Consider the following 56789-nt stretch of genomic DNA (forward strand, 5'->3'; position numbering starts at 1 on the left):
GGTGACCTGGACGCGCAGACCGGAGTCGGTGGCTACCGTGCCGGCGACAACTTGGTCGCCGTCGCTGCGGCGGACGGTGCGTGATTCGCCGGTGATCATGGACTCGTCCATGCTCGCCGATCCGGAGACGATGGTGCCGTCCGCCGGTACTCGGCCGCCGGGGCGCACGACGACGACATCACCGCGCTGCAGCTCGGCCGGGGACACCGGCACCACATCGTCGCCGTCGACGCGTTCGGCGGTGTCCGGGAGCAGCGCCGCCAGTGAGTCCAGAGCGGAGGTGGTCTGCGCGAGGGATCGCATTTCGATCCAGTGCCCGAGCAGCATGATCACGATCAGCAGCGCCAGTTCCCACCAGAAGTCGAGCTGATGATCGAGCAGGCCGAGGCTCGCTCCCATCGACGCGACGAATGCGACGGTGATCGCGAGGGCGATGAGCAGCATCATTCCCGGTGCACGGGAACGGATTTCGCTGACTGCGCCGGTGAGGAAGGGGGATCCGCCCCAGGCGTACATCACGGTGCCGAGCGTCGGGGAGACCCAGGCGATCCACGACGCGTCCGGCAGTGAGTATCCGAGAAGCATCGCAAACATGTTCGATGCCACGATCACCGGAACGGCGAGGACCAGCATGATCCAGAACAGACGACGGAACATGCCGACGTGATCGCCGTGACCGACGTGATCGCCGTGACCGGCATGGCCACCGTGCCCGGTATGCCCTGTGTGTCCTCCGTGTTCGGAGTGCTCGCCGTGACCGACGTGATCGCCGTGACCGGCATGGCCACCGTGCCCGGTATGCCCTGTGTGTCCTCCGTGTTCGGAGTGCTCGCCGTGTCCGGTGTGGCCTGCGCTGCGTTCGGACGTGTCGTGCCCCGACTGCGCGCCAGCTCTCTTAGCCGTTCCGACGTCAGAATGCGTGTGGTTGTTCATCGCGAAATACCTCTTCCTGCAACGACTTCAGCGGTTACGCGGTAGGCGAATCTGCGGTTTGCGGTTCGGCTGCGTATCCGGCATCGCGAACGGCGGCAATGACCCGGGCGTGGTCGGGCTCGCCGATGCTCGTCACCGTCAGCGTTCCTGCCGACGCTGATGCTTCGACCGTGTCGACCCCGACCACAGCACCGACTTCTTCCCGGACCGACGCTTCGCAGTGGCCGCAGGTCATGCCCGTGACTTTGTAGTGCGTGGTGATCATGTCGCGCTCCTCCGACTGTCTCTATACCCCCTAGGGGTATCTGGCTAACGTGTCAGACCATACCCCCTCCCCGTATGTTTCGGAAGGCCGTTGGCTGCGTCGAGCGGTTTACGAACCTGCGGCGACGACCGGTCCGTTGGCTGAACTTCGAATCGAGTCAGGGTGCAGTGGGGTCTACGTCGAATCGGCCAGGGTGCGCGGTCCTGACATAGCGCACCGCTGTGGTGGTGCCGATACCGAACACGGTCATCAGGGCAACCGGGTCGCCGCTGTGGGCGGCCTCGTCGAGGATGCGATCGACACGCAGTTCGCGGGCGGTGATGCCGAGGTCACGGAATGGGCGGGTGATGTAGTGGCGACTGCCCGGCAGCGCGGTAGGCGCAGTCACCCGGGTAATCAGCAAGTACGGATTCGTGCTCGTCGGCCACCGACGCTGACGGTAGATCAGCCAGTCGCGGAGCACCTCGGCGGTGAACTCGTCCAACCAGAACGTGTGGCGGGTGTGTGGCCGGGTGACGGTTGCTCGTCCTGCCGAACGGTCGAGATGGTCGAGTCGGAAGCCGATGACCTCTTCGATCGTCAGCGCGTGGACCGCGACGAGCGCCAGAATCACCCGGTCATCGGGCCTGGTCAGCTGATCGAAGAGCCCATGTACGCGATCGGATCGTAACGGTCTGAGGATCCTGCGGGTGTACCGACCAGCGACCTCTCGGGCAGGGTCGGCGAAGATGCGACGTTCGCGTTTGAGTCCGCGAAAGAGCGACCTCAGGGCCGTGTGCACGTTATGTCTCGACTGCCCTGAGTGACGGCTGAGAGCGCGCTCGATGTCGACAGTATCGACAGATCGCAGACTTTGGTGTGTCTCAGCCCATTCCTGCAAGACCGGTAGCGCGAAATTGAGATAGAGGGCAATCGTCACTGCCGTCAACGGTCTGGATTTACGTCGACCGCGGCCGCCCAGCGCAGTGACCCACGCCTGCACGTCGTCACGGAACTGCGCGGGTGTCTGCTCGATCATCCGTATCGTGCGCTCGGTGTGCCGGGCGGCATTGCGTGCCGCCACCCCATCGGCAGGGTTTCGTCCCGACATCAGTTGGGAGGTGGAACGCGGCGGGCTCCGCGCTTCCGGGCCCCGGCAGTGGGTGCGGCAGGGCCCGACCGATCGCCGATTGCGCGTGCTGGAGCTGCGTCGAGATCCGCGTCGTGAACAGCTTCCGCCAGCATCAGATCACCGACAGTGCAGTTCAACGCCGCACAGATCTTGTCCAGGTCATCGAGTCGGATCGTGATCGGCGCCGAAGACCACAGGGCCGCAGTCTTGCTCAATGACGGATGGAAGTCGACCTGCTCGAATGCTTTGAGCAGCTGCGTCGGACGCCAGATGTCGCGTTGCGCCGCAACCATGCGCAAATTCCATTTCATCTTCTAATTCTCCGTACTCAAGCGCCGCACGGCGCGTTGTGTCGACTCGATGACGGACCGTTCCGGGTCGGCTCCTGCCGACGCCAGATAGCCCACAGTGGTGCTTGCCCATTCGTGACCGAGCATCTTCTGCACATCCCACAAGGGCATTCCTCGTTGGTAGTTGTGGGTAGCGCAGGCATGACGCAACAGATGGGGGTAGAGCTCGCGCACCGGGCCGTTGAGGTGATGGTGCGATGCAGCTTTGAGATTGCGGCGAAATGTCGAGGGTTGAATGGCGGGTGCAACGGCGAGGTTGAGCGCCGCGACGGCGGTCGGCAAGCGTTCCGATGGCCACAACGGTGCGCCCGCGTCGGTCGGGTCGTCGCAGAACTCGCCCCGGACCTGCTCGAGATACCACCACAGCAGCTCTCTCCCCTCTTCGAAGAGAAAAGCTTGCCGTTCGCGTGGACCCGATCCGCGGGCACCCTTACCCACGACGACGAAGCGGCCCCACTGTCCCGCTTCCCAATGGATGTCGCCGATCTTCACCGCACACAGCTCCGACGCCCGCACACCGGACAAGTACGCAATCTTCGCCATGGTGTAGTCGCGTGCGCTCACGTGGTACTTGCGAGAGCGTGGCAGGGCGTCTCTCCAGTCGGCGAAGAACGCTGTCATCGCTCGTCGAGTGGGAGGAATCCGCAGCGCGAAATCACCCCTGTGCCTCGGCCGGTTGAACGGGTCGACCGGTGACTCGACACCGACGCCGAACGCTCGGAGCAGCTCGCCGGCGTAGCGGTGCTCGAGGAATCGGTAGTAGTTGTCGATCTGAACTGTCTTCTTGCGGATGGTTGCGTGACTGCGTTTGCCGGGACCGGCGAAGTACTGATCGAACTGCTGCTGGGTCAATCGCCATGGCACGCAATCGAAGTAATCGCATATCTCGATCACGGGATACATGATTCTCTGCAACGTCGCGGGGCTCAGACCCGCCACATCTCTGGCCCATCCGTATTCGACCAGCGTGTTACGGAAGAAGTCGTGTTCGTCGTCCCCTGACGCCGACGCCAGCCGCTGCAGCGATTCGACGTCCGCAAGTTCCCCGCTGCCGACCCGCGCGGCACTCGATGCGCCGTCGGCAGCGATACGTCGCTGCCGACGAGTAGCGAAATCTGACACGAACAGTGAACTTATGCGAGGAACTCGCAGAATCTACGAGTAACTGATGAAATTTGAGCGACCACGGAATGAAGAAGAATCGTTGCTCTGACCAGGGAACCTGGGCTTACACCGGTTCCTGGCAGCCGATCGAACCCGTGCGGACTCCAGTGGCCAACGTGGGGTCAGCGTTGTCGACGGCGCATCGCGGGTGAAGCTGTTCTCGCGCAACGGAAACGACATATCCGCCTCGTTCCCGGATGTGGCGGCGGCGTTGTCGGAGACGACGGCGGGTCGATCGATGATCCTTGACGGCGAGTTGGTGGCACTGGATTCGGGCGGTCGGCCCGATTTCGGGTTGCTGCAACGCCGAATGCATGTCGCGCGGCCGTCGGCGGCGTTGCTGCGGTCGACCCCGGTGACGTATTTCGTCTTCGATGTCCTCGACGTCGACGGCGAATCGGTCCGGACGCTGCCCTACACGCAGCGCCGTGCGCTGCTCGAAGGTCTCGGCGTGGCCGACGGGCGGCGAGTGCAGGTGCCGCCGACTATGACGGGAATCGACGGCGAGACGTTGATGGGCATTGCCGCCGACAACGGTATCGAGGGGGTCGTGGCGAAGAAGGCTGAGTCGGTGTACCGATCGGGGATCCGGTCGCCGTCGTGGATCAAGGTACCGATCCGGAACACACGCGAAGGCGTGATTTGCGGATGGGTTCCGACGGGCGGCCGCGCTGGCGGGACACTGGCGGCGCTGCTCCTCGGAGCGTACGACGAGGCGGGCGAGTTGGTCTACATCGGTCGTGTGGGAACGGGTTTCACTGATCGGATGCGCCGTGAGCTGCGGAGCGCGCTTGCTGATCGCACTCGTTCGGACAGTGCGCTGCACGGTCCGGTTCCGCGCGCCGACACGGTCGGGGTGTCGTGGGTGGCACCGGAATTGGTGGCGACCGTGGAATATCGCGAACAATCGGCAACGGGGCGTTTACGGCATCCCGCATTCAAAGGAATCCGATCCGATATCGCTCCCCATGATGTCGTGACTTGAAAGGGTGCAGCTCATCGCCACATTCGTTGGTTACGCTGGCCGGGTATCCGAGTCCGTAGGCATTGTGTGTGATCGAAGGGTTTTTCGGCTGTGGCCAAACGAGTGACAACCCAATTGGTGGACGATATCGACGGGTCGGTCATCGACGACGAATCCGGCGAAACGATCGAATTCGCGGTCAACGGTGTCGAGTATGTGATCGACCTGAAAGCGAAGAACGCCACCGAGTTTCACAGGAAGCTCGACTACTACATCGAGCATTCGACGCGGGTCGGTGGCCGCAAGCGTAAGCCCTCCCCCGCCGGCGCGGCGACGCCCGCGAAGACCGGGACACCGGCCACGCGTGATCCGGCGCAGACACGCGCGATCCGGCAGTGGGCGGCCGACGAGGGTTACGAGATCAGCGATCGCGGTCGGATCCCCGCTGCGATCGAAGAGGCGTACAACTCAGCCCACTGAGTACCGCGACCCTGTCGGTGGTCGGCCCTACAGTGTCGCGTGTGAGCGAGTGCGAGTCCGTCGACGCGGCTGCGGTGCCCAATAACGTGCTCGACGAGCTCGCCGAGGTTCTGATCGACAGGCTCGATCAACTACTCGATCGGTTGACCGACCGGGCGTTGGCCGCGCCGACACCAGGGTCGGCTGCGTGGGAGTCGGAGTGGAGCATCCGCAATACGGAGACCGGCCGCGCCCGTGAACGCGAACGCTCTCGGATTCGCGCCGAATTGGTACGACGAGCAGGTGCCGGCCTCGGCACAGTCGGCTCCGCTCCCCCGGTTGCTTCGCCGCCCCTCGCCGATTCGGTGCCCCGATCACGCAGAGTGCGTGCAGCTCGTCGTCGCGTCGACGAGGCACAGCTCGCGTTCTTCTGAGATCAGCTGTTCAATTGCTTTCTTGCTGCTCTCGCGGACTGGTGTGGCGAGTTCGTGCGCACCTTCTGTGTCATCGCGCTAATTCGAGGCGGTCGCTGTCACCGTAGGTGGAAGCGCATCGACCATGGCGGCTACTTCGGCGTCCGATAGATCTTGGTCTGCGTCGGGCGGGGCGGGAATCATCTTTCGCAGGCGGTCAGGCTGAAAGGTGCTTTCGAGGAGCTCTACGGCACGGTAGATGATGGTTTCTTCGATGTGTTGGACGTGGTCGATGAGCCAGCCTTGAATTTCGTCTGGTCCCTCGACGTGGGGGCCGAAAAGGCGTCTTAACGCCTCAGGCTTGTACCCCCAGTCGATCAGCTCGGTAGCTGTGAACCAGCGGCCGGTGGGTCCGGGGGCCCAGTCTTCGTGGCCGTAGTGCGGGTCCGCCTCGTTGGTTGGACCTGGTTGTTCATCACGGGCAGGGTCTTTGGCGTCGTCGGGGATCCTGGTATCCGACATTGTGGTCTCTCCTTGTTCGATCTTCTCTGGTGTGGCGTTTCTGTCGTGGCCCATGGGTACCCTCGTCTTCTGCGCTCGCGGTTGATGGTGTCTGCCGGCACCTCTACCGGCTGGCGTTGTCCAGGCGGTAGTTCGCGACTTTCCAACCGTGGTCCGTGCGTTCGAGGTCGACGGTGGCCGTGTATGCGGTGTACGGGGTGATCTCGCCGCTGGTGTGCTGCACGGTCTGCGAGATCACAACTGGGACAGTGGCTTTGCCGGTGCCTATGGAGGGCTCGCCGTCGAGTGTGGTGATTGCGGTGACGATGTCGCTGCTGCGGGACCACGCGGACCACTCCGACATCGGTTGCGGCGCTGGAATCGGGCGTGCTGCGGCCGCGGTGGCCATCGGCCCTGTGAGGTTGTCTCGCTGCTCGTGCAGGGCTTCCCACGGTGAATCCTGTACTGCTGGTTGCCATGTGTACACACCGGACATGACGGACGTTGCTACTCCGGCCGGGTCCGTGGCCGAGGGGTCGATGGCAATTCCGGCGTCGGTGCCCGCACGCGGGGGTGTGTCCGAACCACGTGAGAAGAACACGATTGCGGCGGCTATGGTCACCGCGCCGACGATGCCGAAGCACGCGAGAACGATTGTCGCTGTGCGGTTCATCTCGAGCGTTCCTGGGAATCGAGTGCATCGGCTGGATCGGTGTCGGAAATTTGTCCCAGTGCAGCGGCTTTGGCGATGACTTCGAGCCAGCCGGTGACGGGTCCGTGGGTGTCGGTGCGGTCGAGGATGTGTGCCATGTCTGTGCTCCTTCGATTCGATGATGGTCAGTGTCGCAACGGGTACCGACACATCTGCGCGGGTCGGCGGTTGCTCTATCCGAGGATGTTGACTCCCGCAGCGGCGAACACGCTGACAGTCCAGATCGCCCACATCGCCAGGAGAGTCGATGCCACAGCGATTGCTTTCTTCAGGGCGGTGACCGTCCAGTTCCTACCCCGCATGTAGTCGATTCCGACCGCCAACACACTCCCGATAGCCAGGGCGACGGTGACCACGATGATCGCCCACCATCCCTGGCCGAGGGCGTCCTCTGTTGCTTCGAGGCGGCCGGCGTTCTCTTCGATGGTGTCTGCGGACGGTAGGACCCAATTCGCTACGGGAACGGACCAGGCCAGCCAGATGACGACTGCGGTCACGCCGAGCGCGACGAGCGCTCGGTGCACGTCGTGGGGTCCCAATTCGTATGCCGTGCGGTGGGGTGTGCTGGTGGCCATGGCCGTTGTCTCCTTCGGTCGTGCGTGGTCGGTGAGGGCTATCGAGCCAGGTCGTAATCGGATGCGGTGGCGGTGATGGTGGTGACGTAGTTCTGGGTCTCCGAGTAGGGCGGGATGCCGCCGAACTGTTGGACCGCTCCGGGGCCGGCGTTGTATCCGGCGAGCATCAGTTCGACGGGATCGCCGGTGATGGCACCGGATTCGATGCCCGGTCGTAGGGTGTCTGCGACCGAGCAGTTGTAGCGGCCCTGCGCCATGACGGCGTCGCCGATGTCGTTGGGATCCCCCTCCCCCGCTGCCCCGGTGACGACGCCCTGATCGTCGACGGGGAAACCGAACGACGCCCACGTTCCGGGGAGGAATTGCGCATACCCTTCGGCCCCGGCCGGGCTGGTCAGGCCCGGTGTGAAGCCGGATTCCTGTTTGAGCTGAGCGGCGAGGATCGCGGGTGAGAGCTCGCGGCACTGAGCGGCCGAGAGGGCGAGCCACGGCTCGAACTCGGGAGGGATCTGGCCGGCGGCGAGGTTCGCGTGATCACCGAGACCGGCACCGGGTGCGGTGGTGCAGTTGCCTGTGGCTTTCGGTGCGGATCCGCCGCCGCCGGGGACGGGCCCGTAGGTCTGGCCGGGTGCCGGTGCGCCGTGGCCGACGGTGGTGACGTGGACGTGGTCGAAGTGGTTCTGGGTGGGAGATCCCCTGTCCTCCATGGTGTTCGGTTCACCTTGGGAGGGGATGTATTCCTGTCGCCAGATCATGTATTCGATCTGGAGGTAGTCGCGGTTCGCCCACAGGTAGTCCTTGACCTGGTCGCCGAGTGCTTTTCCTTCCTCGGAGGACCAGTTGTCGATCATGATGTCGGCTGCGCGGCCGGAGGGGTGGTCGTCGAATCCGCCGCCGTCGGCTCGCCACCCGCCGATGGTGGTGATCTGCGGGAACTTGGCGTGGATGGCGCGGGCGACGCGGACGGTGTCGACCTGGAAGTGCTCTTCGGAGCCGACATTGGCGGGCAGCGCTGCCATTTCCGCGGTGCCGCCGTTCGGGGCGGGCGAGGTCGGTGCGGTCGTCGACGGCGTCGGCAGTGGACTCTGACCGGTCTGTCCGCTGCCGGGTTCGGCGGCGGCTTCGTAGAACGGCTGCGGGTCGATCGCGTTGTCGGGTGACCAGGGGCCGGTGTGGTACTCGAAGTGCAGGTGCGCGCCGGTGGTGTCGCCGTTGTTGCCTTCGTCGGCGATGTGCTGACCGGCGGTGACGTGCTCGCCAGGCTTGACCAGGACACCGTCGGGGAACATGTGCCCGTAGACGGTGGAGACGATCTGGCCGTCGATGTTGTGTTCGAGGACGATCCACATCCCGAACCCGTCGGCGGGTCCGGCTTGCGTGACGGTGCCGTCGGCGTAGGCGTAGATCGGGGTGCCGACGGGCCCGGCGAGGTCGATGCCCTTGTGCATCGTTCCCCACCGTGACCCGAACGGGCTCGTCAGCTGTGCTTCGGAGGTCTTCATCGGCTTGGAGAAGGACCCGGCCGGAACACCGCCTGCAGCCGCGGAGATACCTTTCCCGGGAATGCAGTTGGTGGGTACTTCTTCTCGGACGCCGGTGGTGACGAACAGGACCACGAACAGCGACAGTGCGAGCACCACGCTCAGCGCGATCGCGCCGCCCTTCTTCACAGCGCAGCCGCCCCGAACGAGTGCGAGCCGTAGGATTGGGTGGTGATCGAGCGCGGCGAGCAGGCGGCGAGTCGTTCGGTGAGAGTGCGGTTCTCGCTGCGGAGCCGCCCGATCTCGGCTTCGGCCGCCCGTAGCTTCGCGGCGACGTCATCGGACGCCGGGGACCGGGAGGATCCGAACTTGTCCTTGACCCACCGTGTCACGGTGTTCTCGTGCGCTCCGATCGCTCGTGCAAGGACTGCAACACATTCGGCGCGCGAGGCGTAGTTCTGGCGAGACTTCTCGTACTCGGTCAATACCCATTGCCGGGTCTCGGCGGGGAACTCGGCTCGCCGATGATCGCGGGGATCGTCGGCGAGCATCACCGCGCACCGACCAGTTCGGAGTCGTTGCCGTAGGCATCTGCATCGTCGAGTTCGTGGTGCTGGCCGGCGAAGTACTCCGCGAAGCGGGCGTTGGTGTCGTGGACTCCGGTGTCGTATTCGACGTCGGTGAGGATGGTCTGGATGGGGATGCCGGGGGTGTTGTCCTTGGCGACCTTGATCAGGAACTTCCCGCGGCCGATCGGGTTGCGGACGGTGCGGCGTTCGGATCCGCGTAGCGCTGCCCCTCGTGACCAGGAGGTGACCATGCCCGCTTCGGCGTCGGTGAACTTCAGCTCCCCCGAGAGGCGCTCGACCTCACCGATCGGCAGGCCGCCGCACACGACCATGCCGGCGCGGTCGATGAAGCCCTTCGCGGTCTTGATATCGGCTTCGGTGGGCAGGGTTTCGAGGTCGCGGCCGGTGTGGGTGATCATCAGCAGCCCGGTCGCGTCGGTGCGGTTGAGGCGGGTGATCTCGTTGACGCGGGCGACCATGCCCGGTCCGGCACCGATGACCTGCCACAGCTCGTCGAGGGCCATCAGGAACAGGCGTTGACGGTCCAGGCCTGCGTCGGCGAGCAGGTGCGCCGCTTCCACGGTGCCGTAGGCGTCGGCCCAGCAGGAGAGCATCACGGCCGCTTTGAGGGTGGTGTCGCCGCGGTCGAGGGAGGAGACGTCGATGCAGATCATCGGTGCGTCGAGGTCGATCGGTTCGGTGGTGTGGTCGGCGAAGATGTCCCCGAGTGGCCCTGAGGTCAGTGCGCCGAGGGCCTGCATCAGTTCGGTGATGGCCTCGCGGTAGCCGTCACGATCGGTCTTGTACGCCGCTTGGAGCATGGCCGGTGATCCGGCGTCGATGCGGGCGTAGAGGTCTTTGAGCAGCGGCGGGTGGGTGTAGGAGAATCCGCCGTTGGCGTACAGCTCGCGCAGCGCGATCCCGATCAAGGAATTCTCGAAGGCCTTCACCGAGTGGGTGTCGTAGCGGATCAGCTCGACCAAGGCGCAGACGGCGTTGATCTGACGGGTGGAGATGGTGATGGTGGCGACGTCGATCAGCTCGTCGAGCTCGGCGATCCGGGCTGGGTCGGTGGCTTCGTCGCGGGCGGCGATCGCGCGGACGACGGCCTGCCCGAGGGCCCCGGCGGCGAGCGGGTTGAGGTGCCCGCCGCCGTGCCCGAGGGTGATCACCTGCCCGCCGAGCAGGCGGGTGAGCTTGACGTATTCGCCTTTGATGTCGCCGGCGACGATGGGGGTCTGTCCCCATCCGCACGCCCCGAGGAGGATCTTGCGGATCAGCGTCGACTTCCCCAGGCCTGGCAGGGACAGGACGAACATCGAGGGGTTTCCGATGAGCTTGTCGCGGAAGTACGCGAACGGATCGCACGAGACGGCGTTGCCGGTGATGGCGTGCTGACCGACGATGGTCCCCGACGAGGGCGCGGCCGCGCCGATCGCCCACGGGTTGAGCCCGCACATCTGCACCGAGGTCGCTTCGTACTCGATCGGGGCCGGGACGGTGGCCATTCGGCCACCACCGGCACCCTTGAGCCCGCGTGTGGTCGAGGACAACGACTCCCGCCACAACTGGTCCGAGGCGGCCTCTTGAATGAAGGCTTGGTTGCTGACCGGGTTCTCGTTGCGCCACCGAGTCAGGCCGATGCCGCGTCGCGAGAGCTTGTAGGGCTCTTCGGCGTCACCGGTCGCGACGGCTGCGGCGAGCGCGGCGTAGTCGGTGTCGCCGATGATCCAGCGGACGAACGCCGACGGCTGCGCAGTGTCGGTCTCGAAGTGCAGGTCGCCATCGCTGTATCCCGAGTCGGGTCGGTCGGCGGTCATGGTCATCGTCGGGAGTCTCTTTCTCACGCAGGGGTATGGGCCGGTGTGGGCGAACAGCGTCTAGCTGCGGCGCACCAGGATCGAGGTCGAGATCTGATCGGGCAGCAGCACACCCACACCGAGACCGGCGACGAACGCGGCATCCTGGAAGGCGAACGCGCGGCGCAGCCGCAGCCGGGAGCGGGCAGCGAGTGATTCGGTGACGGCGGCGGCGTTGGCGATCTCGTCGACCGAGCCGACGGTGATCGTCAGCAGCGCCGAATAGCGTTCGTATCCGGCTCCGGAGACCATTTCCCGGCGTGCCTGCTCGGCGATCTCGTGGCGCTTCTCCGACCCGGCGGAGGTGATCTTGTTGCCGCGAGAATTGATCGCGTGCAGCGCGTCTCGGTGCTGCTTGTCGACCTTCTTCGCGGCGTCCCCGGCGGTGTAGGGGCGGTAGACGAGAGTGAGGCGCTTGCGCGGGAGGTCGTCGTGCGGCTGCAGCAACGGTTTGAGGACGGTGTCTGTGAACACCGATTCCGGAGGCGCGGCCATCTCCCAGACGACCGAGACGCCACCGTCGTGGCGGTAGTGACCCCACTCGGTCTTCGCACGTCCCGGTCCGGCGTCGTCCCAGTCGACACCGTGCTCTTCGCCGGAGATCTCGAGTTCCTCGAAGTCGTTCTCGGTCGACGGGTTGTAGGAGCGGTGCACGGCCGCGGTGATCTCGGCGGCGGTCATCGGCTGGGCATCGATCCCGGCACCGGAGAGTGACTCGTACAGATCCGGCAGACGACGGGCCAGCTCGGTGGCCATCTCCTCGGGGTCCTTCTGCCGCTCTTTGGTGGTGGCGCGGAGGGTGATCGACAACCGCGCGAGGGTGCGGTGGCGACCGGACGGCATCCGGACGGCGGACTGCTGGACGAACGTCGCCGCCAACGGCGGTGCGGCGTCGACGAGTTCGTGTTCTGCTCGCCGCGCCAGCCGCAGCCCGGTGGCGGGAATGTTCTCCACCACCACCACCGCGCCGACGATGTCGCCGGGCAGGCCGAGATCGGCGAGGTAGACACCCCAGTCGGCGGTGTAGAGATCCTTGTCGCGCTGAACGATTGCTTCGTCACCGCCGGGGAGGGCGTCGAAGACGACGGTGTAGCGGTGATCGTCGGGGTTGTGGATCATTCCGAATTCGTTGCCGTGCCGGTCGATTCCCATGTAGACCTTGGTGCGGGCGAGCAGTCCGGGGAGTTTGTATCGGCCACCGGGGATCCTCGAGTGCGGTCCTGCGTGGTATTCGGTGGACTTGTCGACGTGCTTGCGGCGAAACCATTGCATTCTCAGTTGTCCTGTCTCGTAGAGGGTTCGGCCGTTCGGCGCGATGACCAGCGGGGTGAGGATCACTGCGCCGACACCCATCAACGCGAGTCCGAAGAGGACGTTTCCGAAGATCAGGACCGCGAACGAGACCGCGAAAAATCCTGCGCCGTAGGCGATTACCTTCGTAGGTAGGCCGAACGCGAACGTGCTCTGCGGCCGGTTGCCGGCCGAGTAGATCGGCGGCTCGTACGGCGCTTCGAGCTGTGTGGTCATCGTTGGATCCGTCCGTGGTAGTTGCCGACTGCACCTTCTGCAGCGGAGCCGAGGGTGTTCGAGATCGAGCCTGCGGTGCGGCCGGCGTTGCCTGCGGCTTTGAGTGCCCCGGCTGCCCCACGCAGGCCTGCCGAGGATGCGGTGCGTCCTGCCGAACTGACGGCCGAGCCGACTCTGCGGGCTGCACCCATCGGCCCGGACGATGCACCTGCGTGGGAGGGACTCGATCCACCGTTGTAGCGGCCCTGAAATCCGGGGGTGGAACGTGCGCCGGTGCCGTTCCCACCCGAGGACCCACCTTTGCCGCCGCCACCGGAGGATCCGGCGACGGTGTTGGCCGCTGCCCCGAGGGCACGCGACCCGGCCCTAGCGGTACTGCCCATCACCGCGCCACCGGCTGAGCTGACCTGTCCGACTTCGCGGCCACCGGCGGAGATGGTTTCAGCTGCGGGAGCGACGATCTTGACCAAGGTGGGCAGGGAGAACCCGACGACGGCCAGCAGGATCGAGCCGATGATGACCGTGGCGATCTGATCCGAGCTCGACGCCGAGGATGCCCAGAACGCGAACAGATACAGCAGCGTCGCTACCGGCTTGAACAGCAGCGCGCCGAGAGTGAACGCGATCATCGACTTGTAGGAGCTACGCCCGGTGCCGGTGGCCGACGCTGCGGCGGCGAGCGGGATGACGGCGACGACGACGCACAGCACGGCCTCACGGATCAGCAGTGCGATGAGCTGGGCAACCGAACCGAGGAACGCGAACCCGGCGCAGGCGAGAGCGAGTATCGGGCCGAGGCCGGTCTTGTCGTCGAACGCGGTGATGGCGGTGATCTTTTGGTTCAGATCGCCGCTGACGAACTTCTCGAGCGCGTAGGCCGAGGCGACGTCTCCGACTTGGTGGAACATCAACACCAGGATCGGCAGCAGCGAGACAGTGATGACCGTGCGGACCAGCATGCTGGCTGTTTCGGTGGCTCCTTCCATCACTGCTTGTTTGCGGGCGATGGCGAGTTTGGTCATCGCGATGACGATCGAGGCGAACAAGGCGACGAGGGTGAATCCGGTGATGATGTTGCGTAGCCCCGACATGGCGTTCTCGGCGGCGAGTCCTGGTATGCCCGAGGACATCCAGAAGGTCATGACGGTGCGGAATGCCTGGCTGTTGCCTTCCATCACGGCTTTGGTGAAGTCACCGACGGGGTCACCCCAGAACGCGGACGATGCGGAGGAGACGGCAGTGGAGATCGCGTCACCGGGATTGTCCTCGAACGAGTTGGAGAGGCAGAACACCTGAGGGAGTGCGTCACCGGTCACGCTGTTGAGTTGGTCACCGATCCAGGTCGAGTCCTCGCGCGCCTTGTCCAGGCATTCCCGGCGATCCTTCTGAAAGTCGTTGCCTTGGTTTGCGATATCTGCGATTCCAGGAACGGGCGGTGGGTCCTGGGCGTACGCGACGGCGTTGCTTCCCGCGATGATCGCGACGGTGACCACCGCGAGAAGAAGGAACCGAATCGCACCGCGTCGGATTCGCTCGAAGACGTTCGGGCGCGTCACGCGAAGCTCCAGGGAGTGAAGGAACTGATGTCGGTGATGTCGGTGTCGGTGGCGACGGAGCGTTTGTCGAGCCGGCTCCTCCAGGTACCGCCGTCGTAGAACATCGACGTGCGCAGGACTGTGTAGACAGGGGTGGTGCGGCGTTGCCCGTTGTCGTCGATGGGAACTTCGATGGCGAATTCGACTGACGCGAAATCAGAAGTGCAACTTCCGATACGGAACGCCACCGGAGCGGGAAAACCAGTGGCGGCGTCTTGACCGGGCGAGTCCCACGCTTCGGCAGCGGCACCGCGATCGAGTTCGTCGGTGTGCACCGTGAGGAGCTCGTAGGCGTCTTTTGCCACCGGACCGGGACCGTACGTCGTTGCCACCCAATTCCACCCGGCCAGGGCTGCCCCCTGGGGAGTCTGTGTGTAACCGGTGGGTACGTTGCCGGTCACCGCGGTGGGTCCGTCTGTGGTCGAGACCAGCAGCGGAAGTGAGGCGGTCTGTTGGATCTGTACTCCGGCCGGTGAGGTGACGGGTGTGTTGGTCGGAGTGCATTCGATCCGCGGTTCCGGAGCGGTCTGTGGCAGAGGCTGCCCGATCGGGTTGTTGGGGACGGTGACCTTGCGGCCGAGTACGTCGACGACGGGTGTGCCGAAACCTCGTTGGCCGTTGCTGCCCGATCCGGACGGGTCGCTGGGCGTGGGTTCGGTGGTCGACGGTGCAGCCGTGGCCGGTGGGGTGTCGTCGTCGTTCATGTTCGGGACGATGAAGACGATCGCACCGACGATTGCGACGACGACGAGCGCCGCAACGCCGATCAGGATGGTGCGGATGCGGCGGCTCATGAGGTGCGCTCCAGGGTGGTGTAGCCGTCGATGGAGTCCAGTTCGACGGCGTCGATGTTCTCCTCGGCGGTCGGTAGGACGATCCGCCAGTCATCCGATATCCATTGCAGCGCAACCGGGTAGGCATAGAGCTGGGTGTCGGTACCGATGGTTTGGGCGACCGACACTGCCGCTGAGAGCGGGTCGTCGCTGTAGTCGGTGACCTCGAACCCGACGAACTTCGGTGCCGCGTCGGCGGGGACCGATCCGGAGACGGTGACGGCGGTGCGGGCGGCCGCGAATTCGTCGCGGCCCGGTCCGGGTGCGGTGACGGTGTTGACCACGTCCGGCCAGGCGCGGTCGTCGGCGACGGCGAGTGCGGTCTGTCCGTTGATCGCGGCCAGGACAGCGCCTTGCGGGGTTTGTGCGTATCCGCTGCGGTTCACCGATGTTCCGGCGAAGGGCCCGTCGATCCGTGAGGTCGGCACAGACACTCCCGCGACCTCGCGCCAGGTCAGTTCGGCCGGGGCGGAGCGCAGATCGGGTGCTGCGTCCGGGGTGGCGGTAGGGGCGTCGTCGTTGCCGGATCCGCACGCAGCGAGTGCGAGGACGGTCGCCGCTGTCGCGGCGATCCGGAGTGTGCGGGAGACGGTCATCAGGTGAGGCCTTTCGGGTCGAATGTAGTTCGGGTGCAGCGAATGTGGGTTTCTCAGGCGAGGACGGCTTGAGCGATTCCGGATGCGGATCCGATGATGGCGGCGCAGATCAGGATGCGGGCCAGGGTCGCGTCCTCGACCATCTGTGTTCCGGTGGACTTGCGCTGGTTGACGAACACGGCCCCGCACACGAACAGTGCTGCGATGCAGGTGATGATGGCGAACCAGAGCAGCCACGACAGGCCCGTCATGATCGGCTGCCACACCTCGTCGGGCCATTCGACCGGTTCGGTGGGTGGTTGAGCGAGCACGTCGGTCATGGCCATGACACGTTCACCCACCAGGCGCTGAACGAACAGAGCACGGTGATGGCCAGGGCGCCGGTGTGACCGGTCATGCGATCACCGCGCCGATACCTGCGGAGACAGTGCCGACCACGGTCGAGACCAGCAGGACTGTGGTCGCGCGGTCGTGTCGGCTGCAGATGGTCTTGTCGACGGCGACCACACCTCCGCTGATCACCATCGCGCTGATCGAGGCGATGAACACCCCCCCACAAGGTCCAGTTCAAGGCGGTCATAGGACGAGCATGTTGACCAGGCCGGCGGCACCACCGATGACAATGGACCCGAACAAGCCGCCGACGAGTTTGCCGGTGGCACCGCCTTGGCCACCGCCGGAGATCTTCTCGTAGGCGAGCATCGCGCCGCAGATCATGATTCCGGCGACGGCGGCGATGATGCAGCCCCACATCAGCCAGGACAGCAGGGTCAAGATCTTCTCCCCGGTGCGGCCGTCCGGTGCTTGGGGGCTGACATCACCGATGTTCTGTGCGAGGAAGGTGGTTGTCGACGCGGCGAGGGTAGTGATCATGGTTGATCTCTTTCTGTGAGGGTGAGTGGTATTGCGGTTCAGTGGCCTGCGGCGATGCGGGCGGCAGCGAAGATTTCCCGCCCGATCACGGCGAGTTCGTGGTGTGGCGTGGTGGTCGAAGGGGCGGGTGCCCGCATCCGCCCGGGTGGGGGTGGGTCGGGCTCGGAGGGTGTCCAGATCGCGAGCTCGTGCTGTCTGTGGGTGCGCAGATCCTCGACGTACGGGATCCGCCAGACCGCCGGGGCTGCGGAGGCGACGACATCGGCCCAGCGGCGCAGGGTCTTCGGGAGTGGGCCTGGTGCGTCGGGAACCAGAGCGAGTCCGAGGAGGGTGCAGCCGCCGGTCAGTCCTGCGGCTGCTTGCAGGAGCAGATCGTGTGCAGCGTCGAGGCCGGCGCGGTCGGTGCGCGCGACGACCACGACGTGCGGGTGCCGGTCGCGGGCGGGCCAGCCCCGGCGGGCGTCGCCCGCCGGGGCCCAGATCTGAGCGAGTGTGCCTGCGCCGGAGCGCCCGTGAGCGGCGAGGAGCCACATCGCGGGCTGGCGACCGTGGACCGATGGTGAGACCGGGTTGTCGTGTATCGGTGCCTGCCGGGATTGCGGTGGTATCCGCAGTCCGGCCGGGGTGACAGATGGTTCGTCGTCTCGGTCGTAGTCACGGCGCTCTGCTGGTTGTGCGGCCATGTCGGGCGCACCTCCTTCTCCGGCGTTCTCGGTCACCGAGTGGTGGTTGGTGAGACGGTGGTTGGCACAGCGGCAGAAACGGTGGGGGTCGCTGTGGTGGCCGCTGTGGTCGTCGTGGCGGTGCCGGTGGTTCCGACGGTGGCGTGGGTAGCGAGGATGCTCCCGGCGCTGCGTACGGTGTCGGTGGTGGCGAACAGGGCCGCGCCTTGTTCGATCACTGCCCCGACCTTGTCTGCGAGGCTCTGATCGCCGGTCAGGTCGGCGGCGAGTGCGACGATCCACCGCACGGTCAGCTCGACGGGGGTCTCACCTTTGGATCCGACCGGAACGCTGTCGTAGGAGCCGTGTTTGGTCGCGGTGTTCCAGTACGAGGTGTCGGTGACGAGCTGCGCGAGACCGGCGTTCTCGTCGATGGTGTTCGACACTTCCTTGAATGCGACGTCGACGGCCGAGTCGATGGTCGCCGGGGGTACGAGCTTGACCGCTGAGGACAGCACTTTGGTGGCGAGTATGCCCAGAGCTGCGGGTGGATTGGTCAGACCGACGGTGGCGAGCTGGCCGATCGTCTCGGGGGTGATGACGTCCTTGGCGACGGTGATCGCCGCGCCGATAGCCATACCCGCGATCTTGGTGACCGCACCGACCGCCTCGTCGATCATCTCGTCGGTCGAGGTTGCGGACGGGTCGGAGTACTTCGCCATCTTCGACAGCACCGTCTCCGACGATGAGTTGACCTCGAATCGTCCTGCCTTGGAGTCGAAGTCGATGTTGTCGTTGATTACCGACGCACCGGTCATCAGGGCAGTGCGCCCGACGGCGGTGGAGACGTCGGTGAGGATCCGGACGGGGTCGCGGGTGTCCATCGAGGACTGTCCGGCGATGGACGCCACCAGCTTGGCCGCGGGTGCGTCGACGGGGGTGTCGCACGCGAGATCGCCTGCGGTGCAGTACGAGGCGACCCGGTCCGACACTGCTCCGAATCCAGCGATCTTCGGTGTCGGTGCGATACCGCCACCTGCGGGGGCGGCTGCGGCGACGGCCGGGGCGAGTTGGACGGTGTCCACGGCTGCGCCGTCGGTTCCCGGTGCCGGTGCGGGGGTCGATCCCCCACCTGCGATGACGTCTTCGCCTTCGGCGCGGGTGGGGTCGGAGAACAGTGCTCCGCCGGCGAGATCGTCGGCAGGTATCGGCCCTTGTCCGGCACCGATAGCGCGCAAGACCTTCGATGCGGCTTCGCCGCCCTGGGAGTAGCCGGAGATGAAGAACTTGGAGTCGGGGCAGCGTGCGGCGATATCGGAGATCATGGTGGTGGTGTTCTCGGCACCGATGTCGACGGACTGGGCGTAGGGAACGGAGCTGCGGTCCCCTGGCTTGCCGCCGAACGATGCCGGATACGGGACGTACTTGCGGTCGAGAGCGGGTCCGTCGCCGGAGTTCGCATCGCGCATCGCCGGGACGGTCAGCCGGGAGAAGAAGCCGGAATCGGTATCGGGTGAGGTGTTTTCGTCGATCTCGGTGGTGCCGGGGACGACGAGGAGTTGGAGCACCGGGCAGTCGCCGTCGGTGCTGGTTCGGCTGGTCGTTGCTGATCCGGACGGGGTGGGTGTAGCGGACGGTTGCGCGGCCGCGACTCCGCTGGCAGAGACCGCGAGCGTCATCGCTGCGGTGGCGGCGAGCAGGCGCGGGGTGAGGCGGCGAACCTGGTCGATGGTTGTGTGCACGGCTTCTCTCTTCTTCGGTGGGGTCCAGCGGATGTGCCTGGTCATAGGGGGTCAGCGCGGGACGATGGCGGAGATGAGCGTCGTGCCGTCCGGCGTCTTGGTGGTGGTGATCCGTTGGCGGCTCATGCGTCCGTCGATCCCGGGTCCGCGTTCGACGACGGTGACGTCGTAGATCCCCGCGTCGACCGGATCAGCGAGCACGCAGAACTCGATGTCGGGTTCGAGCTGGTCGATTCCCTGCTGGAGTCTCTGTGCGGACGCCATCACTGCATCCGGTGCCCCTGCGGCGCGGGCAGCGGACCCGTCGCGGTCGAAGTAGAAGGCCTTCTCGAACCGCCAGATCGCCACTGCGCCTAGATCGTCGCTGTCTTCGGTGACCGGGTCACCGTCGGCTTGCCCCCGGCACCAGGTGACATCGGCTGCGGCGGCACCGGCCGCTGCGGGGGCGGTCGAGGTCGGAGCCGTTGTGGTGAGGATCTCGTCGGGCAGCAGTGCGGCAGGGGCTTGCGGTTCGTCACCGACGCCGGTGAGGACCAGAGCTGCTCCCAAGCCTCCTCCGACCAGAACCGCGAGTGCAGTCGTGACGGCGACAGCGGAGCGGTGACGACGCCACCAGGACTGCGAAGGTGTGGGCGCGGTGTAGGGGCCTCCAGTGCGAAGTAGAGAGGTCCGTTCGTCGAAGGAGCTGTATCCGTCCGTTGGCCGTGCTGGGTCCACGTCGTCCGCAGAGTCGCCTGCGAACCAGTCGTCGTCGGGATCGACGTCGGTATGGTGCTGGTCGGTCAGGACGGTCAGTCTGCGCTCGGACGCTGCAGCGGCAGTCTCTGTGTCGGCGACGATAGGATCGGCGAACCAATCATCGGAGCTGTCGTCGGGGGTCTCTCGAGGTGCCACAACAGGGCCTTTCCGAGTGTCGAAGTGCAGGAACGGGATCGAACCTTCGGATACAGCCCGCCCACCGGTACGGTCGGGCTGTATCCGCATATCAGACCGCGATGTTCAGTCCTGCCAGGGCAGCGTTCGCCTGGTCGAGAACGGGAGCGACGGCGGTGTTCACCGCGGCTACCGTGTCAGCAACGGCTGGCTGCTCGAGCACCGTCGAGGAGAACTGCTGAACCTGCTCGTAGGCGGGCTCGGTCCATACCGGTGCAGCACTTGCTGCCTGCCCGATGGTGGTGTCGACCGTGTTCTGGGTACCGGAGGCCTCGACAAGCAACGGCGCAGCAGAGGCCGCTGGGACGCTTTCAGGTGCCGGGAGCGGGGCGGGCTCTTCGATGATCTGCTGCTCACCCCCGAGGACGGTGGCACCGAGGATGCCGCCGATGGCAGCACCGGTGCCGGTCAGGCCGAGGACGATCGGTGCCGACAGGGCAGCACCCACGCCTGCTCCTGCGAGTGCGGCCGCACCGGGGATGAAGACCCAGCCGACCGGTCCGCCCCAGACGATCGCGCCTGTGCCGGTCGTGGCGGCGACGCCGAGTGCGCCACCGATGGCAGCGGCGGTTCCGGTGATTACCGCGGCCGGGGCCACGGAGGCGGCGAGGCCGACAGCGCCACCGGTCAATACACCGGTGGCGGTGCCGGCGGCGATGCGGTCAGCGCGGGATGCGTCGGCGAACCCGTTGTCCACGAGCCAGTTTCCGCCGTCGGCCTGTACAGCGGCTCCGGTGTTGTTGAACTGTTCCACTAGGTTCCGGTCGAGCAGGTTCGGGTCGTACGGGACGAGCTCTCCGCCGACCAGGACGTAGCCGTCGGGTGCGTCGATCGGTGCAATGACCTTGCGCTGCACCGTCGGAACCGGCGGCGGGGGCGGCGGGGCCGCTTGCAAGGCAGGCGGTGCCTCGGTCGGCGCCGCCTGCGGCGCGGGGGCAGGCTCGTAGTAGGTGGTCTTGTACGAGGACTGCTGATTGCCGGACCGGTAGTCGTCGTAGCTACGCCACTGCGACTGCTGCACCTGCGGTGAGGCCTGGTAGCCGGGCAGGAACGGACGTTCACTGGTCGGGGCCGGCGGCGGCGCGACGGGGGTGGTGTCGGTGGTTCCGGACTGCGCGGTGTCGGGGGCGGTCACGAAGTCCTGCGGTGCCGCGTGGGCGGTCGCGGTGCCCCACGCCAGTGCGACGGCGACCGGCACGGCAGTGAGAACGAGTGCCCGTTCCCTGCGGCGGCGATGACGCCCACCGATTCCTTGCTGAGGAGACATGACTGGTGGTGCCTTTCGTAAGGCGCTGCGATGCAGCGGTATTGGGTGATGTGTGGCAGGAGTAGTTGATGGTGGAACCACCACCGTCCGCGCTGGGAAACGACCGAAAACGAGGGTCAGCCTTCGGGTGAACCCTCAGCGCGGACGACGGTTGATGCCTTGGGCGTGAAGATCCAAAGCATCGGGCGTATTCCTTTCTGTCAGTTGAGGTGTGGGTATTGGTTCGATGTCCCGGCGGGGTCGCGCAGTTCGGCACACGATGAGCGGTCGAAGCGTCACCGTGCGACCCTCGCGCCGGTCCACCAAATGAGCTACGGCGCAGTCTCAGGAGTCGGACTGTCGCTGTAGCTCTCGACTGGGTGTCAGGCGGGACCCCCAGTCGAGACTGGGGGTCAGGCCACGTGACTGAACTCGAGATCGCCCTGGAGTTCGTTGGCGGGCAGGCGAAACGTTTTGTCCGCGTCGGTCCACTCACCAAGGAGTTCACCGGTCGTCTCGCACCGCAGCTGGTGGGTCTCATGGGAGCCCTCGGGCAGTGAGCACACGACGAAGTCGAGGATTGTCGCGGTCGTCGCCGGGCAAAGCTGCGGGTTACAGCCAGGATTGAGCTGGAGCAACGTGCCTGGATGAGAAGATGTCATAGTCGTCCTCCCGAACCGATTGCAGTTCGTTTACGGCGAAGCGTGGGTGCCAGCCCGCGCTTGCCTAGATCAGTGATTGGACTTGGAGCTCGATGGAGAAAAGAACCCTCAGCGCCGCCAGAGACGCCAATCAACGATGGCGCTGAGGGTTCCTCTGCAATCCGGATGTGCAGGGTTCTGCTGCTTCCCCGGACCGCATCGCTCAGACAACGGTCTGTGCAAGATCATGTGAACTTTGCTTCAAGTCCCCGCGAGGGCTGAGAAGGTGATCCACCTATCTCGTTTATCATAACGGTTTATAGCAACAGTGTATAGCGACAGTTTGTGACAACAGAGCAGGGGTCGGGCAGCATGGATCGTTATGTTCGGGTGCCCAGGATGAGTCGACGCCCTTTGGAGGGGTTTGTGCCTTCGCGGCTCCTTGAGGCGAGACTGAACAAGGGCTTCTCTCAAGGGGAACTGGCTCTGCGGGCGTCTGTCAGCTCGGCATCCATATCGGCCTGGGAGGTGGGACGATCGACACCTCAGGTGGACCGACTTCAGCGCGTCGCGCAGGTACTGGGCCTTGAGATGGCCGAGCTGATTCACATACCCGAGACCGAGTGCAAGCTCGTTAATCTCCGCGAGCTCGCCGGTTGGACGCAAGCTCAACTTGCCCAGCGTGCAGGAATTTCGACACCGCTGCTTGCGGCGCTCGAGCGCGGGCATGCGTCGCTGACTGACGCCGTGTGTGCACGGATTGCCGTCGAGTTGAAGCTCCCGGATGTGGCTGTCGCCGAGGCGTTCGAGAGGGGTCGAACCAGGCAGTGAAAAGTGTGGAAGGCGCTCGGGTAACACCCTCATGGTCACCGCCGACAAACCCCCGCCCCCGTTGCGCATACGCAAACCATACGCAAGTATTCCCCTCACGCAAGTGGTTGAGGTTGTCTGCATGTTGATGGGATTTGATCACTTTGACCAGCGGTTCGACCTTAAACCAGAAGATTTACATATACTCTTCGAGTGGCACGGGGCGGTGTAACTCGCAAGTTGTACGCAAATGCCGAAATGAAAGCAGGCAGCATGGGTGGGAGCGCCGCAGAACGCCTGCGTGCAGCTGTCCTGGCAAGGCGGGATCAGCTTAAGTTCAGCCGTCGGCAGGTGTCTCTCAATGGAGGGCCGTCCGAACCGACGCTATTAAAAATCGAGCGGGGCCAAGGCGACGACCTTGGGGCGGCGACATTTCGCAAGCTCGATATCGGGTTGCAATGGGAGGCTGGATCAGCGGCGAGAGTCGCAGTAGGCGGCACGCCCGCGGCAGCGGCAAGATCTGACGTCGCTCTCGCCTCTGCTGGCCTCTCGGTTCCGGTAGCCGCCGTAGCCGAAGTAACCAAGCTTGTCGGCGAACTGCAGGACCTGGCTGACGTCAGGGAAGACGAATCGCTGCGATCGATCTCGGAGCGCCTGGCGCTGGCTATTCGACCAATCTACGGCTCGTATGTCACCAGCGTGCTTGAAGCTAACCGGCGTTCCTCTCCGGGTGGGCTTGCCGCAATCCTCCAGCTGTTAGGGCCGTTCCTCGACGAGCCGATACCGACCGATGCCGCTGATGTCTCAGAATGGCAATATCGGCGGTGGCTCGCCGGCCAAACCGATGGTCTGACCAAAGCGCAGGAACAACGATTTCAACGGCGGTTGGAGCAGTCCGATGAGTAAATTCCCGATGTACCGCAGAATCGACGCACTCTTCGATACTTTCCATCTTATCGACGAGGCCGAAACGTCCAACGAGACTGTCGTGGAATATCTGGTCGAGCGTGGGCACAACATCTCCGTTGAGGCCTTCGAGCAGCTTCGATCAGGTGCCGGAACTCAAAAGATGCCATCTGCAGCGGTTGTTTCCGACATCGCTGGCTTCTTCCGCTTCTCAAGCGATTACCTCACAGCATCGGAGAACGACCAGCGCTTCAAAGACTTGCAGGAGCAGCTCGATACGTTGAGGGTGTTCCGGCAACAAGGGGTGAAACGGCTGCGGTTTCGGGGGCAACCAACATCCTCGGATCGAGCCGCTCTGATTCGCGCTTTGCGCGGCTGAGCCCAAGTCACGTCCGAGGATGCAATTTCACGCGTAGCCCCTCAGGCTTCAACGTGATGGTCTCCCGCACCTGCAACGTGTAATCGGGATCCGGCTCGATGTCGAAGTCCTTGATAATGGTCGCCAAGACGATCAGGATCTCGTGGTAGGCAAACTGCCTGCCAATGCAGGCCCGCATCCCTACCCCAAAAGGTCTGTAGATTTCGGGATGTCGACCACGCGTCCTCTCAGGGAGGAAGCGGTCGGGGTTGAACTCTTCTGCGTCCGATCCCCACAGGGCGTTACGGTGCAATTGCAGTAAGACGACGAACACCCACTCACCCTTCTCGAATGGATGTCGACCTCCAAGCATTGTGTCGGCGTTCGCCTTTCGGAAGTACCCAGGTGCCACCGGCCACAGGCGTAGGGTTTCGTCGACTATTCGTCGGGTGGCTCTGAGCTTCGACACCTGCTCGAACGTAGGGGTGCCGTCCGTCCAGACAGATTCGATTTCGCGGCGTGCTTCCTTGACCACTTCAGGGTGGAGCGACAAGTAGTGCAGTGCAAATGCGAGAGCCCCGGCCGACGTCTCGTGACCCGCCACAAGGAACGTCAGAATCTGGTTTCGCACGTTGGCGTCGTCCAACAGCTCCCCGCTGTCCGGATCGGCCTCGACCAGCATGCGGTCGAGCAGGTCGCCTTTGCCACCCGGCCCGGTGGCTTTTCGGGTTGCAACGACATCATCAACCAGGGCGTGCACCATCCGCACGTCCTCGCGGTGCTGCTTCAACTGATTGCGAAAGATAGTCTTCTCGACGAGGGGATGCGAGTAGGCGGCACGGTTGATGTAGCGCAGCTCTCTCAGCATGGCACCGACCAGAACGTGTTCACCAGAATCGGTGAAGGAGTCGAAGTCGTAGCCGAACGCGCAGCGGCCGATGATTTCAAGCGTTGTCTTGTTCATGTCGGCCGACACATCGATCCACGACCCAGCGGGCTTACTGTGCCACAGCGAGGTCAATTGCCCGGCCGCCTCGACCATCGTCTGGTGATAACCGCGCATCGCTTGAGCTGTGAACGACGGAGCAAGAATGGCGTGAGCTTTCGCCCAGTTCGGCTCTCTGTTGTGTGCGGTGAACAGGCCATCTCGGACAATTTCTCGAAGGTTCCGGATGGGTACTCCCAGAAACTTCGACCAATTCCGATCGTCGTTGATCTCGACCAACAGGTTAGGGTCCGAGACATACGTGACGCGGGTGCCGACAATGTTGCGCTCGTAGATACCGCCGTACCGCTGCGCTCCCTTCATACCCCACTGACTCGAATCGGTGATGTGAAGGTCCCAAATATCACCGAGAAGGGGTATCCGATGGGGTGGGTGCGGCAGCACCCTATCCTTCGCCTTGATACGTAGGGGACTGCTCAGAGACTGGCTCAATGTGACTACTTCCTGAACGCTGTTAAGCGTGGGTTGAGATGGCCGATTGCTTTGCTGTTTCCCACCGACACGCGATCTTGTTCAGCGCGCGCACTTCCTCAATAAGGTCTCGATCTCTGTCAGCGGCGTGTAGTCGTATGTAGTCGCCCGGGGCACCGCCGGAACGTTTTCGTTCCAGAGCTGCCGCGACTTGGAACGCGGAAGCCGTAGCGGGGTCAGTGTGGTCGTCAATGGGGGTCGCGAACCGTCCGAGCACCAGTAAGCAGTCGCGGATCTCGACCGTCATCCGTTGTAAGGCCTCTATACGTCCTGATCCGGCGGCTGCGTGGTACTTCTTATCCAAACCGGGAATATCGTCCTTGCAGGTGGCGACTAGGTCCTCGCGAAGTGGCTGGAGCTTTCGAATGGACCGGGTTGCCGGGTCTAGTTCTGCGAGTTCGAGCAGTAGATAGATGGGCCGAATAATGGCGACAATTGCACCGAGAAGTAGAATATAAACGAAGTTATTCTCATTTGCTGCGAATCTGAACTCGACAAACGACGTGCCAGTTCCGGTTGCGGCAAATACCGAGCTCGCGAAGATGGAGATTGCCTCTTCCGTCGCCCATGCACCAGCGACCAGAAGAACTAGGTATGTTGCGATGTGTTTTCCTCGAAGTTGTCCCCGGACGAGATCGCGCACGCTGACGTAGACGAGAGGGACGCTTACGGCGGCGCACCAGGCGGAAAAGATCGAGAAGTATGCGACCGTTTGCCAACCTTCGGTTCGGTCGACGTATTGGTCGAGCACCCGAGCGTGGGTGCCGAACACGAGCATGAGCGGGACGGATATGTAGCCAGCTAGCCATACTGGCTTGTCCGTGATCCACCGGTCGGAGAATCGAGATCGTGCCCACGACGACACCAGCACTAGGACCAACGGCACGTAAGCCATGACAATCATGGTCGTACCGAGTTGGCGGGTGAACCCGACGGATAGCCCGACGTGGACTGCCAGGAAGTTCTGGGCCTCTGCTTCGCGGAAGGCAGCAGCCAGGATTGCAAAACCGAGTGCGTACGTCACCAGCCGCTCTGTGTGTGAACCGGAACGCCCGAACAGCAGGATCATTCGCGCTACGAATGTTGCGACCGACATCAGGATGATTGTCCAACTGATGAGTCCCGGAACGGAGCTGGTCATGCCGTCCCCCACAACGATCGCATAGCGGCCGAATCGCGGAAATGCGAGACCTTCGTCATCACTAAGTCTGCCAAGAGTTCGGCCTCGCTCTCCTGCTCGTTTGAAACGAGGTTGCGACCTAGAGCGCTGCGCAGGGCGTCCGGCGGGACATCGGAAAGTAGTAGCCGCAACCAGTCTTCGTTCGGCTCCTGGTCGGATGAGTGACCGAGGACCATGTGTGCTGCCTCGTGGCACAGCACCTGAATTAGATGGCGCTCTGTCATCCCCAGGTCGTACAGGATGATGTCTTTGTCCGTGCAGTCACACCACACGCCGCATGGTGATGACTGGAGATCGCCGTACAGCTCGCTGCTATCCGATGACCGGACCCCACGAAGTTCGATTGGCCGGCCGCGGTATTGCGAGAGAGCGTCGATGAACGCGTCGCGGTTCCACGGGGAGGGAATCATCGCTTCAATAGTTGCGCGCGCCTCGAAGACATTGGCCATCGAATCTTTCATAGGAGCCCCCCAGCTGCCGTCTTCAGATTGCGGTGCCAGGGTACTGCATCGCTGTGAGGCTCTCCGAGCAGCAGTTCTCCACACCCTCGCGCCACAAAGGGCCGCTGGGCGGTCCACCGCTTCCAGTCGCGAGACCGGGAATCGCTCTGCCTCTTAGCCCCAAAGACGCGGGCGACTCACATCGATGTAATTTCCTTCGACGCTTTCGGCGTGTCTGAGCCCGCCGAACATGATTCTGCATCAGGATAGGCACTGGTTGGGACCGATGATGCAGATGAAGGAGGCCACGCGATGCCGATGCCCAGTAAGGGTGACCGGAAGCCGTTGACTGTCCGAATCCCGCTAGAGCTGATCAAGACGCTCGAAGAACAACAGAGTTCAGCAGGTGTGACGTCTTTGGGTCAATACCTGGCCGACCTCATCGCGATCGTGAATGACCGCGAGGACCTCGCACTTGAACTCAACCGACCGCAGAACCAAGGAGTGTTGCCCCTGACTGCGTGATCGTTTAGTTCCGAATCGACATTCGGGACATACGTTCAACTGAATTAGCGCAGCACAGATAACGAAAAACCCCCGGCGGGCGGGCCGAGGGTTCTCGAAATCAGAGAAGCGAGTGACTAGCTCGCGACTCGGGTGTTGCTACTCCCCGAAGGGACTTGTCTTGCGTGACATGTCTCAGGGTACATCGTGCCCTGAAGTAGGTACAAGATTGAATGCTCGTGTCGTCCATCCGGATGCGACTGCGGACCGGTTGTGGCATCGATTCGCGCCGGCCATTGCTGCGCGCCGGTCGATGAGGCTGTACGACCCGACGACGCGTAAATACGTGTCCGCGGGGCCGTTGACGGTCAAAAGACCGGCATTGCCATCGGCTGTGCCGCTGTTCTCACGCGGGCGCGCCGGCGTCGTTGCCCTGGACTTCGACACCAAACACCACGGCCACGCCTCCGTTGTCGCCGACGTGACGCGTCTGCTGGCCTGGTTGACCGAATGCGGTGGCCGCGCAGTAGTCGACGAATCGACCAGCGGCGGCAGACACGTGCTGATACCGCTGGCACCGGGAAGAACAGTCACTGCTGACGAGGTCCGGCCGTTGTTGCGCCTTCTCTCAGCGCGACTTCCCACGTTGGACATCACACCGATGACCAACGATGCCACCGGCTGCATCACCGTGCCGGGCTCGCAGTGCAAAGAAGGTGGCTACCGCACCCTCGTCGATCTCGACCCGGCGGCAGCGTCCGACATCCTGACCGTCGGGTCGGATGCCGGCACGCTCCAGCGGCTCGAAGCCCTGCTCGGAGGAACGGGCGGAGCGGCCATAAGCCCGATCGCCGCCCACATCCGCACCGAAGCGTCCGCTGAACGAGTCCTCGGCAGCAGCGATGGCGCCCGGTTGCATCCGCGTTTCTGCCGCTCCACCCCTCCGCCGCGCTGCGTCCTCGACTTCGCCAGCACCGGCCGCATCGACACCCGCCGTTGGCCCTCACGCTCGGAAGCACGCCAGTCCGTCATCACCCACGCCGTCCTCTCCGGTGCCAGCACCGCCGACATTCTCACTCGTGTCACCGAACCAGCGTGGGCGGGTGTGCGTGCCGCCTACGCCCGCTACGCCGAACCCGAACGCGCCATCCGCCGCGACACTGTGCGCGCCCTCGAATGGGCCGCCTCCACACTCCCAGAAACAGTCCGGGATACCGGGCACAAGCAAAAGCACACAGGGGGTACCTACGATCCGGTATTTCGTTTATGGCTTACCCACGCCCAAACTTGGGTCGCTACGGAGTTCTTACATCGGCGAGATCGGTGGACGACTCATGCAGTTGTTCAAGCACTGGCGTGGGCTGCTGCGGTTTCGGGACAGATAGTTGAAGGTGTTCCCACTGTCGGTGTCGGTGGGCGGTCACTGTCTATTGCGGCCGGCATGCTCCCGGAATCGACGGTGTGGTCTGTTCTGGAGCGGTTGCGGGACATGGAAGGCTCACCGCTGTTGCTGATCGAGCGTGGGGTGGGTCAGAACCCCGACCGGTACGCGCTGGTGCCCACACACGCGGGACGCGCGATGACCGACGCTTTGCCCGAGTCAGTGCAGGTGGAGTCGGTACACCCGGCATGGAGTGTCATCGGATGGCGTCACCGCATCCTCTACGACGCAGTCGTCGCAGCAGCAGAACCCCTCACCCCGGACGAGTTGTTCATCGCCATCGGCATCGGACGTACCAGCGGGTACGAGGCTCTACTGGATCTGCGCGTTGCCGGTCTGCTCACGGTCGAGAGCGCCCAAATCGGTGTCGGGCCGGTCGAACTCGACGACATCGGCCATCGTCACGGTCTCACGTCGGCCGTCCGTGCCCGCATTGTGCGCCACCGCGCCGAACGCATCGTCTGGCGGGAATGGCTTGCAGCTCGCGACGAGGCACGCACTCCGCCCGAACCTGACCGGTCGTTGTTTGCCATCGCCGACGAACACCCTGCCGATCCACCCGACCGCGACTACATCATGGCGGTGATGAACACCGGTCCACCTGACCCGTTCTAAGACACTATGCCGGTCACGTATCTCGGCCAGACGCGAATATCGTTCTCGTTCGTTTCTCGGGATCAGGTGGTCGTCAACTTTCTTGACGATACGTAGTGTTGTTGCTTGCCTTCATCCCTGCGCGGACACCCAGGTATGTCAGAGTGTTTCGTTACCAAGTAGGTCGAGTGTGCGCTGCAGGAGCATTTCGATACGGTCCTCGACGTCGTCGACCATGTCGGGAACGCCGGCCAAAGCGGTATGTGCGCGGCGTCGTGCATCGACGCCTGAGCGGTAGTACCCGGAATCAAGTTCCACGGAGTGCTCCAGCTCGGTAGGACCGACGACCTGGAGCTGTTTGGTATCCCCGCGATTCTGCGAGGTGACGACGCGATGGCGGCGCGAGGTGTGTAGCGGTGCGTTCCCGGCGCGGTGCATGGCAATGACCGATCCGACCTCGGCGGCAGTCATCGCGGCGACGGGCAGGGGCATGTGTCCCCACTGGTCGATCGGGACCGCGATCGGGCCCGATCGGAACGGCCACTCAGACATCTCGGGAAACGTGTTGTCGTGCAGATGTTCTGCGAGCAGAGTTGTCGATGGGTAGCGGTCGGAGAACTGCAGGACCGTGCGCCACCGCTCCCATACCTCTACCGGACTGAAGTCGGTGACGTCGTGGGGATCGATGCGAACATGGTGGTGTCCACCGATCCAGACACTCTCACCCTCGATGGTGATCTCGCCGCGGTCAAGTGATGCAATTGCCCTGTGCGACAAACCCACTCCGGCCAAGAGAAGTAGTACAGCATCACGGCGGCCGAACAATGCGGCAGTCGATCCCACGGTCGGCAGTCCGGCCCCGATCGCCTGATACTGCACGGCACGTCGGATCGTTCTCGCGCTGCGGGCAGAGTCCAGTGCCAGCCGGAGCGAAGTCGCGCGCCCTGGCGCGGGGAGGCCGGCTTCGAGGTGGACGTGGTCGATAGCGGAGACCCGGCGCAACTGCACTGCATCGCCGGCGGGGTTCTCGTCGAGAAACTCCGCCAACGTGATCGGCGTCGCAGGTAGTGGCTCGACGTTCGCGGCGGAGCACCAGTCGGCGAACAGCCCCCACTCGTAGCGATACCCGCTCACCGCGGTGCCCCGTCTTGCCATCTGTGCGACGGTACCGGCTTGGGCCGACAGCTCCGGATCGACTCCTCGAGGTGTACGTCGAGAAGTCTTGACACCGTTCGAGCAGTCGCCATTGGGGCCAATCATGTGCCCTGCTGATCAGTCAACCAACGTCAATCCGGTGAGTTGCAGGCTGGACCGGCTGTAGAACCGAACCGACTCGACTGTTGCGGATTCCAAACGGAAGTATGGGCCCCATGTTGAGCAATTTTGTGACGTTCGGGCCGCTGCTGGTTGGATTGACAGCTTTGGTAGCACTCGTCTTGTCCAACACCAGGAGCGCGACCCTTAGACGCCGCGAAGAAACCCTGCGTGAGATTAAAGCCTCTCTCGATCCACGCGAGCGTCATACGACGGCGATCGTTCGGCTACACCGCGCGACTGTCGCCGCTGTAGTTGCTCGTCAAACGCATGGCGCATGGCCGTTCGTGTGGCCCTGGCTGATGTGGATTATTACCGCCGCCCTGTTTGGCCAGAGTGGGTTCTATCTGGGCAAGTATGTGGAGAGCGGGCAACCTTTCGAGCTGAACACGTTTGCATACGAAGTGTTCGGAGGTGATGTCCCCGCCTTCCTGGTAGTAATCGCGGGATGGTTGTTTATCTCGCAGGCGTTTCGAAACTATGAACACTCGCTTTATCAGAGAGCGCGCACTGCTCGCGCGTTTTATAACCGGGGTGAGATAAGCCATTGTCAACGAATCTTTGGTTTTCACGACTTCTACCGAGAGCGTCGGCCCGGTCCATCCTGGCGTTGGTTCGTTCGAGACCTCGTGCCGGGCACTGCCGCATTGTCGGTTGGGTTAGCTGGAGGAGTCGCCGTCTACGTGAGGGCAGAATCGCAGCAAACGGACGGCGTGACACCGTTGCTGATGACAGCATTTTGGACCGGCGTTCCGGCGCTGACCTCGGTTATCGCAGCGTCATTCGTGGCCATCGGAGTACACGAGCGGCGGAGCGACATCGAGCTGCTCCCGCGACCCCGAGTGTCGTCGCGTTTAGGGCTGCGTCGCGCGCTCGTCAGTACCGACAACGGAAGTATCGCAGGGCGCGCACATAGCAACAGATCAAGATCATCATGGCGCATCAATGTGCGACGGTCCCGGGCCGTAGGTCAAAAGGTAACGACTACGGAACCGGACAGTTGAATCAACGCTCCGGCTCAGTCGTCGGGAGGTAGATTTCGCTACCCTTCGACGCTTGCGGACTGGGCATACCCGCTTTCCCAGACATCCCCGCGTTCGCCAGAACTGTATTTCCCCGCCGTCCGAATGGCTTTGGGTGAGGTGCCGGTCTATTGCTCGGTCCTGCCCGATTGTCGGCGAGATCTATCGCTATCACAGCGCTTCCGCCCCGTGCTCGCTGTATGCGCAATTTCGTACTGCCATGACATGGCTCAACTGTGCACGTGTCGGCTCGAACACGAACTCGTTCTCATAGCCTAGGACGGGTAGGGGTTTCGTGTGCAGGTGAGCTTTCAACTGGGCAGGATCAATATTGGCTGCCTTCCACAAACAGCCATCGCGCAGGCTGGTGCTGTCCCAATCTTCGAAGAGGGCGGCCGCGTCGGCACTGACAGTCCACGACCACCCCATCTCGCCACCGGGCTTTGCGGGGTCGCGATCGTGTTTGGCAAACCGGTAAAGCGTGGTCGGCTTCGCGCATGTGCCCGTGCCCGTGTCTTCGTTCTCATCCGAGATGTATCCGGTTCGTTCGAACAGCTGATTCCACTCTGCAGGGGTAAGGCGACTCGGCGTGTGTCCTCCGTAGGTGGGCAGATCGACGTTTGGAAGATTCACGAGTCCGTCACTCACGTCGATCCATATCGTCGCAATGGCGCGACGAAGAACGTCAACCGGCACGACGTCACGTGCCTGCCACAACAACAGTCGGGGCCAATCGGCTTCGTTGTGCTGGCCGGAGACCTGGTCATACCAGGACAACCAATCGTCCCAGCTATGTGTGGGCTGTCCCCCCACTTGCTCTGCCATGCTCGAAGCCTAGAACTTGAGCCACTCCATTTAGCGTTCTACAACCCGATGTCGGTCACGGCATTGCCCACGAGAGGTGCATGTTCGCGGCGGTAGACCTCGACCGAGTCGAGGCTGGCGTGGCCGGTCTGCCGGGCGATGGCGGATCCATCGGCACCGTTGCGCGTGCTTTGGGTGACGAAGCCGGCGCGGAGCGAATGTCCGCCCAGCTTCGCGAGTGCGGTCGGGTCGAAGCCGGCGTGTTCGGCGCGGCGACGGATGGTCTGGTGAATTGCGGCTCCAGACAGCGCGGCGGCACCCAGGTTGCCGTTTTTCGCGACGGACCGGAGCAACGGTGCGCGGGCGGCGGTGCGCGGCACTCCCCCACGACACACGTGAGCGTCGAATGGTTCTCGCTTCCGGAGTAGGCGGATCACAGACGGACGGCCACCGGCATCGAACGCAGCCACAACCTGCACCCAGCGGACGTACGCGCACGGAGGGCAAGCCTCGTGAGACTCGGTGAACGGCAGGGCTTTCACCGCTCCCCTGCCCTCTTGGTCGGTCTTCGATTTCCGCAGCCGGATGTGCATGCCGTCGTGGCGATGCACAGCGACGTCTCCACAGACCATCTCCGACAACTCGCTGCGGCGGTAGGCGCCGGCGAACCCGAGCAACAGGATGGCGGAGTCGCGTCGCTCTAGAACCTCATCGGCCCAACCGCGGCATCGCTTTCGAGCGGTCTCGACAAGAAGTTTGATGTCGTCGACTAACAGCGGATCACGTGGGGTGCGGGGCCGGTCCCCCGCTGCGGCGTACTCCCGCCGGATTCCTGACAAGGTTGCAGCGACAAGTTCGTGTGCGGACGGAGACAGATGTCCGGTCGTCCGGTGATGGTGGTTGATTGCGGCGATCCACGTGCCGAAGGTAGCGACGGCATAGGCCCGCTCTCCCGCTTCGGTGCGGGTATCGGCCGCGTCGACCAGATACGCTGTGACGGTGATGGGGTGCGCCGGCAATGTCACGTGACCATTCGAGTCGCACCAGTCGGTGAAGCGTCTCCACGCGGCAGCGTAGGTCTTGCGGGTTCCCTCCGACCGTGACGATTGGACGGCGCTCGCGATCCGCCTCGCGACAGCGGGCGGGATCTCTGGCTCGATGGGTACTGATCTGCCGACCTCGTCAGTGCCGACAAGGGTGGTCACCGCAGGTGTTCGGCCTGACCGGAAGTCCATATCTGCAGCCTAGCGCAGGCCACCGACACGTCTACAGAGAAAAACTGTGCTGAACTGCCGTTTCACGTGACACGGTGCGGAAAATGCAATTTACGTTGGTCTAATCTGAATAAGTAAGGGTGAGTAGGAAGCTCTATCTGCAAGAGTGCCATTGGCGACCGATCAGAGCTGGCGAAGTGGTGGGTCGCGCTTCTGACACAGACCGGCTACCTGGGCTTAAGCCTCCGCTCCACTTCCCCACTGGTCCGAATCGGAGGCTCAGCAGCAAGGCCTCGGCGGATGTGCTTTCCGCCGAGGCCTTCTTGGTTGGATGAGCTGTGTCAGATGCCTCGAAGCGTCTTCACCAGCTCACGTATGTCCTCCTCGTTGAGCGCTTCCCTGATCGCGACTGCCACAGAGTGGGGATCGCTTTTCAGCTTCATCAGCGCCCGGATTGCGGCGCTGCGTGATGCGATCTGCTTGTCAGCATCGGAGGGTCGGCGTGGTTTCTTCTCGTTTGCTTTCGGCGATGGTGGGTTCTGCTGGCGTGAAGACCACTCAGCGACCTGCTCCGCAGACGGAATCTGCGCCAGCGCCCGAGCGTCTCGGATCGCGAGATCGCCTGAACGTAGTTTCTCCCGCAACTCAGGCTCTAGCTTGAGCAATGCGCGCCGCTGCGAGATCCAGCCTTCTGATCGCCCCAATTTTTGAGCGGCCTTGGTGGCGCTTCCGAGTTCAGTAACAAGAAGGTTGACAGCTTCTGCCTCTTCGACAACGTCGAAGTCTTGCCGGTCCAGGTTTTCGACTATTGATGCCCACAGGATGGCCTCTTTGGATGTTGCAAGGCTGTCCTGAACGACCACATCCATTCCCTTGCGGCCATACTTCTCGCTCGCAGCAAGCCTTCGGCAGCCGTTGACCACAACCCAACGTGCGGAACCGATTCTGGCGACGTCCTCTGGCCAAAGTTCGAGCCACCGTGCGCTCGTAACCACTGTCCCAGGTTGAAGCTGCCGCTCCGCGATTGTAGCCAGATCGGCGAGATCCCCGACCGCTGAGCGCGGATTCCGAGGGTTGGCCACTAGTTCGGACAGAGGCACATCTGGTCTAAATTGGCCATCCACAGGGATGGATGCATCCACGGGCGACTTGTCCCCCACTGAACCAACCAGACTAGAAAAATCGACCCGACCGCCCCGGGACTTCTGTGATGTTGCCATTTACTTACCTACTTCCAGCTCAAGGCACAAGCGTTGGAAGTCCTCACGTGCCTGCAGCGATGCCCGATTTGGCGGGTACTCGGTAACCACTTGCCCCTGAGCTGCGGCTCGACTGTGCACCTTGTAGTGCCGAACAACGGTGTTGGCGAGTGGCCAACCTTGCGCTTGGACGAATGCTTCGGTCTGTTCCAGGTCGACTCGGCCGTCTCTTGGATCCCAGTTGTTGATGACGACAATGAATGGGATTCCCTTCGGCTCAAGCACTTTGGAGATTGTGCGGGCCGTCGGGTCGAAGCTGAGTGGCTCCGGGACGATCGGGACGATCGCGAGATCGGTCACCGAAAGTACAGTGTCGAGCGCTTGTCCTGAAGTGCCGTTATCTACAGCCCCAGGACGATCGCCGATCCAGCCCGGCGTATCGACGTAAACGTGTTTGATTCCATCCAGGTTTGGCAGATGGCGGAGCATTTCCGGGTCGTCGATCTGAGTGACCCGGAAGGGAAGGTCCTGCACTCTTTCGGCCCACCACACTGCCGAGCCCTGAGGGTCGATCGAAGCTGCCAGTACTGGCGATTCGCTCTGCTTGGCTCCGGAGCGAGTCAAGACGTCATTCTTGACTGCCGCCAGGTTCATCGTGAGGGTACTCTTCCCCACTCCGCCCTTTTGGCTGATTATTACGTGTACGGGCATTGAGCCCACCTTCCGTTTGCTTCACCGCGGTGCGGCTACTTCGGTGTGGTGTTCTGGCGATGATCTTTACCGCGGTAAAGATCCGCGAGAACGCGCAGCGCTGGAGTTGCTTGCGCCCTCGAAATGTACATCACTATGCCTCCAGAGTGTTCGGTTGTAGCTTCGACTCGCCGGGTCATGTCTGTGATCCGATGGCAGACTCCCCCGCTGGACCTCGGCGCTCACTGGCTCGTCCACGCGCTGTGGTACTTACCGGCTAAATCTTTACCGCGGTAGACGTCAAATCAGTGAAGGTGGGCAGTGCTTAAGTCCGCCTGTCGCACCATCAACTACTGGTATTCAGACTTCTGACCCGAGGGTGTGGGAGCTACACCGTTGCAGATTCGTGCGAGGACTGTGTCATTGAAGCAGCGAGCAGGGCTGCGGACGGCAGCCGTCCCCAACGTTGGCTGGTTCGCTGGTCGACAGCAGTTAGTCGGGAGGCTTGCTAGGTATGGTGATACACGAAGTGCCGGCACCACGCCCGTCGGATGTCTTTAAGGCCCGCTGAGGCGCGTCGTACTAAGATTTCTGGGCGCGACCTGGCGTTGGTTCTGCAACAGTCGTTGCACTTCGAAGTACGCGCTAGTTGCTTGCTGTTGCAGTGCACTGCAATCATGCGCGACCAGGCTCTTCTGATGCAATCGGCCGGCCGATATCGTAGTGAGGGTGCAACAGTTTTCGTTAGGGTTTTCGGGCAGGCCCAGTTTGGTCGTTTCGCCCAATTCCGGCGGACTGTCAAGGCGCTAGGTCCTGAGCCTTGGCGTTGTCGCGTCTTTACCGCGGTAAAGGCTGATCTCTCACCGCAAGGTGATGATTCAGTAAATGCGAGTGGGTGGTGGGGTGATGTGGGCTCCAGTGAGGCCTTGAGTTTCATTTCTTGTCGGCAGTTAGTTTCAGCCATCTCGTAGGACCTTGGTTTGGCCGGCAACGCCTTGCGGCGGATTTACGTAGGGTGAATCGCGATAGTTCGCGCCGAAGTAAGACCGGGGGGCAGGATGTCGCACCCCACCCAATTTCGTCACTGTGACGAAAAGTGTCGCACCCACAAGCGTCGGGATCTGGCCGATTTGCAGTCGAAGTTCCGGGTTCTTTGGCGGTGCGCATTCGAAGGCCGGCCGAAGGTGGCGGCGGGCCTTTGATAGACAATATTCAATCGAATCCGCTTTAACGAGGCTGGCGTGTGCTGGGGAACTTCCTGTTGAGTGCATTTGCTTGAGTTAAATCGTGGATGCGCTTGATGCGCTGGGGGACCGGGGCCTGCAGAGCCTGGAGTCCGGGTGACCCGTTCCATATCTTGGCGACCTTTACCGCGGTAAAGATTGAATTTGACCTTGGAGTGGTACAGAGCTGCACCCTTGCGTCGAGCTCTCTTCGTGTTGCCGTTCGAGCGCGCCCTTCGAGGCAGGCTTCAGTGCTATGCCTCGCTCAGGCCGAGTGCGACGCTGGCAAGGCTGCATCCTGACATCGATGGAGCGAACATAATCGCGCTCCTATGGGATTGGGGCAACAGGTGAGTCGAATCGTGGGCTGGCACCAATGGTCCAGGCTCTGTGTCCTCTAAGGAGAAGCGCTTCGTAGGAGGGAACGGATGAAGGTGTGTCAGGGTCTGGACGAACGAACATCTTCACGCCGGTGGCGCGGAGCAGCATCAATGCTTGCTGTTCGAGTTCGTGGACCCGATTGCGGGGCCTGGTCGGTGTTCCCAACGCTGTGAGCAGTGCGAGGTAGAACCGGCCGGGTGACGGGTCCGGGGGCATCTGCATGCACAACACCGGTATCTGCTCGCGGTCGGACAAGCTGATCGGCGGATGAGTGCGCCGGAACTTTTCGATGATCATCGACTTGTCGTTGTTCGTCGGACCGAGCAACAGTAGGTTCGGCATACGCTGTCGGTCCGGCCACGACAGCAACGTCTCCAGATGGTCGATGACCGTAGCGATCACCTCATCGGTGCTCACGCGCACTCTGTACCTCGGTCCCACCGAGCGGCGCCGCCAGTTCGAGCGCCACCTCGCGTGAACGCGCGGCTCGCGGCGATGCCCGATGATGCGTACGTTCGCCCGTGGCCGCTGCATCCGCAGCCACTGCCAGGTGAGGCCCTCTCGTCCCACCGCGGGCTCGGCCACGACACCCCGTGTGGCCACGAGATGGTGCGCGCCACCCTCGCCGGTATCCAGGTATCGGTCGCGTAATAGTCAGTGAGATAACCGATTTCGGGTGTACTGTAATGCGCTTCATGCCGTACTGTTGGGGGCAGCGGGAAGGCCAGGTTCTTCTCAGAGCACTTGCAGGCGAACGCTTTTCCCGACATGACCAGATGGTCGGTGCACCCAGGTCCCGTCGCCGTGCCGATCGACCGGTGGGGCCACATGCCGTTCCCCGCACAGTCGATGTCCCCGGCAGGGGTCGGATGGATCGTCGATGCCCATCGCACTGGGCAGCCGCCTCGACACGACCCACGACCGCCTCGGTCGCTGCTCCTCGGTGATCGCGCGCTGGAAGCGGACATGACCGGCTCGCCGCCGCAACCCGTTGCAGCTGCACTGGACTCGGACTACTACCGAATCGGTATCGATGCCCGCCGCCGTGCCCACACCGATCTGGCCGATGTGTCCGACATAACCGATGATCTCGAGCATCGGATCGAGAATCTGTTGCAACGCACCCTCGAACTGCTCGATGGCGCGCCGAAACCAGAAGCGCAACCACACATCGAGTGGGTCGGGTGAACAGTGATCGACAAGAACGATACGGCCATGCCGTGAATGCGTACGCCGGCGTCAGAGAGTTCTGCTACGGGGTCATCCCGCCGCGGGACCTCGCTTCTTGATCGAGCGCGCGCGATCGACAGCTTCGATGTCCGCGTTGATGGTTCGGCGACGTTTCCTCAGAGTCAGTGCCGACAGCGGCAGGCTTGCGGCAAGTGCGGCGAGTAGTACCAATACGAAGGGAATGTCGAGGGTCGTCAGCGCGTCGACGGCCAAGATCACGCCTGCAGCGACGCACACGAGTATCAGCCGTACGCCGTTGTAGGCCAGCACATGAAAGACGAGCTGCCCCTGGGGGGTTGCGGGTGTGCGGATCAGTGGCATCGGCCGTCCTGTCGTGCGTAGTTGTGCGGGCGTCACCGTAGGGTGCGGGGCCGGGTTTCGGTGCCGATCTGCTTGAGGAAATCGTTGTAGGCGTTCAGTTCGCTGTATCCGTCTTCTTCGGCGTGGCGATCCGCGACGGCCGATTCCTCTTTTTCGTCTCGGTTCCATCGAATGCAGAAGATGAGCACCACCAGCAGGGCCACCGGCTCACCGTAGGACCATGCCAGCGCCCCGGCGAGTTTCTGATCAGCTATCGGATCGACACCCCACTGCGGGGGAGGGGAGGCGAACGTGGCGAGCATGGGGGTGCTCGACATCATCAGGATGACACCGAAGAACACATGCAGCGGCATCTCGACGAACAGGTCGAACATACGGCCCAGATTGCTCTGCCGAACAGGGAGGGGGCCGACGGCGAGCACAGGGATGATGAACAGCAGCCCGCTGGCGAAGAAGAAGATCTCCATCGATACGTGCCCGATCTCGCTGACGGCGAGAACATCGAAGATCGACGACAGATACAGACCGTAATAGCTGAAGAGGAACAACGGAATCGTCAGCCCGGGGTGAAGCGCGATGCGCCCGGCGCGGCTACGCAACCCCGTCAGCGCCGCGATCAGTACCCACCGCCCGGTTCCGTGATGAGCGGTGGCACGCAACAAAAGTCGTCCGGGCGAACCCACCACCAACAACGGTGGGATGGTCATCGACAACGTCAGATGCTGGAACATGAAGACGCTGAACAGGCTGTAACCGTAGCGTTCGACCTGCAGTCCGGTCACCAGGACCAGCGCCGCGCAGCCGAGCAGAAAACTCGCACTCCGCCACCGTGACCACGCGATACCTCGACCGCGGACCCGGTAGAGCCCCCAGCAGTACAGCCCGGCCATGACGATGCCGGCGATCGGCAGGATCGGGAGCGGCGGTACATCGAAGCTCAGCAACGCTGCCAGCGTCGGCGGGCCTTCCGGGGGAGTTACTGCGGCGATGTTCATCGGGACCCTGTCATTGCTTGTCCTTGCCTCGGATCACCAACGTCAGGGCGATGGCAGCGAGACCGAGGACAGTCAGGCCCACGATGGAGAGCAGCATCATGGTGTTCTGTTTCGGTGGCCGGTCTTCGCTGGCGGAGGGATTGTTGGGATCGTAGGGCTGCGTAGCCGTGGTAACAGGAGTCGGCGAGGTCGAGGTCGCACCGCCCTGCGATTGCTGTGCAGCGGCGTCCTGAGGGGTGGCGGTCGCCGCAACGTCGACGGAGAAACCGTACGACCCGGTGATCGGGTGCCCGTCCGCGGAGGTGACACGGTAGCCGACGGTGTACTGCCCGTTGGGGAGTCCGTCCTCGAGCAGGACCGATACGTCGGGGCCCTCGACCGTGGCCGTTCCCTGTGCCCACTGAGTGTCGCCAGGACCCACGACGCTGATGGTTGCGAACGATTCGTTGATGTCCTGGTTGAACACCAGACCGACACCGATCGGCGCGAACTCCAGGGTGGCATCGGCGGGCGGGTCGGAGCTGACCAGTTCGCTGTGCGCCGACGCCGGCGCTGCAGCGAACAATGCTGTCCCGCAGATCATCACAGCGATCAGCATCAGACGTTTCACGTGGGGTACTCCTCTGTATCGAGCCCGACCCAACAACTACGGGACATAGTAGTAGGGAGGGCGGTTTAGCGGTGGGTCACTTCTGCGACGATGGTTATTTCACCGGGTCCGGCGGATCGGATCGCTCACGGCCGGCGATGGCTTCGGTGATCACTTCCGAGGGCGCGATCGAATCCGAGTGCGGGCCACCGACGTGCTGCTCGGCGCGGATGCGTTCGACCATGTGCGGATAGTGAAGCTCGAACGCCGGCCGCTCGGAGCGGATTCGGGGCATCTCGGTGAAGTTGTGCCGCGGTGGTGGGCAACTGGTCGCCCACTCGAGGGAGTTACCGAACCCCCAGGGGTCGTCGACGGTGACCACTTCGCCGTAGCGGTAGCTCTTGAAGACGTTCCAGATGAACGGCAGCGTCGAGGCTCCGAGAACGAACGATCCCACGGTCGAGACCTGGTTGAGGGTGGTGAATCCATCGGACGGGAGATAGTCGGCGTAGCGGCGCGGCATTCCTTGCGCTCCGAGCCAGTGCTGAACGAGGAAGGTGGCGTGGAATCCGAGGAACGTCATCCAGAAGTGCCACTTGCCCAGTCGTTCGTCGAGCATGCGGCCGGTCATCTTCGGGAACCAGAAGTAGATGCCCGCATAGGTCGCGAACACGACCGTTCCGAACACGACGTAGTGGAAGTGCGCGACGACGAAATAGGTGTCGGTGACGTTGAAATCGATGGGCGGGCTCGCCAGCAGCACCCCGGACAACCCGCCGAAGACGAACGTGACGAGGAATCCGATGGAGAAGAGCATGGGGGATTCGAGGGTGACCTGGCCGCGCCACATGGTGCCGATCCAGTTGAAGATCTTCACCCCGGTCGGCACGGCGATGAGGAAGGTCATGAACGAGAAGAACGGCAGCAGCACGGCACCGGTGGCATACATGTGGTGCGCCCACACCGCGATGGACAAGGCGGCGATGCCGACGGTGGCGTAGATCAGCCCCTTGTACCCGAAGATGGGTTTGCGGGAGAAGACCGGGAAGATCTCCGAGACGATTCCGAAGAACGGTAGCGCGATGATGTAGACCTCGGGGTGCCCGAAGAACCAGAACAGGTGCTGCCAGAGCAACGCCCCGCCGTTGGCGGGATCGAAGATGTGGGTGCCGAGTTTACGGTCGGCGAGCAGGCCCATCAACGCCGCGGTCAGCAGTGGGAACGCCAGCAGGATCAGAATCGAGGTCACCAGAATGTTCCAGGTGAAGATCGGTAGCCGGAACATCGTCATTCCCGGAGCGCGCAGGCACACCACGGTGGTGACCATGTTGACCCCGCCCAGGATGGTGCCCAGGCCCGCGACGAGCAAGCCCACGATCCACAGGTCGGATCCGATACCGGGGGAGTAGACGGCGCTGCTCAACGGGGTATACGCGGTCCAGCCGAAATCTGCGGCACCGCCGGGGCTGATGAACCCTGCGGTGGTGACCAGCGCGCCGAACAGGTACAGCCAGTAGCTGAAGGCATTGAGCCGGGGGAAGGCGACATCGGGTGCGCCGATCTGCAGCGGCAGGATGTAGTTGCCGAAGCCGAAAACGATCGGGGTGGCGTAGAGCAGCAGCATGATCGTGCCGTGCATGGTGAACAGCTGGTTGTACTGCTCGTTGGAGAGGAACTGCATTCCCGGAACGGCGAGCTCGGAGCGCATGATCAACGCCATCAGGCCACCGACGAGAAAGAACCCGAACGAGGTCACCAGATACATCAGCCCGATGACCTTCGGATCGGTGGTGGTGACCATCGTGTGCAGGAACGACCCCTTGCGGGCCCCGCGGGGAGGATAGGGGCGAACCGCCGGCGCAGCCGGAGGAGATGTCAGCGCCGTCATGGAACCACCTTCGAATCGCACGCGAATTACAGGACGCGTCCGACAGCCTAACTCAAATACTATGCTGCATAGTATTTAGGGGTGGTTCAAGTCAGCAGAACCGCGCACGCTGCGGCGGAGACCGCACTGAGAAGGAGGATTGCCATGGCGGCCGGCACCACGAGCGGCAGCACGGCGGCGGCAGCGTACGCGCCTGCCCCGGTTCGGCTCGGCGTGTGCGCGCTCGTGTCGAGGTGGTGCAACCGCTCGGCGGTCGATTCCCCGATCAGGCCCAACGCCCACAGTGGACGCGCTGAATGCGCCTGCGAGACCGTCGACAAGGCCGAACGCACAGTGTCGGCGCTGGTGACCGCGGCCGCGGACCGGTCCGCGGCGACCTCGACCAGAACCCGCACCGCTGCAGGTGCTGCGGCGAACAGAGGAACGCGAGGAAGTGCTTTGGCCAGGATCTCGCAGATGTTGACGATGCGGTGGTGTCGCCCGCGCAGGTGGGCACGTTCGTGTGCGATCACAGCTCGCTGCTGATCGGGATCGAGATGGGCGAGCAGGCCTTCGGTGGCCACGACGTAGCCCGGGCGACCGTCGATGCTGTAGGCCAGCGGGAGCGGGTGGTCGAGCCACATGATCGGTTCGGGTCCGGGGTCCGTGCGCGCGACGACGGCGATGACATCGCGGTGATAGTCGCGGACTTTGGACCGGGCTCGAAGCTGACGGCGAGTCGAGCGCAGGACGCGCGCCGACGCCGACGCCGCGAGGACGACCGATGCCCCGGCTACAGCTTCACCGATCCACGGCTGCGCCGCGTGTTGCAGCGATCCCAGGCAGCGGACGGCAAGTTCGACCATGCCCTCGGCGGGCGCATGGCCGGGCCAGAGCAACACGGTCACCGCGGATCCCACGAGAAACAGCACCCCGGCGATGCTGCCGATCCATGCGGTCAAGGCGAGAGTGGGGCTCACGGTGCGGGTGAGAGAGGTCAACGGCTGCGGCAGGGCGACGGCCGCGATGATCGCCGCGAGGAGCAACGCCAGCGCGACGATCACCGGTTCACGTCCGGCAGGTTCCCCCGCAGAGCGTCGAGCTCGTCGTCGGTGACGGTTTTCGCGAAATGCATCAGGACGGCGGCCGAGTCGGTGCTGGTGTCGAGGATTTCGCGCAGCGCTTGCGAGGTGGCCTCCGCGCGCGACTGCACCGGGGAGTACAGGTACGCGCGTGACTGCTTGGTCCGCTCGACCCACCCCTTCTCGTGGAGATGGGTCACGACGGTCAGGATCGTGGTGTAGGCGGGGTTTCTGCCGGCCATGCGCTCGCGCAGGTCGTGGACCGACTGCGGTCGATCGCATTCCCAGAGCACGTTCATCACCTCCGCTTCGAGATCACCGAGCCTTTTCATCGCCAGTTCTTCTTTCCTTGTCGTGTCAGGTGATATCGACTCCGCGTGCCGACAGCCACGCCGCCGGGTCGGACTTGGCACCGTCGGGTTGCCACACTTCGTAATGCAGGTGGGGTCCGGTGGATTGGCCTCGGTTGCCTACCGTAGCAATGAGCTCGCCGGCTTTCACGCGTTGACCGGCGGTGACGAGCGCCTGGTCTATGTGGCCGTACACCCCGATCGTGCCGTCGTCCTGACGAATACGCACCCACAGGCCGAACCCTTGCGCCGGCCCTGCTTCGATGACCTCGCCGTCGGTCACCGATACGATCGGCGTCCCGATCGTGTTGGCGATGTCGAGTCCGTAATGCGTTGTCCCCCAACGTGGCCCAGAACTGGAGGTCAATGTTCCCGACACCGGCACCACCGAGAGCGGGCGGCGCGCCTCGGCATCGCGTGCTGCGCGCTCCGCCGCCCGAACTCCCCCCTCGGCGAGTTGTTCGGTCATGCGCTGCGCCAACCGGCCGACGTCGAGATCGGGCAACTGCAACACCTGCGGGGGTGAGGCAACGACCGGGCTCGGCGGCAGGGCGCCGGCGGGAGGTCGATCGATACTCGCGGCGCTGAGCGCCACACTGTCCTGCGACCCGGTGTTCGGAGCCGTCGCTGCCGCGGAAAGAAAGGCACCGACCGCGACCGACGCAGCGATGGCGCGGCCACCCGGCTTCGGCACCCGGCGGCGATGAAGTCCGCGGCGAGTAGTTCGCGACACGGCCTGGACATCGGCGCGGCCCCCGTCGTCGTGCGTCGCCTCGTCCGGACCGGCCACGTGCGCCGCCCACATCGACGCGGTAGTGTCCGCGGCCGCGGTGTCCCAGGCGTCGCTGACCGCGTGAACGGTTTCATCCGGTGCGGGCGTCTGCGCCGAGGGCGTGTGCTCGTCCTCCGGCAGAGTGTCGGAGTACCCGGCATCGGCGGGCGACTCGGTCACGAAACGTGAGGGTGCGAACTCGGCCCGTCGATGACGGGGGCGATCGGTGAGCGCCGTCGGCCTGGTGCCGACGGGCATCGAGATCACGCCGCCGCGCGCCGGCGCTGCGCAGTCGTCGTCGATCGGATCGGGTGTGCGGTGTCGGGCCAAGATCACAATCCTTGGTGGCTACGAGGCCGAGGCCTCGCTCGAGATAACGAAATGGTGACGGTCAGGCCACAGGTTACTACTATCGAGCATAGTTTTTCCATCCCCTTCGACCCGGATTCGCTCATACCGCTGGTCACGGTCCTCGGAGGACATCCCGCGGGCTGCGGCGACCGGGCTGCGGCGACCCTGACCGAGAACGGGATTTTTCGGGTATCAGGGGTGATCGCGCCGAGAGGACAGGCCACCGAGCATGGTGTTGTACGCCTCGAGTTCGGTATCACCTTGATCGTCGATTCGGCGGTCTCGTTGTCGTGCCGCGTTCTCGTCGGCCGCCGACCACCGGACCGCGGCGAGAACCGCGGCAGCGAGCAACGGTAACTCGCCGATGCCCCACGCAAGAGTGCCGCCGCGCCGCTGGTCGGCCAGCAGGTCTGCGTTCCAATCCAGACGCAGTCCGCTGTAGAAGCTCGCTCCGAGCGCGGTCTCGAGATCGATCGTCACGACGAGGAAGAATGCGAACCCGGCCAACGCGGTGATACTCGCGAGCAACTTCGTCAGTCCCGGGATCGGTCTCGGTACCGGGTCTTCGCCGACCGTGCCCCAGAACATCACCATCCCGACGGTCAGGAACCAGCCCTTCATCACCATGTGTGCCACATGCGAGTCGGCGACGGTGTCGAACACTCCGCCGGGGTAGAGCAGGTAGAAGCTGCTCAGGAACACCGTGGTGCTGACCCACGGGTGGATCGCGATCCGGGCTGCTCGGCTGTGCCATGCAGCCCGGAGCCATTCGCGCGAGCCCGGTGCCTCGGCTGCCGGCGCGGTCGGCAGGACCGAGGCGACCAAGGTGGCCGGTCGGCCGAGGACCAACAGCAACGGCACGGCGATGGCGACCGCGGTCAGTCCCGCCATGTGCACGCTGAACATCGCCGGGCTGTAGAGCCCGACCCCGGACGAGGTCGCCACGAGCAGCACCGCAGTGCCCATCAACCAGCTCGCGGTCCACCGCCGCCGCCATGGCAGGCCTACCCGCCGACGACGCCGCACGGCCACCAGATACACAACAGCCGCGATCACGGCCGCGGACCCGAACACCAGGTCGAAACGCCACTCGAACGCCAACCGCGCAGCGGTGGGCGGGCCGTCCAACACGTAGCCCAAGGCTTCTTCGTGCGCCTGAGGTAGCGAGGCGTCCTGCGGCGGGGGCGGGGGAGTGCGACCGAGTGCGACCGCCAGGCCCACTGTGGTGACGAGAACGAGGGTCTCGATCATCGACAACGTGATCAGGGATCTGCGGTTCTCGGGATCGTGAGCCAGAGCGCCGACCGTTCGTCGTCGCTGTATCCACCCGAGGGTCCCCACGATCGCCAGGGCTGCGATCTTCGCCAGTATCAGAGCGCCGTACGTCGAATCCCACAGCGACGTCACGGGTACTCGCACGGCAGCGTTGACCACTCCGGAGACCGCCATGATCACGAACGCAACCAGAGCGAGCGTCGAGTAGCGGCGGGTCGCGACGGCAAGGTGTCCACCCCCGCGCAGCGCGTGAGCGAGAAGTGCGAGGAGTCCGCCTACCCACAGTGCGGCGGCGAGGATGTGCAGGATCAACGAGTTCGTCGCGATGTCGTGATTGCCGCCGGTCGAGGAGTGGCCGGTGACCGCGCGCGGGATCAACGCGAGCATCGACAGGGCGAACAAGGCGGGGGTCCATCGATGCCGCAACACCGCCGCGCATGCTGCGGCGGTGATCGCCGCGATCGCGGCGGTGATGGCCCATGCAGTGGAGGCCTCGACATCGCCGATCGCACCGAGGAACTGCACCGGTTGCGCCGCAACGGATCCGACAGGTTGACCCGACGCGTCCGAGAGCGTCAGCGGCACCAACGCCGCTGCGCACACCGCCCACACTGCGGAGGCCTTCGCCGCGGTGCGGACGGCGATGTACCCGTCGATGTCGAGCACACCCGACATTTGGGGAGGAACGAGGAACGCTGCGAGAAGCAACGACCCCACCGCCACGACCGCGGCTACCTCTCCGAGCGCGGTCAGCGCCGGAATACCGTAGGTCGTGATCGGTCCCGGATCGGGAAGCCCGAGCAGAATCAGCGCCTGCGACGTCGACAACGCCGCGAGCGCAGCGGCCACCACTGCCGCGATCGCGGCCCACAGCAGCATCACCTGCGAACCGGAGCGTCGATTCACCGGACCGCGGGTCGAGAGTGCGGCTTCGGTGGCCATGTCGTCGGTGGCCATGACGCGGCACCCCTTACGTGGATGATGTGTGGCGGGAAAACTGTCGGCCGGCAATATCGGCACGGCTGCGCGACCGAGTCGCGCAACCGAGATCGAACTACTACGAATCATAGTTCTGCGCCGACGCAGTGCGGCCGCGCGGGCAGCAGCTTCCAGCGAACACGACACTTGCATATATGCGCATATCGCAATATGTTGTGTTCCTGCTATCGAACCACGCCGAGAAGGGGTACCCACGATGGGACACGGACATGGCCACGGGATAGAGCCGGGATCGCCGGCGAGCGCATCCGGTAAGCACCTCGGGCGACTGTGGATCGCTGTCGGTCTCGGGGCGGTTACGTTGGTGACGCAGGTGGTAGTGGGTCTGTCCACCTCGTCGCTGGCGTTGTTGTCCGATTCCGCACACGTGTTCACCGACGTGTTCGGGGTCTTGATGGCGATCGTGGCGATCACACTCGCACAGCGGCAGTCTCGCAAGACCGGCCGCACGTTCGGACTGTATCGAGCCGAAGTGTTCGCGGCTCTGTTCAATGCAGTGCTGCTCTTCGGTGTCGCTGGGTGGATTCTCTACGAAGCCGCGCAACGCATCACGAACCCACCGGAGGTGCCCGGGATTCCGGTCATGTTGGTGGCACTGCTCGGTCTGGCCATGAACCTGATCGCGTTCCTCCTTCTGCGTAGTGGTGCGAAAGAGAGCCTCAATGTTCGGGGTGCGTATCTGGAGGTGATGGCGGACATGCTCGGCTCGATCGGAGTGCTCGTCAGCGGACTGGTCACCGTCGTGTTCGGGTGGCGGTACGCCGACCCGGTCATCGCGGTCGCCATCGGGTTGTTCGTTTTGCCGCGTGCATTCACTCTGGGGCGTCATGCCGTACGAATTCTGCTGCAACACGCTCCGTCGGGCATCGATGTCGCCGCCGTGGAAAAGGCCCTGACCGGTGTCGACGATGTCGAAGAGGTACACGATCTGCACATCTGGACACTGACGTCGGGGATGGAGGTCGCTTCGGCGCATCTGACGGTCGCCCCGGAGGCCGAGACACCCCGGGTGCTCGCTGCAGCGCAGCAGGTTCTCCGCGACGAGTTCGGTCTCGAGCACGCCACTGTGCAGGTCGAACCCCAGGAAGGCGAAGGCCGTTGCCGAGAGGTCAATTGGTAGGCAGGTCTCTGGTAGGCAGGTCTCGACCCGGTGCGAGATCGGCACGCCGTGCTGTCGTCGACACGGCAGCGATGTACCGGAACCGGCACCAGTCGGGTGGGGGCACAGAGTGGGTCCTCGATTGCCGCACATCGGCCCGGTCGACACCGTTCACCCCGAACCCGTCCACCTCGCATGTTCGGCCGCCCGGTGATGGATCAGTCGACTGTGAGGGTATCTACGGTTCTGGTCACGGCGCGGTTCGGCAGTGGCTCGGTAGCGGGGCTGCGCATGACCGCCCCGTCGGTGATCGAGAAGGCACTGTTGTGGCAGGGGCACTCGATCGTGCCGTTGCGGACTCGGTTCACTGTGCACCCTTGGTGAGAACAGATAGCCGAGAAGGCACGGAAGGTACCGGGTTCCGGTTGGGTGACGACGACCTGCCGGTCGGCGAGCACGATTCCACCGCCGACAGGAACATCGTTCACCGACAAGGTGATGGGACCGTCGGAAGCGGTGTCCTCACCGGACGGGGCTTCGCCGACGCTGCATCCGGCGGCAGCCAGGCACGCTGTAGCGCAGCTCGTAGCGAGAAAAATACGGCGCGGTAGCGCCGGGATGTTGTCGCTCATGCAGCAGGTTCCCCTCGGTGCGCCTCGGTGCGCCTCGGTGAGCGAGAGGCGACGATCGCTTGTCGGTGGTTGTGGTCGACTATGTTTCGAGCCGTTTCGGTGTCGATCACTCTCACTGTTCGAGCGAATCAGCATGATTGTCCTGTCGCGAATGTGTCTGCACTGCAGGGCATTCGATTCGAGCACCGAGGTATCTCATGCAAGTTCACGATTCGGCGCTGTCGGGCACTGCGGGCCGAGGGGTAATCTTTGTGGCCTCTCGCGTGAACAGTGCCGCCCCGATCATCAGCACCACCCCGCAGGTGATGTAGATGTCGGCGAGGTTGAATGTCGGCCACCAACCGGTGTGAAAGTAATCGGTGACCGCGCCGTCGAGGAGCCGGTCGAGGACATTCGAGAGTGCACCGGCGAGGACCAACGACAGCGCTGCCGTGGTGACCGGACCCGCGTGAGGCGCGGTACGCCACCCGTAGATCGCCAACCCGGTGGTGATCGACGCCGTCACGGCGACGACGACCCACACGGGCAGAGAATCACCCAGGCTGAACGCCATTCCGCGATTGAAGGCCAGTCGCAGCTCGAGTATCCGCAGCGGAATCGTCGAGCCGGGCAACGCCGCCTGCGCCCAGTAGTCGACCAGTAGAGCGGCAGCGACCAGAGCCAGGACAAGGGCGGTTGCGGCGGCGCGGAGCCGAGCGGTGGCGATGGGGGAGCGGGTCACTGGTCCTCGTTCTCGGGTGTACACCGTGCGTACGTCCGGGTGCACCGCAGACGGTGCAGGTGACCCCGGATTTGCCAACACTTGAAATACTATGCACCATAGTAGTTGATGAATACTGTCGATTTCTCCGCCACCCGATGCGTCGTGTCGCCGTGAGGGCGGCGGCACCCTCGTCATGAGGGCGATGCCCGATGCCGAACCCGGGCCCGGACCGTCCTGCGTCGACCGAGGTCGAGTGTGGCGGCTGTATCGGACAAGTCGAGGTGAAGGGCCCCGAACCTGGGCACGTCTGACCGCAGCGGCAACTTCGGGGCTGGCGATGTACGCCACGTTCCCGCCCATCGATCTGTGGTTTCTCGCTCCGGTAGCACTTGCAATGCTGCTGTTGGCTGTGCGCGGGCGAGGGGCGCGTGCGGGGGCCGGCTACGGCTTCGTTGCCGGCTCGGCGTTCTTCGTGCCTCTGTTGCCGTGGGTGGGGGAGTACGTCGGGTCGGTGCCGTGGCTGGCGCTGGCTGTCGTTCAGGCCCTCTTCGTGGCGATGTTCGGCGCGGTAGCGGATCGGATGTCGCGACTGCCGTGGGCGCCGGTCTGGGTGGCGAGCGCCTGGGTGGCGATCGAAGCTGCGCGCTCACGTGTCCCGTTCGGCGGATTCCCCTGGGGCCGCATCGCATTCGGTCAATCCGACGGGCCGCTGCTGCCTCTGGCTGCGTTGATCGGCGCGCCGGGGTTGTCGTTCGTCGTGGTGCTGATCGGGTCCGCTCTGGCCGGTGCCATCGCTTCCGATCGGTTCACCCGCAGAACTGCAGCAGCGTCGTGCATGGGTGCGGCCACTGTTGTAGGGGCGCTCACGGTGGTGGCTCCACTGTTCGCTCCGCCGCCGCAGGACACGGTCACCGTCGCCTTGGTGCAAGGCAACGTCCCGCGGCTCGGTCTCGACTTCAACGCCCAACGACGAGCAGTGCTCGACAACCACGTTCAGCGCACCATCGAGCTCGCCGACGACATCGACTCCGGCCGCGTACGCGTACCCGATCTGGTCATCTGGCCGGAGAACTCCTCCGACATCGATCCCCTGCGCAATCCCGATGCCGCGGCGGGTATCGATGCCGCAGCCCGCGCCGTCGGAGTGCCCATTCTCGTCGGCACGGTGCTACGCCAGGGCGACGGCACCACCACGAACACTTCGATCGTGTGGGATCCGGTCACCGGCCCAGGGCAGAGGCACGACAAACGTCGACTGGTGCCGTTCGGGGAGTACCTGCCGATGCGCACGATCGTCACCGCACTCTCTCCCTATGCCGCCCAAGCAGGACGCTTCGTTCCGGGTCAGGGCAACGGCGTCGTCGACCTCGCCGGAGTGCCCGTCGCGGTGGCCACCTGCTACGAGGTCGCCTTCGACGCATTGCTCACCGACTCCGTTCGCGCCGGTGCCCAGCTGATCGCAGTGCCGACCAACAACGCCACCTTCGGTCGGACGAACATGACCTATCAACAACTCGCCATGTCGCGGGTACGGGCGGTCGAACACGGGCGCAGCGTCGTCGTTTCGGCCACCAGCGGCGTCAGCGCCGTCATCGATGCACGCGGGGAGGTCGTCGAGCGCACGGAGCTGTTCACCCCCGCAGCTGTCGTCACCGAGGTGTCACTGAGCACCACGCTCACCCCGGCGACGATCACCGGCAGCGTTCCGGAATGGATTGCCGCTACCGGCGCTGTTGCGGCACTGGCGTTCTCGCTGCTGCGCCGACCACGCTCCACCACACCGAACCCGCAAACTACTATGTCGCGTAGTATTTAGATGGTGGTCGGTGAAGGGTGTGCGGAGATGACGATCGACGAACACCCCAGTGCGCACTCGCCGGGACTGGTGCGCAGAACGGTGGCGATGCTGCGCAACCGGTGGCGACAACTGACGTCGATGCGGACAGCGCTGGTGCTGCTGTTCCTCCTCGCCGCCGCAGCAATCCCCGGCGCATTGCTGCCGCAGCGCAATCTCAATACCCAGGCCGTCGATGCCTACATCGCCGCCCGCCCGGCTCTCGGGCCGGTGATGGACACACTGGAATTGTTCGACGTGTTCGCAAGTTCCTGGTTCACCGCGATCTACGTCCTGCTGTTCGTGTCTCTGATCGGCTGTCTGACTCCCCGGTTGATCGAGCACGGTAAAGCTCTTCGCGCACAACCTGTTCGAGTACCCCGAAATCTCACTCGACTACCGTTGCATCATTCGGGCACCCTCGCCGGCGACCCCGAGAAGGTGATCGCCGACATCGCGCCGCACTTGAAAGGGTGGCGTACCGTCGTGCGGCCCGAGCCCGATGGGGCACTGACCCTCTCGGCCGAGAAGGGCTACACCCGCGAGGCCGGAAACCTGCTCTTCCACTTCTCGCTGATCGGCCTGCTCGCCGCTATCGCCATCGGCAAACTGTTCGGCTACGAAGGCTCGGTCATCGTCATCGCCGACAACGGACCCGGTTTCTGCAACACCTCTCCCGCCGTCTACGACTCCTTCCGCGCCGGCAACAGCACCGACGGCACCGGCCTCGAGCCGTTCTGTATCCGGGTCAAGGACTTCACCGCCGACTACCTCGAGAACGGTCAGGCCGAGATGTTCACCTCGAACATCTCCTACCAGAGCGCCGACGACATCGCCGCCGACACCTGGCGCGACTATCAACTCAAAGTCAACGAACCCCTCCGGCTCGGCGACGAACGCATCTACCTCACCGGACACGGCTACGCCCCCGAATTCACCGTCACCTTCCCCGACGGCCAGACCCGCACCGAAGCCCTGCAGTTCCGCCCCGACGACGCCACCACGTTCCTCAGCAGCGGCGCGCTGCGATTCGACCCACCCGGGGGGACCTACGCCACCGCCGACGAACGCCGCCGAGGGCAGATCGCCATCGAAGGACTCTTCGCGCCCACCGCGCAATTCAACGGAAACCTGCTCTCCTCCCGCTTCCCGGAACTGGTCGATCCCGCTGTGGCAGTGGACATCTACAAAGGCGACACCGGTCTCGACACCGGCATCCCGCAGTCGATCTTCTCCCTGGACCAGGAGATGATCAACCAGGGACGGCTGGTCAAGCAGGACCGAGTCAACCTGCGGCCCGGAGAATCGACAACCCTCACCGACGGCACCGTCGTCCGGTTCGACGGGGCCAAGGAATTCGCGAACCTCCAGGTCGGATACGACCCCGCGCAGCGGTGGGTGCTCGTGTTCGCGGTCACGATGATGACCGGACTACTGATCTCCCTGGTGATCACCCGCCGTCGTGTCTGGTTTCGGATCCACCCTGCCGAACACGGCCGCGCGGGCGTGGACATGGGCGGACTGGCTCGCACCGATCACGCCGGCTGGGGACCCGAATTCGAGACCCTCCGGTCACAGATCTGGCCGCAGGCAACTTCGAGCGACTCCGAGACCCACGACAGAGAAACGGTGTAGCGCCATGCCGATCGACGACACCCTCGCCCGCTGGAGCGACATCAGCTTCGAGACCGCGTTCGTGGTCTATCTCCTCGCCGCGATGGCGTTCCTCGGCCAGCTCGCGACGACCCGTGCGGCGACACTGCACAACACGGAGCGACTGCGCACGCGAATAATCGCCGCGACGTCGACGACACCCGGTCGCATTCCCGACGCACCCCGGCGGGTTCCGTCCGAACGCCTGGGGCGCACAGGCCTCGGGCTGGTGATGGTGGCGCTGACGTTGCATGTCGGGTCGATCGTTCTTCGCGGGATCGCCGCCAGCAGGCCGCCGTGGGGCAACATGTACGAATTCGTCTCGGTCACCTGCGCGGCCGGTGTACTGGCTGCACTGGTGGTGCTGCGCTCCAAGCAACTGCGCACCCTGTGGTTGTTCGTCCTGGTACCGACATTGATCCTCCTGTTCGTCGCCGGCACCGTGCTGTACGCCAACGCAGCACCGGTGGTACCGGCACTGCAGTCGTACTGGCTGCCGGTGCACGTCTCCATCGTCTCGCTCGGCAGCGGGGTGTTCTTGATCTCCGGGGTTGCAAGCGCGCTGTTCCTGATCCGCATGAAGCATCCCGAGGCCTCGGGGAGCAGAATGAGCCGAATCGTCGCCCGTCTGCCCTCCGCGCAGACACTGGACATCGTGGCGTACAAGACCACGATCTTCGCATTTCCACTCTTCGGCGTCGGCGTCATCCTCGGTGCCATTTGGGCCGAAGCCGCATGGGGCCGATTCTGGGGCTGGGACCCGAAAGAAACGGTCTCCTTCATCACCTGGATCGTCTACGCCTCCTACCTACACGCCCGCGCCACCAGCGGATGGCGCAACACCCGCGCAGCATGGATCAACATCGCCGGATTCGTAGCGATGCTGTTCAACCTGTTCATCATCAACATGGTCGTCTCCGGCCTGCACTCCTACGCAGGCCTGAACTGATGACTCCCGCTACGTGCCCTCCAGCGCGTCCGCAAGGTCCTGCGGAATGGGCATCGGCGACATCAGTCCCGCCTCGACCCGGCCGGTGTTACCGGCCGGGTATCGCCCCGACCACGATCCTGGAGCAGCGACCACGATCCGAATCAACTGGCCCCAGGATTCGCGCCGATCATGTTCTACCGCCGCAGCTTTCAACATCGCGGCGTGGTTGCGAGCATGCAACCGTCAACAGGGCTGCGAGAGGATGTGTGCTCGTTCGAGGTGGTACCAGCGCACCTCTGTTGTCGATGCCCGTGCTGCTGCGGTCATGTCGATCCCGTAGAGCCTGCGTGCAGTCCGATCACCGCCCGCAGGTCTCTACCTCTGTCCGCGGAAGAGTTCGCCGTACGCGGGGGTCGATGTGCAGCAGGTACATCCATCCGAGCACACGGAGCTGCCATCGTCTGCTCCGATCGCCGACGGTGACGTTGCGGTGGTGGAGGCCAGTAGGTTCCCAGATGCGAGAGGTGCGGTGTTCCTCGGCGTCGGAGCCGGAGCGCAGCAGGCATCCTCGAAGGCCGCTGCGGGTGCGATCGTGACGTTGAGGGCACCGGACGCCGCGGGCGGGGGCACGAACCCGTCCAACGGTGTGGTGCGGGCAGCGCGAATCGCATTGGCTATGACCAGGACTTCGGCGAGTTCGTGGACGAGCACCACAGTCGCCAAACCGAGGACACCGGTGGCAGCCAGTGGGACGAGCACGCCGATGATGGCGATCGACAAGGCGATGTTCTCGATCATGATGCGCCGGGCGCGTCGAGCGTGGGCCAGCACCTGCGGTAGATGCCGGAGGTCTTCCCCCATGAGGGCAACATCGGCGGTCTCGATGGCAACGTCGGTTCCCATGGCGCCCATGGCGATACCGACATCTGCGGTCGCCAAGGCGGGAGCGTCGTTGATGCCGTCGCCGACCATGGCAATCTTGCGTCCGGCCGCGATGTCGGTCAGCAGGGCCGCTTTGTCCTCGGGCAGTAGTTCGGCGTGGACGGCGGTGATGCCCGCCTGGGTCGCCAGAGCCTGCGCAGTGAGCGCATTGTCGCCGGTGAGCATCGCAGTGTCGATACCGAGCGCGGTGAGTTGGCGGACAGCCTCGGCGGCCTCGGGCCGCAGTTCGTCGCGGACGGCGATCGCAGCGATCAGAACTCCGGCGCGTTCGACGAGAACGACTGTGGCACCGCCGCTCTGCAGACGAGCGACGTCGGCGCGGAACACCTCGGAGCTGGGGTGTGTGTCGAACCAGCTCGGTTTCCCGAGCCTGATCGCGGCACCGTCGAGGGTGCCGGTCAGGCCGTGCCCGGCGATGGCAGTGACATCATCGGCGGCCGCGACGGTCGATACGGAGGCCAGTACGGCGCGGGCGAGTGGATGCTCGCTGCGCGCTTCGAGCGCAGCAGCAACGGCCAGCGCGGCGTCGCGGCTGATTCCCGCAGCGGTGACGACGTCGACGACCTCCGGTCGTCCTGCGGTGAGGGTGCCGGTCTTGTCCAAGGCGACGACGCGAATGCGGCCCAGCTCTTCCACTGCTGCACCGCCTTTGATCAATGCCCCGTTGCGACTCGCAGCCCCGATCGCCGCCACCACCGACAGCGGCACCGAGATGGCCAACGCGCACGGTGATGCCGCGACCAGGACCACCAGTGCGCGTTCGAGCCACAACATGGGGTCACCGAGCACCGCACCGACGCCGGCGACGAGTACGGCGAGAATCATGATCGAGGGCACGAGCGGACGTGCGATACGGTCCGCCAGCCGTTGGCCGGCCCCTTTGCGGTCCTGGGCCTGTTCGACGATGCGGACGATGCGAGCAAGCGAACTCTCCGATGCCGGCGCGGTGACGGTGACCTCGATGGCCCCGCCGCCGTTGATGGCACCGGCATGCACCTCGTCACCGACACCGGCTTCGATGGGCACGGACTCGCCGGTGATCGCAGACACGTCCAGATTCGTCGAACCGCGAGCGATGGTGCCGTCCGTGGCAGCTCGCTCACCCGGCCGCAGCACCATGATGTCCCCGATCACGACATCGTCGGGGGACAGGGCCTGCTCGGTTCCACCGCGCAGGACAGATACCGTCGGCGGCACCAAGGACAGGAGTGCGCGCAGTCCGCGGCGGGTCTTGGTGACCGCGTATTCCTCGAGCCCCTCGGCGACGGAGAACAAGATACCGAGCATCGCGGCCTCGGGGATCTGGCCCAATGCGATGGCACCGAGCAGCGCGATCGTCATCAGCGTGCCGACACCGATGCGTCCGTGTCGCAGATTTCTCACCGTCGCGGGAACGAAGGTGACGGCGGCGATCGCGGCAGCGATCAGAGCGCCGACGGTCGCAACCGCATCGGCACCCGTTCGACCGAGCAACCACGATGCGCCCAGGATGATCGCGGCGGCCGAGGCGAGTTGCAGCTCGCGGACCTGCCACAACCTCGGGAGTGCATCGGTTGGAGCTGGACCTCCCGTGCCCGCACCGTCAGCAGTGGATTCGGTGGTC

The 56789-nt window shown here is 64.1% G+C and carries 59 protein-coding genes and 1 pseudogene (1 of these 60 running past the window's edge); 16 read left to right on the plus strand and 44 right to left on the minus strand.

Annotated features, from left to right (window positions below):
* From CH291_RS25245 to CH291_RS25265, 5 genes are all read right to left on the minus strand, one after another.
* On the minus strand, positions 1-933 hold a 933-nt coding region (locus CH291_RS25245), incomplete at its 3' end, for a P-type ATPase (protein WP_441347070.1).
* Positions 934-967: 34 nt separating this feature from the next.
* Positions 968-1198 carry a heavy-metal-associated domain-containing protein gene (locus CH291_RS25250; protein WP_063216977.1) on the minus strand — a complete coding sequence of 77 codons (231 nt, stop codon included), beginning with the start codon at positions 1196-1198 and terminating at the stop codon, positions 968-970.
* Between the two features lie 157 nt (positions 1199-1355).
* On the minus strand, positions 1356-2261 hold the full coding sequence (locus tag CH291_RS25255) for a site-specific integrase (protein WP_063216976.1): 906 nt from the start codon (positions 2259-2261) through the stop codon (positions 1356-1358).
* A gap of 26 nt (positions 2262-2287) precedes the next feature.
* On the minus strand, positions 2288-2620 hold the full coding sequence (locus CH291_RS25260; protein WP_170945395.1) for a helix-turn-helix domain-containing protein: 333 nt from the start codon (positions 2618-2620) through the stop codon (positions 2288-2290).
* A gap of 3 nt (positions 2621-2623) precedes the next feature.
* The gene (locus CH291_RS25265) at positions 2624-3781 is read right to left on the minus strand and encodes a tyrosine-type recombinase/integrase (RefSeq protein WP_217901027.1); all 1158 of its coding nucleotides are present in this window, start codon (positions 3779-3781) and stop codon (positions 2624-2626) included.
* 118 nt (positions 3782-3899) lie between these two features.
* On the opposite strand from CH291_RS25265, the gene ligD reads away from it, so the two are divergent.
* The 3 genes from ligD to CH291_RS25280 all read left to right on the plus strand — a co-directional run bounded on the left by ligD (position 3900) and on the right by CH291_RS25280 (position 5680).
* Positions 3900-4808, plus strand: coding sequence for a non-homologous end-joining DNA ligase (gene ligD / locus CH291_RS25270; RefSeq protein ID WP_094688948.1), 909 nt, complete (start codon positions 3900-3902; stop codon positions 4806-4808).
* A gap of 90 nt (positions 4809-4898) precedes the next feature.
* Positions 4899-5267: a histone-like nucleoid-structuring protein Lsr2 gene (locus CH291_RS25275; RefSeq protein ID WP_094688949.1), complete on the plus strand. Its 369-nt coding sequence runs from the start codon at positions 4899-4901 to the stop codon at positions 5265-5267.
* Positions 5268-5308: 41 nt separating this feature from the next.
* Complete coding sequence (locus tag CH291_RS25280) at positions 5309-5680, plus strand: hypothetical protein (protein ID WP_032407509.1); 372 nt, start codon at positions 5309-5311, stop codon at positions 5678-5680.
* A 78-nt stretch (positions 5681-5758) separates the two neighbouring features.
* Here CH291_RS25280 and CH291_RS25285 read toward each other — a convergent pair whose 3' ends face one another.
* The 18 genes from CH291_RS25285 to CH291_RS25360 form a co-directional block, all read right to left on the minus strand.
* Positions 5759-6235 carry a hypothetical protein gene (locus CH291_RS25285; RefSeq protein ID WP_141214580.1) on the minus strand — a complete coding sequence of 159 codons (477 nt, stop codon included), beginning with the start codon at positions 6233-6235 and terminating at the stop codon, positions 5759-5761.
* A 49-nt stretch (positions 6236-6284) separates the two neighbouring features.
* Positions 6285-6833, minus strand: coding sequence for a hypothetical protein (locus CH291_RS25290; RefSeq protein WP_094688951.1), 549 nt, complete (start codon positions 6831-6833; stop codon positions 6285-6287).
* Complete coding sequence (locus CH291_RS26945) at positions 6830-6970, minus strand: hypothetical protein (RefSeq protein ID WP_155290488.1); 141 nt, start codon at positions 6968-6970, stop codon at positions 6830-6832. The genes CH291_RS25290 and CH291_RS26945 overlap by 4 nt, the downstream gene beginning before the upstream one ends.
* Positions 6971-7045: 75 nt before the next feature.
* On the minus strand, positions 7046-7447 hold the full coding sequence (locus tag CH291_RS25295; protein ID WP_094688952.1) for a hypothetical protein: 402 nt from the start codon (positions 7445-7447) through the stop codon (positions 7046-7048).
* Positions 7448-7485: 38 nt separating this feature from the next.
* Positions 7486-9117, minus strand: a complete 1632-nt coding sequence (locus CH291_RS25300) for a M23 family metallopeptidase (protein ID WP_094688953.1) — start codon at positions 9115-9117, stop codon at positions 7486-7488.
* Positions 9114-9479, minus strand: coding sequence for a transposase (locus tag CH291_RS25305; protein WP_094688954.1), 366 nt, complete (start codon positions 9477-9479; stop codon positions 9114-9116). Before CH291_RS25305 ends, CH291_RS25300 begins: the two co-directional genes overlap by 4 nt.
* Positions 9479-11323 carry an ATP/GTP-binding protein gene (locus CH291_RS25310; protein WP_255176024.1) on the minus strand — a complete coding sequence of 615 codons (1845 nt, stop codon included), beginning with the start codon at positions 11321-11323 and terminating at the stop codon, positions 9479-9481. The genes CH291_RS25305 and CH291_RS25310 overlap by 1 nt, the downstream gene beginning before the upstream one ends.
* Positions 11324-11377: 54 nt before the next feature.
* A complete protein-coding gene (locus CH291_RS25315) occupies positions 11378-12883 on the minus strand; it encodes an SCO6880 family protein (RefSeq protein ID WP_094688955.1) in 1506 nt (501 codons plus the stop codon).
* Entirely contained in the window at positions 12880-14439 is a 1560-nt protein-coding gene (locus CH291_RS25320) for a hypothetical protein (RefSeq protein WP_094688956.1), read from the minus strand. Before CH291_RS25320 ends, CH291_RS25315 begins: the two co-directional genes overlap by 4 nt.
* On the minus strand, positions 14436-15272 hold the full coding sequence (locus CH291_RS25325) for a hypothetical protein (RefSeq protein ID WP_094688957.1): 837 nt from the start codon (positions 15270-15272) through the stop codon (positions 14436-14438). Before CH291_RS25325 ends, CH291_RS25320 begins: the two co-directional genes overlap by 4 nt.
* Positions 15269-15907: a hypothetical protein gene (locus tag CH291_RS25330; RefSeq protein ID WP_094639456.1), complete on the minus strand. Its 639-nt coding sequence runs from the start codon at positions 15905-15907 to the stop codon at positions 15269-15271. Before CH291_RS25330 ends, CH291_RS25325 begins: the two co-directional genes overlap by 4 nt.
* 53 nt (positions 15908-15960) lie before the next feature.
* The gene (locus tag CH291_RS25335) at positions 15961-16233 is read right to left on the minus strand and encodes a hypothetical protein (RefSeq protein ID WP_094639457.1); all 273 of its coding nucleotides are present in this window, start codon (positions 16231-16233) and stop codon (positions 15961-15963) included.
* A gap of 67 nt (positions 16234-16300) precedes the next feature.
* Positions 16301-16456 carry a hypothetical protein gene (locus CH291_RS26950; RefSeq protein WP_176457206.1) on the minus strand — a complete coding sequence of 52 codons (156 nt, stop codon included), beginning with the start codon at positions 16454-16456 and terminating at the stop codon, positions 16301-16303.
* 27 nt (positions 16457-16483) lie between these two features.
* On the minus strand, positions 16484-16780 hold the full coding sequence (locus tag CH291_RS25340) for a hypothetical protein (protein WP_094639458.1): 297 nt from the start codon (positions 16778-16780) through the stop codon (positions 16484-16486).
* A 38-nt stretch (positions 16781-16818) separates the two neighbouring features.
* Entirely contained in the window at positions 16819-17463 is a 645-nt protein-coding gene (locus tag CH291_RS25345) for a DUF6668 family protein (RefSeq protein ID WP_094639795.1), read from the minus strand.
* Between the two features lie 32 nt (positions 17464-17495).
* Positions 17496-19184 (minus strand): cutinase family protein, encoded by a 1689-nt coding sequence (locus CH291_RS25350; protein WP_255176023.1) that lies wholly within the window; start codon positions 19182-19184, stop codon positions 17496-17498.
* A gap of 51 nt (positions 19185-19235) precedes the next feature.
* Entirely contained in the window at positions 19236-20078 is an 843-nt protein-coding gene (locus tag CH291_RS25355) for a hypothetical protein (RefSeq protein ID WP_094688959.1), read from the minus strand.
* A 91-nt stretch (positions 20079-20169) separates the two neighbouring features.
* Positions 20170-21384 (minus strand): hypothetical protein, encoded by a 1215-nt coding sequence (locus tag CH291_RS25360; RefSeq protein WP_255176022.1) that lies wholly within the window; start codon positions 21382-21384, stop codon positions 20170-20172.
* A gap of 401 nt (positions 21385-21785) precedes the next feature.
* Between CH291_RS25360 and CH291_RS26955 the strand changes: the two genes are divergently transcribed.
* The 4 genes from CH291_RS26955 to CH291_RS25375 all read left to right on the plus strand — a co-directional run bounded on the left by CH291_RS26955 (position 21786) and on the right by CH291_RS25375 (position 24099).
* Complete coding sequence (locus tag CH291_RS26955; RefSeq protein WP_157226203.1) at positions 21786-21923, plus strand: hypothetical protein; 138 nt, start codon at positions 21786-21788, stop codon at positions 21921-21923.
* Positions 21924-22403: 480 nt separating this feature from the next.
* A complete protein-coding gene (locus tag CH291_RS25365; protein WP_255176026.1) occupies positions 22404-22835 on the plus strand; it encodes a helix-turn-helix domain-containing protein in 432 nt (143 codons plus the stop codon).
* 192 nt (positions 22836-23027) lie between these two features.
* Positions 23028-23720, plus strand: a complete 693-nt coding sequence (locus tag CH291_RS25370) for a hypothetical protein (RefSeq protein ID WP_094688960.1) — start codon at positions 23028-23030, stop codon at positions 23718-23720.
* Complete coding sequence (locus CH291_RS25375) at positions 23713-24099, plus strand: hypothetical protein (RefSeq protein ID WP_094716406.1); 387 nt, start codon at positions 23713-23715, stop codon at positions 24097-24099. Before CH291_RS25370 ends, CH291_RS25375 begins: the two co-directional genes overlap by 8 nt.
* A gap of 7 nt (positions 24100-24106) precedes the next feature.
* On the opposite strand, the gene CH291_RS25380 is transcribed toward CH291_RS25375, so the two are convergent.
* From CH291_RS25380 to CH291_RS25390, 3 genes are all read right to left on the minus strand, one after another.
* Positions 24107-25468, minus strand: a complete 1362-nt coding sequence (locus CH291_RS25380) for a cytochrome P450 (RefSeq protein ID WP_255176025.1) — start codon at positions 25466-25468, stop codon at positions 24107-24109.
* 70 nt (positions 25469-25538) lie between these two features.
* Positions 25539-26696, minus strand: a complete 1158-nt coding sequence (locus tag CH291_RS25385; RefSeq protein ID WP_141214579.1) for a DUF6545 domain-containing protein — start codon at positions 26694-26696, stop codon at positions 25539-25541.
* Positions 26693-27184, minus strand: coding sequence for a hypothetical protein (locus tag CH291_RS25390; protein WP_141214578.1), 492 nt, complete (start codon positions 27182-27184; stop codon positions 26693-26695). The genes CH291_RS25385 and CH291_RS25390 overlap by 4 nt, the downstream gene beginning before the upstream one ends.
* 303 nt (positions 27185-27487) lie before the next feature.
* On the opposite strand from CH291_RS25390, the gene CH291_RS25395 reads away from it, so the two are divergent.
* Together CH291_RS25395 and CH291_RS25400 are read left to right on the plus strand one after the other, a co-directional pair.
* Positions 27488-27700 carry a hypothetical protein gene (locus tag CH291_RS25395; RefSeq protein ID WP_037174519.1) on the plus strand — a complete coding sequence of 71 codons (213 nt, stop codon included), beginning with the start codon at positions 27488-27490 and terminating at the stop codon, positions 27698-27700.
* A 208-nt stretch (positions 27701-27908) separates the two neighbouring features.
* The gene (locus CH291_RS25400) at positions 27909-29735 is read left to right on the plus strand and encodes a hypothetical protein (protein WP_141214577.1); all 1827 of its coding nucleotides are present in this window, start codon (positions 27909-27911) and stop codon (positions 29733-29735) included.
* Between the two features lie 138 nt (positions 29736-29873).
* Here CH291_RS25400 and CH291_RS25405 read toward each other — a convergent pair whose 3' ends face one another.
* The gene (locus tag CH291_RS25405) at positions 29874-30869 is read right to left on the minus strand and encodes a hypothetical protein (RefSeq protein ID WP_255176021.1); all 996 of its coding nucleotides are present in this window, start codon (positions 30867-30869) and stop codon (positions 29874-29876) included.
* Positions 30870-31084: 215 nt separating this feature from the next.
* On the opposite strand from CH291_RS25405, the gene CH291_RS26610 reads away from it, so the two are divergent.
* Entirely contained in the window at positions 31085-32032 is a 948-nt protein-coding gene (locus tag CH291_RS26610) for a hypothetical protein (RefSeq protein ID WP_141214576.1), read from the plus strand.
* A gap of 189 nt (positions 32033-32221) precedes the next feature.
* On the opposite strand, the gene CH291_RS25410 is transcribed toward CH291_RS26610, so the two are convergent.
* The 5 genes from CH291_RS25410 to CH291_RS25430 form a co-directional block, all read right to left on the minus strand.
* A complete protein-coding gene (locus CH291_RS25410) occupies positions 32222-32875 on the minus strand; it encodes a hypothetical protein (protein WP_094688966.1) in 654 nt (217 codons plus the stop codon).
* Positions 32876-32913: 38 nt separating this feature from the next.
* The gene (locus CH291_RS25415) at positions 32914-34089 is read right to left on the minus strand and encodes a tyrosine-type recombinase/integrase (protein WP_094688967.1); all 1176 of its coding nucleotides are present in this window, start codon (positions 34087-34089) and stop codon (positions 32914-32916) included.
* A gap of 320 nt (positions 34090-34409) precedes the next feature.
* Complete coding sequence (locus CH291_RS25420; protein WP_329946442.1) at positions 34410-35063, minus strand: ParB/RepB/Spo0J family partition protein; 654 nt, start codon at positions 35061-35063, stop codon at positions 34410-34412.
* Between the two features lie 225 nt (positions 35064-35288).
* On the minus strand, positions 35289-35978 hold the full coding sequence (locus CH291_RS25425) for a ParA family protein (protein WP_032370995.1): 690 nt from the start codon (positions 35976-35978) through the stop codon (positions 35289-35291).
* 1532 nt (positions 35979-37510) lie between these two features.
* Complete coding sequence (locus tag CH291_RS25430; RefSeq protein ID WP_230593005.1) at positions 37511-37978, minus strand: TniB family NTP-binding protein; 468 nt, start codon at positions 37976-37978, stop codon at positions 37511-37513.
* Between the two features lie 57 nt (positions 37979-38035).
* Here CH291_RS25430 and CH291_RS26960 point away from each other — a divergent pair, with 57 nt between their 5' ends.
* Complete coding sequence (locus CH291_RS26960) at positions 38036-38212, plus strand: hypothetical protein (protein WP_155288467.1); 177 nt, start codon at positions 38036-38038, stop codon at positions 38210-38212.
* Positions 38213-38329: 117 nt separating this feature from the next.
* Positions 38330-38749: a hypothetical protein gene (locus CH291_RS25435; RefSeq protein WP_094650287.1), complete on the plus strand. Its 420-nt coding sequence runs from the start codon at positions 38330-38332 to the stop codon at positions 38747-38749.
* 72 nt (positions 38750-38821) lie between these two features.
* Here the strand turns inward: CH291_RS25435 and CH291_RS25440 are convergent, their stop codons facing one another.
* From CH291_RS25440 to CH291_RS25475, 8 genes are all read right to left on the minus strand, one after another.
* A complete protein-coding gene (locus CH291_RS25440) occupies positions 38822-39112 on the minus strand; it encodes a DUF4229 domain-containing protein (protein ID WP_052053811.1) in 291 nt (96 codons plus the stop codon).
* Positions 39113-39144: 32 nt separating this feature from the next.
* Positions 39145-40107, minus strand: coding sequence for a cytochrome c oxidase assembly protein (locus tag CH291_RS25445; RefSeq protein WP_032370888.1), 963 nt, complete (start codon positions 40105-40107; stop codon positions 39145-39147).
* A 10-nt stretch (positions 40108-40117) separates the two neighbouring features.
* Positions 40118-40717 (minus strand): copper resistance CopC family protein, encoded by a 600-nt coding sequence (locus tag CH291_RS25450; RefSeq protein ID WP_032370889.1) that lies wholly within the window; start codon positions 40715-40717, stop codon positions 40118-40120.
* A 94-nt stretch (positions 40718-40811) separates the two neighbouring features.
* Positions 40812-42584, minus strand: coding sequence for an aa3-type cytochrome oxidase subunit I (ctaD, locus tag CH291_RS25455; protein WP_052053812.1), 1773 nt, complete (start codon positions 42582-42584; stop codon positions 40812-40814).
* Between the two features lie 86 nt (positions 42585-42670).
* Positions 42671-43627, minus strand: a complete 957-nt coding sequence (locus CH291_RS25460; RefSeq protein ID WP_032370890.1) for a M56 family metallopeptidase — start codon at positions 43625-43627, stop codon at positions 42671-42673.
* The gene (locus tag CH291_RS25465; RefSeq protein WP_032370891.1) at positions 43624-43977 is read right to left on the minus strand and encodes a BlaI/MecI/CopY family transcriptional regulator; all 354 of its coding nucleotides are present in this window, start codon (positions 43975-43977) and stop codon (positions 43624-43626) included. The genes CH291_RS25460 and CH291_RS25465 overlap by 4 nt, the downstream gene beginning before the upstream one ends.
* Before the next feature lie 25 nt (positions 43978-44002).
* A complete protein-coding gene (locus tag CH291_RS25470) occupies positions 44003-44800 on the minus strand; it encodes a M23 family metallopeptidase (RefSeq protein WP_080729311.1) in 798 nt (265 codons plus the stop codon).
* 510 nt (positions 44801-45310) lie between these two features.
* Positions 45311-47350, minus strand: coding sequence for a cytochrome c oxidase assembly protein (locus CH291_RS25475; RefSeq protein ID WP_094688968.1), 2040 nt, complete (start codon positions 47348-47350; stop codon positions 45311-45313).
* Between the two features lie 238 nt (positions 47351-47588).
* On the opposite strand from CH291_RS25475, the gene CH291_RS25480 reads away from it, so the two are divergent.
* Entirely contained in the window at positions 47589-48512 is a 924-nt protein-coding gene (locus tag CH291_RS25480; protein WP_032370892.1) for a cation diffusion facilitator family transporter, read from the plus strand.
* Between the two features lie 197 nt (positions 48513-48709).
* Here CH291_RS25480 and CH291_RS25485 read toward each other — a convergent pair whose 3' ends face one another.
* A complete protein-coding gene (locus CH291_RS25485) occupies positions 48710-49123 on the minus strand; it encodes a Rieske (2Fe-2S) protein (protein WP_032370893.1) in 414 nt (137 codons plus the stop codon).
* A 205-nt stretch (positions 49124-49328) separates the two neighbouring features.
* Complete coding sequence (lspA, locus tag CH291_RS25490; RefSeq protein WP_052053813.1) at positions 49329-49844, minus strand: signal peptidase II; 516 nt, start codon at positions 49842-49844, stop codon at positions 49329-49331.
* Positions 49845-50163: 319 nt separating this feature from the next.
* Between lspA and lnt the strand changes: the two genes are divergently transcribed.
* From lnt to ccsB, 3 genes are read left to right on the plus strand one after another with little or no spacing between them, the layout of a single operon-like run.
* Entirely contained in the window at positions 50164-51642 is a 1479-nt protein-coding gene (gene lnt / locus CH291_RS25495; protein ID WP_094721993.1) for an apolipoprotein N-acyltransferase, read from the plus strand.
* A gap of 27 nt (positions 51643-51669) precedes the next feature.
* The gene (gene resB / locus CH291_RS25500) at positions 51670-53295 is read left to right on the plus strand and encodes a cytochrome c biogenesis protein ResB (protein WP_032371004.1); all 1626 of its coding nucleotides are present in this window, start codon (positions 51670-51672) and stop codon (positions 53293-53295) included.
* 4 nt (positions 53296-53299) lie between these two features.
* A complete protein-coding gene (ccsB, locus tag CH291_RS25505) occupies positions 53300-54262 on the plus strand; it encodes a c-type cytochrome biogenesis protein CcsB (protein ID WP_032370894.1) in 963 nt (320 codons plus the stop codon).
* Between the two features lie 9 nt (positions 54263-54271).
* Here the strand turns inward: ccsB and CH291_RS25510 are convergent.
* Both CH291_RS25510 and CH291_RS25515 read right to left on the minus strand, forming a co-directional pair.
* Positions 54272-54571, minus strand: a pseudogene (locus CH291_RS25510) (DUF3703 domain-containing protein).
* A 48-nt stretch (positions 54572-54619) separates the two neighbouring features.
* Positions 54620-56789, minus strand: partial view of a heavy metal translocating P-type ATPase gene (locus CH291_RS25515; protein ID WP_032370895.1) — the 3' portion only. 38 nt of this gene lie beyond the right edge of the window; only the last 2170 of its 2208 coding nucleotides appear in the window; the start codon falls outside the window, past its right edge — the gene reads right to left on this strand; the stop codon is at positions 54620-54622.

The sequence above is a fragment of the Rhodococcus sp. 14-1411-2a genome (assembly GCF_002259485.1).
Lineage (GTDB): Bacteria > Actinomycetota > Actinomycetes > Mycobacteriales > Mycobacteriaceae > Rhodococcoides.

What these genes read in the sequence shown, in the direction of transcription:
- CH291_RS25250 (WP_063216977.1), bottom strand. Translation starts at nt 1,198, where the DNA reads ATGATCACCACGCACTACAAAGTCACGGGCATGACCTGCGGCCACTGC.
- CH291_RS25260 (WP_170945395.1), bottom strand. Translation starts at nt 2,620, where the DNA reads ATGAAATGGAATTTGCGCATGGTTGCGGCGCAACGCGACATCTGGCGT.
- CH291_RS25285 (WP_141214580.1), bottom strand. Translation starts at nt 6,235, where the DNA reads ATGGGCCACGACAGAAACGCCACACCAGAGAAGATCGAACAAGGAGAG.
- CH291_RS25290 (WP_094688951.1), bottom strand. Translation starts at nt 6,833, where the DNA reads ATGAACCGCACAGCGACAATCGTTCTCGCGTGCTTCGGCATCGTCGGC.
- CH291_RS26945 (WP_155290488.1), bottom strand. Translation starts at nt 6,970, where the DNA reads ATGGCACACATCCTCGACCGCACCGACACCCACGGACCCGTCACCGGC.
- CH291_RS25295 (WP_094688952.1), bottom strand. Translation starts at nt 7,447, where the DNA reads ATGGCCACCAGCACACCCCACCGCACGGCATACGAATTGGGACCCCAC.
- CH291_RS25305 (WP_094688954.1), bottom strand. Translation starts at nt 9,479, where the DNA reads ATGCTCGCCGACGATCCCCGCGATCATCGGCGAGCCGAGTTCCCCGCC.
- CH291_RS25310 (WP_255176024.1), bottom strand. Translation starts at nt 11,323, where the DNA reads ATGACCATGACCGCCGACCGACCCGACTCGGGATACAGCGATGGCGAC.
- CH291_RS25315 (WP_094688955.1), bottom strand. Translation starts at nt 12,883, where the DNA reads ATGACCACACAGCTCGAAGCGCCGTACGAGCCGCCGATCTACTCGGCC.
- CH291_RS25325 (WP_094688957.1), bottom strand. Translation starts at nt 15,272, where the DNA reads ATGAGCCGCCGCATCCGCACCATCCTGATCGGCGTTGCGGCGCTCGTC.
- CH291_RS25330 (WP_094639456.1), bottom strand. Translation starts at nt 15,907, where the DNA reads ATGACCGTCTCCCGCACACTCCGGATCGCCGCGACAGCGGCGACCGTC.
- CH291_RS25335 (WP_094639457.1), bottom strand. Translation starts at nt 16,233, where the DNA reads ATGGCCATGACCGACGTGCTCGCTCAACCACCCACCGAACCGGTCGAA.
- CH291_RS25340 (WP_094639458.1), bottom strand. Translation starts at nt 16,780, where the DNA reads ATGATCACTACCCTCGCCGCGTCGACAACCACCTTCCTCGCACAGAAC.
- CH291_RS25345 (WP_094639795.1), bottom strand. Translation starts at nt 17,463, where the DNA reads ATGGCCGCACAACCAGCAGAGCGCCGTGACTACGACCGAGACGACGAA.
- CH291_RS25360 (WP_255176022.1), bottom strand. Translation starts at nt 21,384, where the DNA reads ATGTCTCCTCAGCAAGGAATCGGTGGGCGTCATCGCCGCCGCAGGGAA.
- CH291_RS25365 (WP_255176026.1), top strand. Translation starts at nt 22,404, where the DNA reads ATGAGTCGACGCCCTTTGGAGGGGTTTGTGCCTTCGCGGCTCCTTGAG.
- CH291_RS25375 (WP_094716406.1), top strand. Translation starts at nt 23,713, where the DNA reads ATGAGTAAATTCCCGATGTACCGCAGAATCGACGCACTCTTCGATACT.
- CH291_RS25385 (WP_141214579.1), bottom strand. Translation starts at nt 26,696, where the DNA reads ATGACCAGCTCCGTTCCGGGACTCATCAGTTGGACAATCATCCTGATG.
- CH291_RS25390 (WP_141214578.1), bottom strand. Translation starts at nt 27,184, where the DNA reads ATGGCCAATGTCTTCGAGGCGCGCGCAACTATTGAAGCGATGATTCCC.
- CH291_RS25395 (WP_037174519.1), top strand. Translation starts at nt 27,488, where the DNA reads ATGCCGATGCCCAGTAAGGGTGACCGGAAGCCGTTGACTGTCCGAATC.
- CH291_RS25405 (WP_255176021.1), bottom strand. Translation starts at nt 30,869, where the DNA reads ATGGCAAGACGGGGCACCGCGGTGAGCGGGTATCGCTACGAGTGGGGG.
- CH291_RS26610 (WP_141214576.1), top strand. Translation starts at nt 31,085, where the DNA reads ATGTTGAGCAATTTTGTGACGTTCGGGCCGCTGCTGGTTGGATTGACA.
- CH291_RS25410 (WP_094688966.1), bottom strand. Translation starts at nt 32,875, where the DNA reads ATGGCAGAGCAAGTGGGGGGACAGCCCACACATAGCTGGGACGATTGG.
- CH291_RS25415 (WP_094688967.1), bottom strand. Translation starts at nt 34,089, where the DNA reads ATGGACTTCCGGTCAGGCCGAACACCTGCGGTGACCACCCTTGTCGGC.
- CH291_RS25425 (WP_032370995.1), bottom strand. Translation starts at nt 35,978, where the DNA reads ATGCCCGTACACGTAATAATCAGCCAAAAGGGCGGAGTGGGGAAGAGT.
- CH291_RS25435 (WP_094650287.1), top strand. Translation starts at nt 38,330, where the DNA reads ATGACCAGATGGTCGGTGCACCCAGGTCCCGTCGCCGTGCCGATCGAC.
- CH291_RS25440 (WP_052053811.1), bottom strand. Translation starts at nt 39,112, where the DNA reads ATGCCACTGATCCGCACACCCGCAACCCCCCAGGGGCAGCTCGTCTTT.
- CH291_RS25445 (WP_032370888.1), bottom strand. Translation starts at nt 40,107, where the DNA reads ATGAACATCGCCGCAGTAACTCCCCCGGAAGGCCCGCCGACGCTGGCA.
- ctaD (WP_052053812.1), bottom strand. Translation starts at nt 42,584, where the DNA reads ATGACGGCGCTGACATCTCCTCCGGCTGCGCCGGCGGTTCGCCCCTAT.
- CH291_RS25465 (WP_032370891.1), bottom strand. Translation starts at nt 43,977, where the DNA reads ATGAAAAGGCTCGGTGATCTCGAAGCGGAGGTGATGAACGTGCTCTGG.
- CH291_RS25470 (WP_080729311.1), bottom strand. Translation starts at nt 44,800, where the DNA reads ATGTGGGCGGCGCACGTGGCCGGTCCGGACGAGGCGACGCACGACGAC.
- CH291_RS25475 (WP_094688968.1), bottom strand. Translation starts at nt 47,350, where the DNA reads ATGGCCACCGACGACATGGCCACCGAAGCCGCACTCTCGACCCGCGGT.
- CH291_RS25480 (WP_032370892.1), top strand. Translation starts at nt 47,589, where the DNA reads ATGGGACACGGACATGGCCACGGGATAGAGCCGGGATCGCCGGCGAGC.
- CH291_RS25485 (WP_032370893.1), bottom strand. Translation starts at nt 49,123, where the DNA reads ATGAGCGACAACATCCCGGCGCTACCGCGCCGTATTTTTCTCGCTACG.
- lnt (WP_094721993.1), top strand. Translation starts at nt 50,164, where the DNA reads ATGTACGCCACGTTCCCGCCCATCGATCTGTGGTTTCTCGCTCCGGTA.
- resB (WP_032371004.1), top strand. Translation starts at nt 51,670, where the DNA reads ATGACGATCGACGAACACCCCAGTGCGCACTCGCCGGGACTGGTGCGC.
- ccsB (WP_032370894.1), top strand. Translation starts at nt 53,300, where the DNA reads ATGCCGATCGACGACACCCTCGCCCGCTGGAGCGACATCAGCTTCGAG.